The sequence below is a fragment of the Oceanospirillum maris DSM 6286 genome (assembly GCF_000422865.1).
In the GTDB taxonomy this organism is placed as follows: Bacteria; Pseudomonadota; Gammaproteobacteria; order Pseudomonadales; family Halomonadaceae; genus Oceanospirillum; species Oceanospirillum maris.
In genome coordinates, this window is record NZ_KE383936.1 from 173,015 (window position 1) to 222,145 (window position 49,131).

General features: G+C 44.8%; 41 protein-coding genes (1 of these 41 running past the window's edge). 30 read left to right on the top strand and 11 right to left on the bottom strand.

Annotation, left to right across the window (positions count from 1 at the left end):
- The 6 genes from G517_RS19110 to hemH form a co-directional block, all read left to right on the top strand.
- Positions 1-721 carry the 3' portion of a protein-L-isoaspartate(D-aspartate) O-methyltransferase gene (locus G517_RS19110; protein WP_051206380.1) on the top strand. It extends 65 nt beyond the left edge of the window, so only the last 721 of its 786 coding nucleotides appear in the window; the start codon falls outside the window, past its left edge; the stop codon is at positions 719-721.
- A gap of 12 nt (positions 722-733) precedes the next feature.
- Entirely contained in the window at positions 734-1,666 is a 933-nt protein-coding gene (locus G517_RS0112785; RefSeq protein ID WP_028304732.1) for a DUF368 domain-containing protein, read from the top strand.
- A 599-nt stretch (positions 1,667-2,265) separates the two neighbouring features.
- A complete protein-coding gene (rpoS, locus tag G517_RS0112790; RefSeq protein ID WP_028304733.1) occupies positions 2,266-3,282 on the top strand; it encodes an RNA polymerase sigma factor RpoS in 1,017 nt (338 codons plus the stop codon).
- Positions 3,283-3,562: 280 nt separating this feature from the next.
- Positions 3,563-5,344, top strand: coding sequence for a GGDEF domain-containing protein (locus G517_RS19115; protein ID WP_036591484.1), 1,782 nt, complete (start codon positions 3,563-3,565; stop codon positions 5,342-5,344).
- 142 nt (positions 5,345-5,486) lie between these two features.
- Positions 5,487-5,777 carry a DUF6482 family protein gene (locus tag G517_RS0112800; RefSeq protein ID WP_028304734.1) on the top strand — a complete coding sequence of 97 codons (291 nt, stop codon included), beginning with the start codon at positions 5,487-5,489 and terminating at the stop codon, positions 5,775-5,777.
- 203 nt (positions 5,778-5,980) lie between these two features.
- On the top strand, positions 5,981-7,021 hold the full coding sequence (hemH, locus tag G517_RS0112805; RefSeq protein ID WP_051206381.1) for a ferrochelatase: 1,041 nt from the start codon (positions 5,981-5,983) through the stop codon (positions 7,019-7,021).
- A 111-nt stretch (positions 7,022-7,132) separates the two neighbouring features.
- Here hemH and G517_RS0112810 read toward each other — a convergent pair whose 3' ends face one another.
- A complete protein-coding gene (locus G517_RS0112810; RefSeq protein ID WP_028304736.1) occupies positions 7,133-7,840 on the bottom strand; it encodes a 16S rRNA (uracil(1498)-N(3))-methyltransferase in 708 nt (235 codons plus the stop codon).
- Between the two features lie 109 nt (positions 7,841-7,949).
- On the opposite strand from G517_RS0112810, the gene G517_RS0112815 reads away from it, so the two are divergent.
- Positions 7,950-8,603: a DsbA family protein gene (locus G517_RS0112815; RefSeq protein ID WP_051206382.1), complete on the top strand. Its 654-nt coding sequence runs from the start codon at positions 7,950-7,952 to the stop codon at positions 8,601-8,603.
- A 243-nt stretch (positions 8,604-8,846) separates the two neighbouring features.
- Positions 8,847-11,591, top strand: coding sequence for an EAL domain-containing protein (locus tag G517_RS0112820; protein WP_169447915.1), 2,745 nt, complete (start codon positions 8,847-8,849; stop codon positions 11,589-11,591).
- 40 nt (positions 11,592-11,631) lie between these two features.
- Here the strand turns inward: G517_RS0112820 and G517_RS0112825 are convergent, their stop codons facing one another.
- The 3 genes from G517_RS0112825 to G517_RS0112835 form a co-directional block, all read right to left on the bottom strand.
- Complete coding sequence (locus G517_RS0112825) at positions 11,632-12,828, bottom strand: amino acid aminotransferase (RefSeq protein ID WP_028304739.1); 1,197 nt, start codon at positions 12,826-12,828, stop codon at positions 11,632-11,634.
- Between the two features lie 261 nt (positions 12,829-13,089).
- Positions 13,090-13,824 carry an oxygen-binding di-iron domain-containing protein gene (locus G517_RS0112830; RefSeq protein WP_028304740.1) on the bottom strand — a complete coding sequence of 245 codons (735 nt, stop codon included), beginning with the start codon at positions 13,822-13,824 and terminating at the stop codon, positions 13,090-13,092.
- A gap of 37 nt (positions 13,825-13,861) precedes the next feature.
- Positions 13,862-14,470 (bottom strand): hypothetical protein, encoded by a 609-nt coding sequence (locus G517_RS0112835; RefSeq protein WP_028304741.1) that lies wholly within the window; start codon positions 14,468-14,470, stop codon positions 13,862-13,864.
- 400 nt (positions 14,471-14,870) lie between these two features.
- On the opposite strand from G517_RS0112835, the gene G517_RS0112840 reads away from it, so the two are divergent.
- Positions 14,871-16,805 carry a methyl-accepting chemotaxis protein gene (locus G517_RS0112840; RefSeq protein WP_028304742.1) on the top strand — a complete coding sequence of 645 codons (1,935 nt, stop codon included), beginning with the start codon at positions 14,871-14,873 and terminating at the stop codon, positions 16,803-16,805.
- A 97-nt stretch (positions 16,806-16,902) separates the two neighbouring features.
- Here G517_RS0112840 and pseI read toward each other — a convergent pair whose 3' ends face one another.
- The 7 genes from pseI to G517_RS0112875 form a co-directional block, all read right to left on the bottom strand.
- Positions 16,903-17,946, bottom strand: a complete 1,044-nt coding sequence (gene pseI, locus G517_RS0112845; RefSeq protein WP_028304743.1) for a pseudaminic acid synthase — start codon at positions 17,944-17,946, stop codon at positions 16,903-16,905.
- Between the two features lie 6 nt (positions 17,947-17,952).
- Positions 17,953-18,585 (bottom strand): formyltransferase family protein, encoded by a 633-nt coding sequence (locus G517_RS0112850; RefSeq protein ID WP_028304744.1) that lies wholly within the window; start codon positions 18,583-18,585, stop codon positions 17,953-17,955.
- Complete coding sequence (gene pseG, locus G517_RS0112855) at positions 18,582-19,700, bottom strand: UDP-2,4-diacetamido-2,4,6-trideoxy-beta-L-altropyranose hydrolase (RefSeq protein ID WP_028304745.1); 1,119 nt, start codon at positions 19,698-19,700, stop codon at positions 18,582-18,584. The genes G517_RS0112850 and pseG overlap by 4 nt, the downstream gene beginning before the upstream one ends.
- 64 nt (positions 19,701-19,764) lie before the next feature.
- Positions 19,765-20,466, bottom strand: coding sequence for a pseudaminic acid cytidylyltransferase (gene pseF, locus G517_RS0112860; RefSeq protein WP_028304746.1), 702 nt, complete (start codon positions 20,464-20,466; stop codon positions 19,765-19,767).
- Positions 20,463-21,623, bottom strand: a complete 1,161-nt coding sequence (gene pseC / locus G517_RS0112865; protein ID WP_028304747.1) for a UDP-4-amino-4,6-dideoxy-N-acetyl-beta-L-altrosamine transaminase — start codon at positions 21,621-21,623, stop codon at positions 20,463-20,465. Before pseC ends, pseF begins: the two co-directional genes overlap by 4 nt.
- Positions 21,624-22,622: a UDP-N-acetylglucosamine 4,6-dehydratase (inverting) gene (gene pseB, locus G517_RS0112870; protein WP_028304748.1), complete on the bottom strand. Its 999-nt coding sequence runs from the start codon at positions 22,620-22,622 to the stop codon at positions 21,624-21,626.
- Between the two features lie 268 nt (positions 22,623-22,890).
- Positions 22,891-24,072 (bottom strand): acetyl-CoA C-acyltransferase, encoded by a 1,182-nt coding sequence (locus G517_RS0112875; RefSeq protein WP_028304749.1) that lies wholly within the window; start codon positions 24,070-24,072, stop codon positions 22,891-22,893.
- A gap of 222 nt (positions 24,073-24,294) precedes the next feature.
- Between G517_RS0112875 and G517_RS0112885 the strand changes: the two genes are divergently transcribed.
- The 21 genes from G517_RS0112885 (at position 24,295) to G517_RS0112990 (ending at position 48,837) form a co-directional block, all read left to right on the top strand.
- A complete protein-coding gene (locus tag G517_RS0112885) occupies positions 24,295-24,864 on the top strand; it encodes a TetR/AcrR family transcriptional regulator (protein ID WP_028304750.1) in 570 nt (189 codons plus the stop codon).
- Positions 24,865-25,055: 191 nt separating this feature from the next.
- Positions 25,056-26,366, top strand: coding sequence for a TonB-dependent receptor (locus G517_RS0112890; RefSeq protein WP_211224294.1), 1,311 nt, complete (start codon positions 25,056-25,058; stop codon positions 26,364-26,366).
- Positions 26,367-26,567: 201 nt separating this feature from the next.
- Complete coding sequence (locus tag G517_RS0112895) at positions 26,568-27,530, top strand: metal ABC transporter substrate-binding protein (RefSeq protein ID WP_028304752.1); 963 nt, start codon at positions 26,568-26,570, stop codon at positions 27,528-27,530.
- Positions 27,514-28,212: an ATP-binding cassette domain-containing protein gene (locus G517_RS19120; RefSeq protein WP_211224295.1), complete on the top strand. Its 699-nt coding sequence runs from the start codon at positions 27,514-27,516 to the stop codon at positions 28,210-28,212. The genes G517_RS0112895 and G517_RS19120 overlap by 17 nt, the downstream gene beginning before the upstream one ends.
- Positions 28,202-28,987, top strand: a complete 786-nt coding sequence (locus G517_RS0112905) for a hypothetical protein (protein ID WP_028304753.1) — start codon at positions 28,202-28,204, stop codon at positions 28,985-28,987. The genes G517_RS19120 and G517_RS0112905 overlap by 11 nt, the downstream gene beginning before the upstream one ends.
- 191 nt (positions 28,988-29,178) lie before the next feature.
- Positions 29,179-30,900 carry an AMP-binding protein gene (locus G517_RS0112910; protein ID WP_245543251.1) on the top strand — a complete coding sequence of 574 codons (1,722 nt, stop codon included), beginning with the start codon at positions 29,179-29,181 and terminating at the stop codon, positions 30,898-30,900.
- A gap of 95 nt (positions 30,901-30,995) precedes the next feature.
- Positions 30,996-31,757, top strand: coding sequence for a 3-hydroxyacyl-CoA dehydrogenase (locus tag G517_RS0112915; RefSeq protein ID WP_028304755.1), 762 nt, complete (start codon positions 30,996-30,998; stop codon positions 31,755-31,757).
- A gap of 68 nt (positions 31,758-31,825) precedes the next feature.
- The gene (locus G517_RS0112920; RefSeq protein ID WP_028304756.1) at positions 31,826-32,983 is read left to right on the top strand and encodes an acyl-CoA dehydrogenase family protein; all 1,158 of its coding nucleotides are present in this window, start codon (positions 31,826-31,828) and stop codon (positions 32,981-32,983) included.
- 611 nt (positions 32,984-33,594) lie between these two features.
- Positions 33,595-33,996: a flagellar basal body rod protein FlgB gene (flgB, locus tag G517_RS0112925; protein ID WP_028304757.1), complete on the top strand. Its 402-nt coding sequence runs from the start codon at positions 33,595-33,597 to the stop codon at positions 33,994-33,996.
- Between the two features lie 2 nt (positions 33,997-33,998).
- On the top strand, positions 33,999-34,451 hold the full coding sequence (gene flgC / locus G517_RS0112930) for a flagellar basal body rod protein FlgC (RefSeq protein WP_028304758.1): 453 nt from the start codon (positions 33,999-34,001) through the stop codon (positions 34,449-34,451).
- A gap of 14 nt (positions 34,452-34,465) precedes the next feature.
- Entirely contained in the window at positions 34,466-35,182 is a 717-nt protein-coding gene (locus G517_RS0112935) for a flagellar hook assembly protein FlgD (RefSeq protein ID WP_028304759.1), read from the top strand.
- 25 nt (positions 35,183-35,207) lie between these two features.
- Positions 35,208-37,550, top strand: coding sequence for a flagellar hook-basal body complex protein (locus G517_RS20240; RefSeq protein WP_051206385.1), 2,343 nt, complete (start codon positions 35,208-35,210; stop codon positions 37,548-37,550).
- 283 nt (positions 37,551-37,833) lie between these two features.
- A complete protein-coding gene (locus G517_RS0112950) occupies positions 37,834-38,574 on the top strand; it encodes a flagellar basal body rod protein FlgF (protein WP_028304760.1) in 741 nt (246 codons plus the stop codon).
- A gap of 25 nt (positions 38,575-38,599) precedes the next feature.
- The gene (flgG, locus tag G517_RS0112955; RefSeq protein WP_028304761.1) at positions 38,600-39,385 is read left to right on the top strand and encodes a flagellar basal-body rod protein FlgG; all 786 of its coding nucleotides are present in this window, start codon (positions 38,600-38,602) and stop codon (positions 39,383-39,385) included.
- A 120-nt stretch (positions 39,386-39,505) separates the two neighbouring features.
- The gene (gene flgH / locus G517_RS0112960; RefSeq protein WP_028304762.1) at positions 39,506-40,180 is read left to right on the top strand and encodes a flagellar basal body L-ring protein FlgH; all 675 of its coding nucleotides are present in this window, start codon (positions 39,506-39,508) and stop codon (positions 40,178-40,180) included.
- Between the two features lie 11 nt (positions 40,181-40,191).
- Complete coding sequence (locus tag G517_RS0112965; RefSeq protein WP_036591490.1) at positions 40,192-41,277, top strand: flagellar basal body P-ring protein FlgI; 1,086 nt, start codon at positions 40,192-40,194, stop codon at positions 41,275-41,277.
- A gap of 98 nt (positions 41,278-41,375) precedes the next feature.
- Entirely contained in the window at positions 41,376-42,371 is a 996-nt protein-coding gene (flgJ, locus tag G517_RS0112970) for a flagellar assembly peptidoglycan hydrolase FlgJ (RefSeq protein WP_028304764.1), read from the top strand.
- Positions 42,372-42,443: 72 nt separating this feature from the next.
- The gene (gene flgK / locus G517_RS0112975; RefSeq protein WP_028304765.1) at positions 42,444-44,603 is read left to right on the top strand and encodes a flagellar hook-associated protein FlgK; all 2,160 of its coding nucleotides are present in this window, start codon (positions 42,444-42,446) and stop codon (positions 44,601-44,603) included.
- A gap of 2 nt (positions 44,604-44,605) precedes the next feature.
- Entirely contained in the window at positions 44,606-45,871 is a 1,266-nt protein-coding gene (gene flgL, locus G517_RS0112980; protein ID WP_028304766.1) for a flagellar hook-associated protein FlgL, read from the top strand.
- A 349-nt stretch (positions 45,872-46,220) separates the two neighbouring features.
- Positions 46,221-47,384 carry a flagellin N-terminal helical domain-containing protein gene (locus G517_RS0112985; protein ID WP_028304767.1) on the top strand — a complete coding sequence of 388 codons (1,164 nt, stop codon included), beginning with the start codon at positions 46,221-46,223 and terminating at the stop codon, positions 47,382-47,384.
- Positions 47,385-47,667: 283 nt separating this feature from the next.
- Positions 47,668-48,837 (top strand): flagellin N-terminal helical domain-containing protein, encoded by a 1,170-nt coding sequence (locus G517_RS0112990; protein WP_028304768.1) that lies wholly within the window; start codon positions 47,668-47,670, stop codon positions 48,835-48,837.
- Positions 48,838-49,131 lie beyond the last annotated feature (294 nt).

Genomic DNA, 49,131 nt, shown 5'->3' on the forward strand with positions numbered 1-49,131 from the left:
TCGGCTGCGGGAGAGAGGTATTGTTAACCCTGAGTTACTTGAGTTAATGGCAAAAATCCCACGGCATATTTTTCTGGATGAAGCGATATCCCATCGTGCCTATGAAGATATCTCTTTGCCGATTGGTTATCAGCAAACGTTATCTCAGCCCTGGGTTGTCGCCTGCATGACCGAGCTTTTGCTAAAGATGCCTAAGCGCCCGAGTAAGGTGTTAGAAATTGGCACAGGCTCTGGCTATCAAACCGCTATTTTAGCCAGTTTGTTTGATGAGGTCGTCAGCTTAGAGCGTATTGCCGGCTTTCAACCGAAGGCCAAGGCACGTTTTCAGGCTTTAGGCTTAACCAATATTCAACTGCACCATGCCGACGGCTATTTAGGCTGGCCTGCTAAGGCTCCTTTTGATGCGGTTATTGTAACGGCGGCCCCAGAAGAAGTGCCGCCTCAACTGATTGAACAGCTAAGTGATACCGGAGTGTTGGTGTTGCCTCTTGGCGATCAGGAAGAGCAAATACTGGTAAAAATCACTGCAATACCGCCCATTAAAATTGATCCTGAAAACTCGTTATCTAAAAGTGAATTAGCTGAAAACCCACAACCAGACAAAGCCGTATATACCAAAAAAGCACCTACCGTAACCAAGTCGACAACGATAACTCGACGCTTTAATAAAGAGACGATTACACCCGTATTCTTTGTTCCGTTAAAGCCCGGCATCATCTAGGGAGTATTTTGATTGAAATCTTCAGCTAAACCTCAGCACGGTATTAAAGTTTTTTTCAAGGGAATGGCGATGGGGGCTGCTGATGCCGTACCGGGTGTTTCTGGTGGTACGGTGGCATTTATTACCGGTATTTATGAACAATTGATCGAGTCTATTCGTCATATTAATCCTAGTCTGCTACTGCTTTGGTATCGCTTAGGTTTTAAAGCTGCCTGGCAAAAAATAGACGGTAGTTTTTTACTAACGCTACTGGCGGGTATTATCAGTAGTATTGTGTTGTTGGCCCATGTCGTTAGCTATTTGTTAGAACAGCAACCGGTTCTTTTATCTGCCTTTTTCTTTGGCTTGGTAAGCGCCTCTGTTCTTGTGATCTACAGTGAAATTGAACAGCGTAACTGGAAAACCACTCTTGGATTGTTCGTGGGTGTGGTTGTTATGATGCTGGTTAATCAGTTGATGCCAACTTTGGATACCGCTAAGCCGTTACATGTCTTTATTGCTGGGACTGTTGCGATTTGTGCCATGATTCTACCCGGAATATCCGGTAGTTTTTTGCTATTAGTTATGGGGGTTTATGGCGGTATTATGCATGCGGTTAAAGAACTGCAGTTGATGACGATGCTGTGGTTTTCTGCGGGTTGTATTACAGGCATATTGAGCTTTTCACAGGTGTTAAGTCTGTTGTTCCATCGTTTTCGTCAAATGACTTTAGCATTGCTGACCGGTGTACTAATTGGTTCGCTATCTCAGATTTGGCCGTGGCGACAGGTTGTATCGTACAAAATTGATAGCTTGGGTAAATCAGCGGCTATTGCCCACGATAATTTATTGCCTACGGCCTATGAACAGCTAACGGGTATGAGTGCTCAGTTAGTCCCTGCCTTAATTTTGATGGTTCTGGGTTTTTCCCTTGTTTGGTTTTTTAATCAGCAATCTGAAAAATAAATTAACCAAAAATTTAATTTTGATTGATTTCTTCCTGCGCTCATATCTTACTGATCTGCAAGGCTGTTTGATATTTTATCTAACAGTCTTGCTCCCCTCCTTGAAAATTTTTCAATGATGCTTTTTATAAGAATGAAAAAAATGTTGTACATCATTCATCTAAAGCTATAGCTTCTTAGGTGCGGACAGAGCAGAAAAATTGAGTTCTCTAGCCGTAAAATAACAAAGTAGCTCGCTAAACTCTAAATAAAACGTGATAAGCCTTTATGTAAAAAAAGTATTAATAATTAAAGGGTTAATAAGCATTTTTATAGAAATTAGCCATCATTAAAATAATAAATGAGTCACTTTGTAATGGTCTGGTTATTGGTGGTACTTTGTATCGCTACAATCCAGTCCATAGTAAACCATGCTCAAATATTCAACATTGGATTGAGCCAAAATGTTTTACCAGGAAATAAAGGCCAAATTTGGTCGGTTGTGATAAACAATGACTACATTGGATGTAAGGAGTCACAACACCCAGTCACAGGCCTGTACCGATAAAAATAAAAGTGCTAGCAAAGAACTGCCGGCACTCAGGACATGGGAATACTGCTATGACGACTCTAGAACATGATTTTGACATAGAGCACGATGCTAATCTTCGCCCATCTGAAGCGGATGCAACAAAGGATTTATCCTTACAGAGCTTGTCTTCACAAGAGACTGAAGAACAAACAGAAGAGCAAGCCGAAGCGGATTTTGAACGCGCTCTTGAGCGCGAGGATAAATCAGAAAAAAGCTTAGATGCGACTCAGCTCTATCTTAGTGAAATTGGCTTTTCGCCTCTTCTCTCTCCAGAGGAAGAAGTTTACTTTGGTCGTCTTGCCCGCAAAGGTGATGCCGCTGGCCGACGTCGAATGATTGAAAGCAATCTTCGTCTTGTTGTTAAAATTTCCCGCCGTTACTTAAATCGAGGCTTATCCCTGCTCGACTTGATTGAAGAGGGTAACTTAGGCTTGATCCGGGCGGTGGAGAAATTTGACCCAGAGCGCGGCTTCCGTTTTTCAACCTATGCAACGTGGTGGATTCGTCAGACGATTGAACGTGCCTTGATGAATCAAACTCGCACGATTCGCCTACCGATTCATGTGGTGAAAGAGCTTAATGTTTACCTGCGTGCCGCCCGCGAATTGAGTCAAAAATTAGACCATGAGGCGACACCGGAAGATATCGCTGCTTCGCTGGATCGTCCTGTCGAGGCGGTTAAAAAGATGTTAGGTCTTAACGAACGCGTTACCTCGATGGATCATCCTCTTGGCGGTGATATGGATAAACCTCTGGTTGAGACTATTGCCGATGCAGAGGATATGGATCCGGCACATATGCTGCAAAAAGATGATTTTACTCAGCATATGGATCTTTGGTTGTCAGAGCTTACAGATAAACAGTCTGAGGTTGTAGTGCGCCGTTTTGGCTTGCATGGCCATGAGCCATCAACGCTAGAACAAGTAGGTGCCGAGATCGGCCTTACCCGTGAAAGGGTTCGTCAGATTCAGGTGGAAGGCCTACGTCGGTTACGTCGCATGATGGAAAAGCAGGGCATTTCCATTGAATCTGTTTTTAGTGACTAGTGCAGGCTCAAGCTATGACAGGGTTGACTTTACTCCTCCCTGTCTTTTCTTTTCTCTTCTTCGTCTTTCCCTTCTATCTGAATGCTCCTAAATTATCGTATTTTCTGAATCGTTAGATATAAGGCTGTGCACTGCATGGCCTTTTTAATTTAATGTCATTTTTTTTACGATTCCTTGTCCTTTATAAGTCTTTTGTAGCAATTTTGTCATTTTTCATTGGTGTAATGTCATGTATTGCGCAGAGGTCTAGCTGCGTCGCTTTACTGGAGATTGCATATCAATGGCAGAAACAGCCGAGTTGCTGAATATTATCGAGCAGCAAAAAATAAACACCGTCTTTCAACCGATTATTGGTGCTCATGGCCAATCTATTTTTGCCTATGAGGCCTTGACTCGTGGCCCGGCAGATAGCCCCTATTGCAGCCCAGTGAATCTATTTGAAGCGGCGAAACGCCAGCAGCAATTATTTGCGTTGGAGGCGATTTGCCGAAGGCGTGCAATTGAAAAGTTTACGCAACAGCAGCTACCAGGCAAGCTCTTTTTAAATGTAACCCCCGAAACCCTGCTGCAAGCGGATCATCATAAAGGTATGACCTTAGATCTGTTGAATAACTACGGTTTAAAACCTGAACAGGTGGTTATTGAAATTACAGAGCACTCGCCAACCCATGACTATGAGTTGATGTGCCATGCGGTACGGCATTACCAAGGTGAAGGCTTTTCTATCGCCATTGATGATTTAGGTGCAGGTTATTCCAGTTTAAGGCTTTGGTCTGAGTTACAACCAGAATATGTGAAAATTGATCGTCATTTTGTTTCAGGGATTGATCGAGACAAGGTTAAACGTGATTTTGTGCGCTCTATTGTCGAGATTGCTCGGGCGGTTAATAGTCAAGTGGTTGCAGAAGGTATTGAAACCCGCCAAGAGTTTGAAGCGCTATCTGAAATTGGGGTGGATTATCTGCAGGGTTATTACTTTGCAAGGCCTCACCCTGAACCGATTCGTGAAGTATCCAAGTCAGCTCAGAAGGTCTGGAAACAGATCAAGGAGAGTAGAGAGATGTACAAGGATGAAGGTCAAATAGGCCGATTAAAGCTTGATATTTCCCCCGTAACACCAGAGACACTGGTGGAAGAGGTGGTGGATATTTTTGAGAAAAACGAACACTGGTTCTCCGCTCCGGTGGTCTCAGGTGGTTTACCGGTGGGGATTATCACTCGCTCCCGGTTACTGCAGAAACTGAGTAAAGCCTTTGGCCGTGATCTCTATAGCAAGAAACCTGTTAGCCAAATTATGGATCAGAACTTTATGTCGGTTGAACGACATATGCGGCTTGAGACCGTAAGCCAGCAGGTGACGCAACGAAACCGGAGCCGATTAGAGGAGGATTTTATTATCACCGAAAACGGCTACTATTCCGGCGTAGGTCAGGTGATTGATCTGTTAAAAATGATTACAGAGGTGCAGCTGAAAAGCGCGCAGAACTCAAATCCTCTGACAGGCTTACCGGGTAATGTCTTGATTCAAGAGCATATTGATCAGCTTATCACCAGTAAAACACCCTTTGTAACGTGCTACTTTGATCTGGACAATTTTAAGCCTTACAACGATCAATACGGCTATGCCCGAGGGGATGATATTCTTCTGAGTGTTTCTCAGCTGCTTAAAAAACACTGTCAGCCTAAGCTGGATTTTGTGGGGCATGTTGGCGGCGATGACTACGTGGTGGTTTTCCAAAGCTCTAACTGGCAAACATTTGTTCAAGATGCTTTGAGTGAGTTCAGCCAATCGCGGCGAGCTTTCTACAGCCCTGACCACTTAGGGGATGGTGGCATTTGGGCTGAGGACCGATTTGGTGAAAGACGGTTTTTTGGTCTGATGAGCATCTCTGTGGCCGCTATTGACTCTGAATCTGCAAACTTTGGTTCAGCCAAAGAACTTGTCAGTCGGTTAAGCCTAATTAAGCACGAGGCCAAACATGCCAAAGGCAATAGCTTGGTGGCTCAACTAGCTGGGTCTATTGTTAATTTGTTCACCGAAGCTGATACCTGCAGTGCTTAAGACCGATTTTTTATAGGTTGTCGCAGAACTGTCATAAATATGTCGCAATACTGTCGTTTAGGCTGCGTATAACGGTTATAACGCAAATCAAAACGCATATTGTTGGTTAAACAGCCAACCCAAAAGACAGAAAGGCAATACTATGAAAATGACAGAACTGCACCAACTGATAGAACATCATCCTTCTGTAGAGGTTCAAATCCAGTCTCATCATGAAGGTGTTTACTTTACAGTAGAGATTATCTTGGGTGATATGACTTACTGCTTGCACGGACAAAAGGGTAAACCGCTGGTTTTTCGTGATGAGGATTCAGCTCGTAACCTGCTTCAGCAATCAGGTATCAAACAGGTTAAATCTCACCGTGTTTTATCCCGTTTATCAACCCTTGCTCAGCCTTTGTTAAACACCGGATGGCGTGCTCAGTTAGCTTAATTTAAGCACTGACATTATTTAAGCGCCGCCACTGTGGGCGTATCTTTTATCGACTTTTTAACCGAGTGTTTTTTTTTATTCTTCAGGACACGTTATTATAGCAACACCGTATAAGAGCCTCAGATGCTGAGTTGTCATCCCTAATCCCTAAAAGTAAGGGTATGCGACAAGCTAGGTTGATGTGTTGTAAATAAGGAATAACGATGTCCGATACCACTATTGCTGCAATCCCAGATGTTGAATCTGTTCCTCGTGCAGCAAGCTCTTCAAACCTTCGTCAGGGTGTGCTCTTGATAAATTTAGGCACACCCGATGCGCCAACACCCGCAGCGGTTAAACGCTACCTTGCTGAATTCCTGCATGATCATCGTGTGGTTGACCTAACCCGTTGGCTGTGGTGTCCTATTTTGCACGGAGTTATTTTGCAGATACGCCCTAAGCGTGTGGCTAAAGCCTACGCTTCTGTATGGACGGATGATGGCTCTCCTTTGCTTGCCATCAGTAAGCAGCAGCAAGCAGCGTTAAGCCAACATCTAAAAGACCAAGGGATTGATCTGCCGGTAGAGCTTGCTATGACTTACGGTAATCCTTCTATTTCCGATAGCCTTGACCGTCTTGTTCAGGCTGGAGTGGAGGAGGTTATTGTTCTGCCTTTGTACCCTCAGTACTCTGCAACGACCACCGGTGCGGTATTTGATAAATTGGCCAAAGTAATTGCCACGCGCCCAGAATTCCCCGCGATTACTTTTATTCGTGATTACTATCGAACCGACGGCTACCTTGATGCGCTGGCGCAGTCGGTTAGAGACCACTGGCAAGAGCACGGTCGCGGTGATCGGTTGATGATCTCTTTTCACGGTATTCCTAAGCGTTACGCTGATCAAGGCGATCCATACCCACAGCACTGTCATCATACCGCAGAACAACTGGCCCAACGTTTAGGGCTAAAAGAAGGTGAATGGATCTGTAGTTTTCAATCTCGCTTTGGCCGTGAAGAGTGGCTTAAACCCTACACCGATAAAACATTAGAAGTCTGGGGGAAAGAGATTGAAAGGGTGGATATTATCTGTCCCGCTTTTGCTGCAGATTGTCTGGAAACCTTAGAGGAAATTCAGGTGGAAAATAAAGACGTTTTCCAAGAGGCCGGTGGAAAAACCTTAAGCTATATTCCAGCGCTTAACGCCAGAGATGATCATATTCAGTTATTAGCAGACTTGGTTCGACAGAAGCTGTCGGTTCAATAGAAGCTGTCAATTCAATAGAAACTGTTGATTCAATTGAAATGGTGAACAATGATGGTGCCCCTATCAGATAGAAAAAGATAAGGGCATTATTCTTACGGGCTAAAAAACAGTCTAAAAAAGCCGTGCCAACAGCGCCGTAACCGCCGTTTCTACCCTCAGAATACGTTCACCCAAATGCACGGGCTTTAAACCAGCCTCAACCAGCTTTTCGACTTCATAGGGAATAAAGCCACCTTCGGGGCCGATAGCCAGTGTTGTTTCTCCCTCTATGCCTCGGGGACAGGCCTCTAGGCTGCCTGGATGAGCAACGATTCCTTGGGTACCAGCACAGATATTTGGTAATCGGTCTTCCACAAAGGGCTTAAATTGTGTTTCAAGATGCACTTCTGGCAGCAGGGTGTCTCTGGCCTGTTCTAGGCCCAGAATTAAATTATCACGGATCTTTTCTGGCTTTAATTCTGGCGACATCCAGTAACTTTTTTCAACCCGCTTTGTGCCCAGTAAAACAAGACGCTTTACGCCAAGGGTGCTGATATGTTGCAGTGAACGAGCCAACATTCTAGGTCTAGGCAGTGCAAGTATCAGTGTGAGTGGTAAAGGGGTTGGTGGTTCTTGGTCAAAATGGGTTTCAAGTATAACGCCATTAGCATCTGACTGACGTACCAAACCGCTTCCCATAAGCTGATTAAGACGACCTATTTTTAGCTTATCGCCTATGGCAGCGCGATGTACGTTTTGGATATGCTGAGCGCGATGGTCGGTTAGGTGAACTTTATGTTCGCTGATAAAGTCTGACTCGTACAGTAGGATTAAATTCATAGTTGATGCCCCCGCTTAAGAAGCAGGCATCATAAGCTGGCTGTTTGTGAATGCAAGCCGCTATTTAACTCATGCAGGGATGCAAGTGCTATAACAATAGGATGGCATTATGACCGATTATATCAATGCTCTAATCAAAGATGACGGCCCTGCTCTAGTCTATATCATGGACCCTATGTGCAGTTGGTGTTGGGCATTTAAGCCTGTTATCGAAGAGATACGAACTGCGTTCCCCGGGTTTAATGTTTACACCTTACCGGGTGGCCTAGCGCCTGATAGTAGTGAGCCTATGCCTGAGGCTCAAAAGGTCCAAATATCGAGTATTTGGAAAAAAATTGAAAGCACCGTAGGCACAACATTTAATCATGATTTTTGGACGCAATGTGAACCACGGCGCTCGACCTACCCGACTTGTCGCGCTCTTCTTCTTGCTCGAGATATTGGCAAAGAGAACGAGATGATTGATTCAATTCAGCGGGCTTATTATTTAAACGCACAGAACCCTTCTGATATGGCAACGTTAGCATTGTGTGCCGCAGAGATCGGTATGGATATTGAGCCTTTCAAGCAAGCAATGGTCAGCGATGAACTTGACGAACGTTTACAGCAGGAATTGACGTTTCACCAACGTTTGGGCGTGCAAGGTTTTCCCTCTCTGGTGTTAAAAGTCTCTGACCGCTGGATGGGTATCGGTCTGGATTATAAAGATGCTAAGTCGATGATTGAACAGATCAAAGCAGGTATTGAAAAAACAGACATCTAAGAGTGAGCGACGATATTTAATGAAAGGAGTACGATAACGTTCCGTTAACCAAAGGAAATATGAAATGGATCTAATTTGATATAAATCAATAGATTAAAGATGTCTTTGTTTCGTTTATATGAGATGACTCAATAGTCATGGTCATTGTGTCACATAAAGAAATAGTGATCTGACTCAGAGCGCTATTGTGTTATTTTGTGTAATATTAGGTATTTGTATTTTATGTTTGCCGAGGTTAACGCAATGTTGTCACAAGGATGTTATAGCCGCCTAGCGGTAAAACGAGTGGCCTTTGGCGTGCTATTACTATGGCTCGCTTTGATACTGTGTGTGTGGAGTAATGATGCTTGGGCTATTCGTACCGAATCCAGTGAAGCTGTATTAACCGCCCAAGAGCTTAGATGGTTGCAACAACATAATAATCAAGTTGATGTGGGCATTGCGTTTGTACCGCCACATACAATGGAGCTTGATGAGAGTAATCAGTACCACGGCGTAGCTATGGACTTTTTGGCGCTGATGGAGAAAAAGCTCCCCGTTAATTTCAAAGCTCATTTCTATCCTTCCTATTCAGCCTTACTTGAAGGTGCTAAAACCGGCCAAATTGATATGGTCTTTGCTGCATCAATTACCCCAGAGCGAGAGCAATACCTTATCTTTACCCAGCCTTATACTTTTCTATCCAATAAGATTTTTGTGCGTAAGACCGCTGAAGGCTTTCAAAATATTGATGAGCTTATTGGCAAAACCGTTGCCGTGATTCGTGGTACTGCGATGGCTGAGCACCTTCGACTGTTTTACCCAGGAATTAAGCTACTTGAATTAAAAAGCTCAAAGGATCTTATGCTGGCGGTGTCGTCTGGTAATGCTGATGCGGCGATATCTGTTGTGGCTAGTGCGTGGTGGCATATGAAAGAAGAGGGTATTAGCAATCTTGATATCAGTGGTGATGCAAATTTTAGCTACGCGGTACGTTTTGCCACGAGAAAAGAGCTGCCACTTTTAGCGCATATCCTAGAAAAAGGCTTATATAACATCAGTGACCGTGAGCATGATGAGGTGCATCGTCGTTGGCTGTATCCGCAGATAGCTGGTGTGATTAATAAAGAGACGGTCTATCGCTACGGTGGCTTAACGATAGCGATTTTTTTAATTGCTTTAATTATTTTTGGTTTGCTTTTAATTCGTCGCCTGCGGTATGAAGTTGCACAACGCTTGGAAACTGAGCAGGCCCTGCGCAATAGTGAAGAGCGTTTCGAGCTAGCGATTAGAGGAACTAATGATGGTATCTGGGATTGGAATCTACACACTAATGAGCTTTATTTAGCTCCTCGTTTTTTACAGATTATTGGTCAACGTGATGCCGGTGTTGGTGTTTTTTGGCAAGGTTTAGACCCTTGGTTAAAGCGCGTTCATCCAAAGGATCGCCCTCTATTTGAGCGGGCGACAGCAGAGCATCTTAAAGATCATCAACCGTTGGATATTCGTTACCGTATGCTACGGGATCAAGGTGAATGGATCTGGGTGCGTATGCGGGGACAGGTGCAACGTAATGAGCTGGATAATGCGCTGCGTCTTTGTGGTTCTATTATGGATGTCACAGAGAAAAAACGGTCTGAGGATGAGGTTCGCCGACTGGCTTATTTTGATCAGTTAACAGGCATTGCTAATAGGGAGCTATTTAAGATTAGCCTGCAGGGTGCGGTGAATAAGCTGAACACTCAAGATAGCCCTTTCGCTATTATGTTTGTCGACTTAGATCAATTTAAGCTAATCAATGATTCCTTGGGGCATCGCATTGGTGATTTACTGCTTTATCGTGTTGCTGAGATGCTGGGGGAGATTTTGCCCACAACCTGCTTTATCGGACGATTAGGTGGCGACGAATTTGCTGTTCTTATGGAAGAGCCTAGTGGGGCTAGCGAGGTTAAGCAGTGGGCTGAGAAAATTATCGAGATGCTAGCAAAGCCGATGATACTTGATGACCACGATGTACGAATAACCGCAAGTATTGGTATTTCTCACTGGATTGATGCCCCAGCAAGTCTTGATAGAGCTATGGAGCAGGCTGATATTGCATTGTTTGAAGCAAAGCGGGAGTGCCGAGGGTCATTCTGCTTCCATGAAGATAGCATGAGTGAGCGTATTCTAGAGAAAACGCTACTGGCAAAAGATTTAGAAAGCGCCCTAAAAAATAATGAGCTTTATTTGATGTACCAGCCTCAAATTAATCTACAGCAAGAACGGGTTATTGGCTGTGAGGCATTAATACGCTGGAATCACCCAGAACGAGGTTTGATCCCTCCTGATCATTTTATTTCTTTAGCGGAAGAGCGTGGTCTTATCCATCAGATTGGTGATTGGGTTTTGCATCAAGCCTGTAAGCAAGCCCGTAACTGGCTTGATGATGGTGTTGACTTTGGTGGTATTGGCGTCAATGTTTCTTCTTTGCAGTTATTGTCTCAGGGTTTTGTTCAACGTGTTGAAGAGGCGCTGGAAACCTACCATCTATCGGCGGAATATATTGAACTTGAAATTACCGAGACAGTATTGGTTCGAGATATTCAATTAGCTGAGCGTGTGATGAATCGCCTGTGTCAGCTGGGTATTAGCTTTTCAATTGATGACTTTGGCACAGGTTATTCTTCTTTACTCTATTTGCAGCGTTTACCTATTGGCCGTCTTAAATTAGCTCAGGAATTTGTTCGGGATACCATGCCAGATGCCAATGAGCATGGCCAAAGTGAGGCCGTTGTTTCAGCAGCACTTCATTTGGGAAAAAACCTTAAAATCCCTGTGATTGCGGAAGGGATTGAGAATTTTGCCCAGTTTGAGTGGTTAAAACACCAAGGCTGTGATGAAGGGCAAGGCTATCTATTTGCTAAACCAATGCTAGCGGCAGACTTTAAAGCGTTTGTGCATCATACGGCGTCCCATGGGATCTTACCGGTTCCTGTTGATCCTGAATGCACTATGATGGTGAGTTAAGGGGGGCCGCCACCGGCTTTCTCCCCCTTTTTTACCAAGATTAACGATTAATAGCCTTAAATATCGCTTGGCTCAGACGGTCAATATTGCCATCGTTAATACCAGCAATATTAATTCGGCCGGAATCAACCGCATAAATAGCGTATTCATCTTTTAAGTATTTAACCTCTGCTTTACTCAGGCCAGAATAAGAGAACATTCCTTTCTGAGCGGTGATAAAACTAAAGTCACGATCGCTCGATAACTGTTCAAGGTTTTGAACCAAATTCGCCCGCATACGATGGATACGGCTGCGCATCTCTGCTAGTTCCTGTATCCATTGCTGGCGCAATTCTGTATCAGATAAAATAGTGGAAACAATGGCAGCCCCATGGGCTGGAGGATTGGAGTAGTTGGCACGGATACAGTTGCAGGCTTGAGAGAATACATTACTGCAATGCTCAGGTGTTGAAGCAACGATGCTTAAAGCCCCAATACGCTCATTGTATAAGCCAAAGTTTTTTGAGCAGGATGTTGTGATTAAAGCTTCAGGGCACTTTTCAAGGATGAGCCTTAAACCTTGGACATCTTCTTCTAAGCCATCACCAAAGCCTTGGTAGGCACAATCAATCAAAGGAAGTAGGCCTTGGTCTGCAACGGCTTGGCTGATCTGCTGCCATTGCTCTAGTGTAGGGTCGATTCCGGTTGGATTATGACAGCTTGCGTGTAGGAGGATTACGTCACCTGCGGGTATCTGCCGGATTTCCTCTAACATCCGTTCAAACGCTAGAGCATTTGCCTGAGCATCGTAATAAGGGTAGGTACGCACTTCTACGCCAGCCCCTGCAAAAACATGAAAGTGGTTTGACCATGTAGGATCGCTCACCCAGATTTTTGCTTTTGGATTGAGGGCATTGACCAGATCACCTGCAACCCGAAGAGCTCCTGTACCACCTGGGGTTTGCGCCGTACTGATGCAAGACGTTTTAGTAAGAGGGTGGTCATCACCTAGCATTAATGTTTGCAGTAATACGGCAAGCTCTGGTGCACCTGCAGGGCCAATGTAACCCTTACTTTGTTCATGCTCAAGAATCAAAGCCTCGGCTTTTTTTACAACAGGCAAGATCGGTGTTAGACCCTGGTCATCCTTATAAACACCAACACCAAGATCAATTTTTGTAGGTGTTGGATCTTTCTTAAATGCCATCATTAACGCCAATAGGGCATCACCGGGAATCGCCTTAACATTCTCAAACATGACATGCTCCAAAATAGGAAAAGATGTGACGGTTTTATTGTTATTTACCCGTTGAATAGTAACGCTTTTTGGCTAATGGGTTGTCTTCGCATATTGTTGAATAAAGCAGGCAGGACGTGCTAAGTGTAATCTTTTCATGACAGTTGCGGTGAGGCCTTGAAGCATCTAGGGTCAGATTCAAGAAGATGTAACAAAAAAAGCCTGATTTTTTCAGGCCTTTTGAGTGTGGATCTCTTTATTCTTTATTTCTTATTCTTGATTTTATTTTATGCCTGTTCCTACTTCTAACTCATCAAGCCAGTCTAAGAAACGCTGAACATCACGACCTTTAAAAATAGCACCATGCTGAGGAGCCATATATTCAATATCCAGTTGACGCACGCGACGTACCCAATCTTTCTTCGCTCGGTTAGACGGCATCCAGCGTTGATGGAAGAGTCGCATTTTATCCACATGGGCATCAAAGTCCTCCACAAACATTGGCGCGCCATCGGGTAGAAGTGCAGCGCCAATATCACCACTCATTAGAATCTTGGCTTGAGGGTCGTATACACTAAAATTGCCGGATGAATGCATATAGTGAGCAGGAATAAACTGAAGCTCAATATCGTCTAAACGTAGGCTTTTGCCTTCATCTGGTAGAGGATTGTAGCGAATGCTATTACAGCCAAAGTGACGTAGAAAACCTTCCCATAACCAAGGTGCGTGAAGCTCCGCATGGGGCAGAGTTTTATCCCAGAGTCCTAGAGAAGAGATGATGTCAGGGTCTTGGTGAGATGCAAACAGGTGCGTAATTTGCTGAACAGGTACGTGATGAACCACCGCCGCGAGCATTGCCGAGAATAGCTCAATACCACCGGGATCGAGCATGATCGCGTGGTTAGTGGTTTTGATCATATATTGGTTGGTATCAATGATCTTGCTAGGGCGCTCTTCATCGCGACCAAAAACCAGCCATTCGTGGCTGCGACCTTCATGGAGCTTTATGACTTTCATAACAAAATCCGGCGTTAGTGTTTGTAGGCTTACCTGATTATCGCTCTAAAGAATGACGACATTTGGTGGCAATATGTTTAATTCGATTCGCAGCTTTTTCAAGCTTAACCACAATGCCTTCAAGACTGGCTTGATAGCTGTCCGCAGCTGTTGCCGCCTCAAGACGAGAGGTTGCGGTGACGACATTGGCTGCCAACATACGCGATTCAATTTCATCCAGTAGTTCAAATAGCTTGCGCATGTGGCGACGGAGTTGCACCGACTGCTGATGATGCTGGTTATAGGCCATCTTGGCGATAGGGTCTAATGTTTCAACGTAGGGTGCCGTTGAAGCTTTTTGTTGTGCTTTGGCAAAGCGGAGGTTCGCGTCAGAACTGTGCAGCTCTGCCAGAGAGGTGCGAGAAAGAACGAGGGCTTCTCGATTAATTTCTTTAACCAACCAAATGGTGTCATTGGCCAGCTCAACCATAAAGTCGGTGATGGGCTTAAAAGTACGCACATTGTCTCCCGCGCGAGCTACAAGCGCTTTAGCGTTCATTGCCTCAAGAGAAATATTCTTTGCCTCAGTGAGCACAACGCTAAGATCTGCTGCGACTGTGGCGGCATTAATAAAAAAGTGGGCACTGTTTTTGCTTCTGAACTGCATGATAGGAGCACCACGGGCAGGCTATGGAAAGAAGGAAAGAATGATAACGATCGTTTAATTATGGTGATGCCATGGACTAATGACAACCATTAGCTGATTTCGATACCCGTATTATAGCAATGGGAATGATGATACCAAAATAAGCTAAAGTGATATCGGGTCGCTTTTAAAACATTTACCTCTTTTTTGGTCTACTTTTGCTCGTAAGTAGTGCATATTTTTAATAAAGAAGTATCAGAAATTGGTTTTTATTACTCTACGAAAGTATTATTCTTTTTGCCTTGGTCTGAGGCTTCATGGATCTGAAGCCCAGAAAAAATAAGAATACGCCTCATGGCAATAATAATATTGCCAAAGGGCCTGCGGCCATAAGCTGCTGATAAGCAAATTAGGTGCTGTTATGTCGAAACAGTCATTCGCGCTGAATAGCCGATTACTCCGCCCTGTTATTATTGCCATTATCCTTTTAGCAGGGATACAAACCGTTTTATCCATTATCCTTATGACGTCAGGCGGGAAAAGCCTTGTCGATGATATTCGCTCACGGTTGAGCGCAGAGAATGGCAAGGTATCGAATGAGCTGCGTTCTGCAAGTGAAGGCGTTCAATCTCAAATATCCCAGATGACCCTAAGAGTGTCAGAAGATCTGGCCACAAACCTTCAACAGCAGTTAGAACAAGAAAAAAGCAGTACAGTAAAACTTCTTGAGACTTCTTTGCTCGATACCTCAAAAAACATGGCCATACTTTTGGCTGCTGTATCTCCTGAAGCTATTTGGGATCGTGATACGCCTCAATTAACACAATATGTCAAAATGGCCCATGAAAGTCAGCATGTGGTATTTGCTGGTTTTTATGATGGCTATGGTAAGCGGATGACCCGCTATTTGAATCGTCGAAGTGATCTTGTTAAAGAGTTAATGAAAACAGGGGAAGGTGATAATTCTTTAGATCGCGTGATTGATGCCGCTAAAAAACATAAACGCGTTGTCGTCATTGATCAGCCTATTAATCCCAACGGTGCTGTTATTGGCCGATTGGTTATTGGGGTGAGCCGAGACGTTGTGATTGATAATACTCAGAAAATGGAAGTGGGTTTTAATCAGCTGATTGCAGACAGCCTAGCAACAGTAAAAGGCAGTATTAATAAAGGTGGCTCCCAGTCGGTAACGGATTTGCAGAAGCGTTTGAGTGGGATTCAGCAACATAACGACTCCGCTCGATTAAGTATCGAACAAAGTGTTGAACACTCGTCTCAGAGCCTAGTGCAGCAAATGACGTTAGTTTCTGTTGTGAGCGCTTTGATTTTGGTGGTCGTTTTGGTCGTTGTTCTATCGGTGCGTTTATTACGTCGAATTCATGTTTTAACGGAGGCCCTAACGGATCTTTCCGCCGGTGAAAGCGATCTTACTCAGAGAATCGATGTAACAGGTCGTGATGAAATTACCGAAATGGCAAAAAAGGTGAATCACTTTGTGCAGGCGATTCAAGCGATTATCAATGATGCTCAGCAGATCTCTCACCACACGACCCATGTTGTTGCTGCTATGCATCAAGGTAATTTACACGCCTCTGAAGCGACAGATCGTCAGCAAGCGGCTGCCTCTGAAGCCTCATCTGCTGTTGCTTATATCGCTAATAGTGTGGCGGAGGAAAGTAAAAGCGTTGCTGAAACGTTAGAAAGTGTTGATCAGATTCGAGAAGAAACCAGCCAAAGTGCTGTAATCTCCCGCCGAGTTCGCCATGATATTGAAGCGCTGGTTACGGATGTAGAGCATACAGCAGAGGTGATTAATAGCCTTGCCAGACAGAGTGATCAAATTGGTGATGTGTTGGATATGATTAAATCTGTTGCGGAGCAAACGAACTTGCTGGCACTTAATGCCGCGATTGAAGCGGCTAGAGCTGGTGAAAGTGGTCGTGGCTTTGCCGTGGTTGCAGATGAAGTTCGTATGTTAGCCAGTAAAACTCAGCAATCTACCGAGGACATTGAGCGTCAAATTGATCAGTTGCAAGCAGGTACAAAACAAGCGGTTAAAGCGATCAATGATGCCAGTGATGTGGCTAGAAGTAGTATTGAAGGTATTCGACAATCTGACGAACGTTTAGCAAATGTTAGTACCTCGGTGGATCACTTGCACCGTATGTTTGCAGAGATCACTAGCATGACATCAGACCAATCATCTCGGGCGCAAAGCATGACACTTGCTTTAGGAGAAATTGTTTCTGAGGCAAAAATAACCTCTGAAGTGGTAGGGAATGCGACGGCTACCAGCCGCGAGCTTGAGTCTCTGGTTAAAGAGCTAGGACAGAAAGTCGATGGGTTTAAGGTGTAATACCTATACCGGACAGTAGTGGTGTACCTATTACTTGAACGGTTCTAATATAAGCCTCATAAAAAGACATCGCCGGTTATGAGTTCCGGCGATTTTTTTATAAATTGACACATTCAAGCTGTACAGGCGTATTGACTTCAATATCGCATGTAACATTCTTGCCGATGATCTGATCCCAATATTTTGGTGCAGCACCGTAGCCAGGCCGTACACTGCGAATATGCTCTGGCATGATCGTATCACCTGCTTTCAGTGATTTGACAAAATATAATGAACGGCGAAACTGTACATTGCCTGATTCACTGGATTTGCGCCCATAATCAATTTCCCCCAGTGCCTGCCATGCTGTTTTAGTATCACGGCACAGGGCGGCTAAATCGGAAGGCTCCAGCGAAAAACTATCATCTGGGCCGCCGCCATTTCGATCTAGAGTGAAATGTTTCTCGATAATACGAGCACCAAGCATAACGCTGGCAATAGCGGTGGTGTTATCCAGAGTATGATCGGATAAACCTGTAACCAAGCCAAAGCGTTCGATCATATCTGGGATCGTTGCTAAATTATAATCCTCTGCGGGAGCTGGGTAGCCACTGACGCAATGAAGAATGGCTAATTCTTTGCAGCCACCTTCTCTTGCTGCAGCAATAGCCTCTTCAATTTCTTCTTTATCGGCCATGCCTGTTGAAATAATCATTGGCTTGCCTGTTTTCGCAACGTACTTTATCAAGGGGGTATCAATAGCTTCAAAGCTGGCTATTTTGTAGGCTGGGGCATTTAAATCTTCAAGTAGATCGACGGCGGTTGTATCAAATGGCGAGCTAAACATAGTGATATCGAGTGTGCGAGCATAGTCAAAAAGCTCTTTGTGCCAGCTCCATGGTGTATGAGCTTCTTGATAAAGATCATAGAGCGTGCGTCCATGCCAAAGGCCTCCTTTAATAGTAAATTCTGGACGATCACTATTTAAGGTGATGGTTTCTGCGGTATAGGTTTGAATCTTTACGGCATCAGCTCCTGATGCCTTAGCCTGCTCAATAAGTTTTAATGCAGCCTCAAGAGAGCCATTATGATTGGCCGAAAGTTCAGCAATGATATAGGGCTGTGTTGTTTGGGAAATAAGGCGTTTATTAATTGTGATCATTTGATGTTACAACTTTTCTAGAGTGACTTTATATTGATGACCTCTGAACTCGAAGTATGCTGGATAGCGGCTTGGGTCTGATACACGAATTTTATCAAATTGATCCGCGATACTTCTTTGAGGGTCTATTTCGCTATCCGATGGCGTTCGTTTTGGATAGTAACTGGCATGATCATCAACTTGAGGTGCGGGCTTTATAGATTGATAGTTGGACACGGCAAAGTCCATCAGCTCTTCTTCGGCATCAAATAAGGCGTTATTGATTTCGTCATAAAGTGCATGTGATGGTATATTTCTCGTCACTTTTCTCCAGATATTACCTGTATCAACCTTATCGTTTGCCTCAATTAAACTGATGGTTATTTCTGTAGCGCCGGCTATAACCTCCCAAATATAAGGGCTCCAGCCTCTTCCCTTCGGTAAATCACTCGCATGAATAACCAGCGTATGCTTGTAGTGACTCCGTATTTTTTGTGAGACAAGCTCAGAGCAGGAGATCAAAAAAAGAATCTCTCCTCCAGTAAGCTCAGACAGGGTACGGCATAACTGGACATTAATGTCTGAGTGCTTTGCTATCCAGCGCTCTAGCATTTGATTGACAGGATGAAGATGGGACGAACACAAGATACTAATATTCATAATGATTCCAGCTGCACCAATACAGTATTTACACCACAACCATCAGCAATTTGCTGACTTACCTTTGATAAACGGCTCATTAATTTAGGGGTTATTGTGGAAACCAAGTTCTTGATAACCTCAGGCTGACTTGAATAACTAATAAGGCAGGCTCCAGCCTCGGCTAAACTGGATGCAATTTTTGTCTGGTTTTCAGCTAATACAAGCATAATGGTCGGTAAGCCAAGAGTGCATCGCTCCCAGCTAGTACTGCCTGCAGCTCCTATTGCTAAATCACTATTAGCCATAATTTCCGCCATATTGTTAACACCGCAAAGAACCTTACAGGAGCACTCCATCATTTTTGCTTGTTGAATAACACTGTCTTTATGGGGGGCATTTTGTCCCATCACAACGGTAATAGTAATACCAGTCTTAAGGTGGCTTTTGTCTATTCCAGTAAGGATCTGCCCCGTTATATTATCCTTATCCATTCCACCAAGGTTGACTAAAATATGATTAAGTTCAGGTGTTCTGCGTCGGTTTAAACTGTGCTCTCGCCATTGAGCGAATTCTGGCCTTAGCAAAGCATATTCTGCACCACACAGCAAAGTAGAGGCCTTAGGGGTTAACATCTCATAGTCAGATGGGTTTCGGTTGTAGGTTTGGTCAATCAATAAGTTGCTGATATGTTGACGGTCGGCAAGATCGTCGATTATAGCGAGCTTGCTGTAGTAGGGCTGACAGGCATTCTGCCAACGGAAATCTAGAGCATAGTGATCAACAATTAACCAGTCGATAATGCTACTTTGTATGGCGTCTATTGTCTGTGCCGCATCTTGCTGCCAGCTAACACCTAGCCAAGTGCTATGTCTGGGCAGAAGCTCTGTCTTACTGGATTGGGCTTCTATGGTATTAAGCTGAAGTGCTGAAATAGAGGAGGGCAAAGATAGTGGTAATAGATGTACTGAGTATCCTTTGTTTGTTATCAACGAACCTAGATGACCCTGTAGCTCTCGGCAGATAAAAATGCACTGATGGCCTCGCTCTGTTAAGGCATCAGCCAATGTTAGGCAGCGCATGACATGCCCTGTTCCTATTTCTATAGAGGCATCTGCTCTGAAGGCGATCTGCATAAACTAGCCCAGTTTTGAATGATTAAGGTTAGGTTGTTATATCTCAAACTAGATCATCTATATTTCAAGTTAAATCGCCGTTCTTTTTTAGTACTTGAAACATCATTTCTGCTCGTATCCAGTCTTCCGGCGTATCAATATCTTGTACTCGATGGCGAGGTAATACGAGAGGTGTGGATTCAGGGCTAAAAATGATTTTTTCCTCAAGCCAAGCGTCTGCTTTACCCCAATAAAATTGTCCGGCATCGTGATAAGCTTCTTCTAAATCTTGTGATCGAGTGTTGAAATATTCAGGGGAAAACATTTCCACTGAGTTTTGCGGTGTTATTTTTATCGCTCGTTGAATAGGAAAAGGATAGCTGGTAACCGTAAACGTATAGTCTGCATTTGTTTGTTGCTGTTGTTTTAGCCCACGCTGAAGATCTTCCGTCGTAACAAAAGGCGCTGTGGCATATAAACAGCATACTAAACTGGGTTTTTGTTGATGCTGGATAAGCCATTCCGTTGCATGCTTAACAACGGGGATCGTACCAGCAAAATCATTAGCTAATTCAGACGGTCTTATAAAAGGCACTTCTGCACCGTATTTCTGTGCAACTTCAGCAATTTCCTGATCATCAGTCGATACTATTACGCGATCAAAACAATGGCTTTTTAATGCCGCCTCAATCGACCACGCAATCATGGGTTTTCCAAAAAAATCGTTGATGTTTTTTCTGGGTATGCGCTTGCTGCCGCCTCGGGCCGGAATTATAGCGATGTTCATACTTGTAAAATTCCTTTTAAAACATGTACGACTTTGTCTTGTTGTTGCTCCGTCATGGCTGAGAAAACAGGCAAACTCATGGCTTCTTGGTAATAGCGTTCAGCTTCTGGGTAATCCCCTCGCTTGAATCCCATTTGCTGGTAATGGGGCTGAGTATGTACGGGAATATAATGCAGGTTTACGCCAATACCTTCTGCCCGTAACGCTTCAAAGATTTCTCGATGCGTTTTTTTAAGGCGATCTAGCGTTAGGCGAATGACATAAAGGTGGCGGCCTGAATAACTGTCAGGATGCTGCCAAGGTAGTGTTAGCGGTAGATTCTGTAGCAGCTGGTCATAGCGATTGGCTAATTCATGTCGGCGGGCGACATATTGATCTAGCCGTTCCATCTGACTGATGCCTAGTGCAGATTGCAACTCCGTCATACGGTAGTTATATCCCAGCTCAATTTGCTGATAATACCAAGGACCATCTGGCTCATGTGTCATTAAATGAGGTTCACGGGTAATACCATGACTTCGATACAAGTTCATTTTTTCTGCAAGTTGATCATTATTAGTGACCGCCATGCCACCTTCAGCAGTTGTGATAATCTTGACAGGATGAAAGCTAAATACGGTGATATCACTGTAGTGACCGCTGCCGATATACTGTCCTTTATATTGACCGCCAATAGCATGAGAGGCATCTTCAATGATTTTGAAGCCATAGCGTTGACTTAGCTTATGGATAGCTTCCATGTCGCAGGGCTGTCCACACAGATGTACCGCCACCAATACTTTGGGTAACTTTCCGTCACGCTCTGCCGTTATCAATTTTTGTTCTAAAGCGGTTGGGCTTAGATTGTAGGTGCGGGGATCGATATCAACAAAATCTACTTTTGCACCGCAATAAAGACCGCAATTGGCTGAAGCAACAAAGGTGATAGGGGTTGTCCAGAGCCAGTCACCTTTACCCACGCCAAGGACAAGGCAGGCGATATGCAGGGCGCTTGTAGCACTGTTAACCGCCAAGGCGTGTTTGGCGCTGACTTTATGGGCAATGAGTTGTTCAAATAAAGGCGTCTTTGGCCCTTGAGTCAGAAAGTCTGATTGCAGCACCTCAGTAACGGCATCAATATCGGCTTGAGAAATCTCCTGCCGGCCATAAGGTATCATTTAGATACTCCCTATTTTTTCATGATTATCACTGATCCAGCACTGTAAATCTTCGTCAGACATCCATTCACTATTGGTATCACTTGCATAGATAAAACCTTCTGGGACGTGCTTACCGTCTTTGATTCGGTTCGCGTCTTTATCCCAGTTATTTATTTGAGGCAGGATTTTATAGTGCTCTGGATATTCATAGGTAAAGTAAGCATCTTCTGAGCCTATCATCTGCTCATGAAGCTTCTCCCCGGGGCGAATACCGATCACTTCTTGTTTTGCGTCTGGGGCGACAACACGAGCCAGATCGGTAACTTTCATAGATGGGATCTTTTTCACATAGATCTCGCCACCTACCATATCTTCAAAGGCATGCCATACCAGCTCCACACCTTGTTCTAGAGAGATCATAAAGCGGGTCATACGGCTATCGGTGATAGGTAATACACCTTTATTTTTAATCGACATAAAGAAAGGAATAACAGAGCCACGGGACCCCATGACATTACCGTAACGGACAACGGAGAATCGAGTACCTTTGCCACCGGCATAGTGATTGCCTGCTACAAATAGCTTGTCGGAAGCTAATTTAGTGGCACCGTAAAGATTAATTGGGCTGCTGGCTTTGTCAGTGGATAACGCGACGACACCTTTCACCTTTTTATCGATACAAGCATCAATAAGGTTCATCGCCCCATCAATATTGGTTTTGATACACTCAAAAGGGTTGTATTCAGCGGTAGGCACAATTTTAGTCGCAGCGGCATGAACGACATAATCAACACCATCAAGGGCTCTATACAAACGATCTCTATCACGGACATCGCCTATAAAAAAGCGAACACGGCTGTCACCTTCAAACTTCTTCGCCATATCCCACTGCTTCATTTCATCCCGTGAAAAAATGATAACTTTCTTCGGATTATATTTGGCTAAAGTCATAGGCACGAACGTATTGCCAAAAGAACCAGTGCCGCCAGTGATAAGAATTGTTTGGTTGGACAACATAGAGAGGAATTCCTTGCGAATTGCACTTGATTACAATGAAGTGCGTTCAGCCATTTTTTTAAGTTGATGGGAGCGCTTTCTACCAACTCTTGAATAGATGCTAGTGTATTTAAAGGCAATAATAATACATTCAACAGAGGGAAGGGTGAAGAATCCTTGTGTGTTCTTCTGTTTCTATATTTAGGATTTATGCGGATATTATTGAATTGGCGATGGAATGAATAGTGGATAGGTAGGCCCTATCATTAGCTTGATAGGGCCTTTTTAACTAGAGCAGTTCAATAGCGACTGCTGTTGCTTCACCGCCGCCGATGCAGAGTGAGGCTATACCGCGTTTCTTGCCTTCTTGTTGAAGGGCGTGCATCAAGGTTACCAAGATACGAGAACCCGTAGAGCCAATCGGGTGACCTTGGGCGCAGGCACCACCGTAAATATTCACTTTTTCTGCCGGAATATTCAGGCCGTCGATCGCCAGCATGGTGACAATGGCAAAGGCTTCGTTAATTTCAAACAGATCAACGTCTTCAATCATCCAACCTGCTTTAGCCAGAACTTTCTCGATAGAACCGATAGGTGCTAGGGTGAATTCAGACGGCTGCATTGAGTTGGTGGCATGGGCAACAAAGCGTGCCATAGGTTTTAGGCCACGTTTTTCAGCTTCTGATTCTCGCATTAGAACGAGGGCCGACGCACCATCAGAGATAGAGCTAGAGTTGGCTGCTGTTACCGTGCCGTCTTTTGTGAAAGCAGGGCGTAGGGTTGGAATTTTGTCGATATTAGCGTTATGAGGTTGCTCGTCATCAACAACAAGAGTGTCGCCTTTGCGGCTGGATACGGTAACGGCAGCCGTTTCAGTTTTTAGCTTACCGTTATCAATAGCCGCCATCGCCTTTCTTAAGGAGTCGATAGCAAAATTATCCATAGCTTCGCGAGTGTAGCCGCGCTCATTAGCAACTTCTTGAGCAAAGACCCCCATTAATTTGCCGGTGCGGGCATCTTCTAGGCCATCCAAAAACATATGATCTTTGACTTCACCGTGACCTAGGCGCATACCGCTGCGAGCTTTGGTCATCAGGTAAGGTGCATTGCTCATGCTTTCCATACCACCGGCGATCATAATATCGTTACTGCCTGCCTTGATTAGATCGTGGGCTAGCATGGCAGCTTTCATACCTGAACCGCATAGTTTGTTAACGGTGGTGGCTCCCGTTGATACTGGGATTTCAGCATTCATCATCGCTTGTCGAGCTGGGCCCTGGCCTAAGCTTGCCGGTAGCACGCAACCCATAATGACTTCCTGAATATCTTCAGGTTGTAAATTGGCACGACGAATCGCATCGGCAATCGCTATACCGCCTAGCTGGGGGGCTGTTAAGCTGCTTAAACTGCCCATCATGCCACCCATAGGGGTGCGTGCGCCTGAAACGATTACAACTGCATCTTCTTTCATGGTTGGTAGCCCTTGTTTTTATACGATCATGTCGATCTTTTATACGGTCATGACATTATGACGGTGGATGTTTATTGATCACAGTGACGATTAACGTTACCGATAATCTTCGTTATTTCAATATCTTGGCGATTTTTGCTTGGATTCTATTTGACCCGTTCGGGCAGATTGTGGTTAATTTGATGTCATTAAACCAAAAACCAAGCAAGCGCTAGATTTAATATGACTCTAACCAATAATTCAAAACGACGCAAGGAACTGGTCTCCATCGCCGCTCGGCTGTTTTGCGAGCAAGGCTATGAACGGACAACGGTTCGTATGTTAGCGGACGCTATGGGTATTAAATCCGGTAGCCTCTTTCATCACTTTAATGATAAGCAGGAGATTCTTTGCGCGGTTATTCAGGATGGTATGGAAAGCGCCCTAGAAATTGCAGATCAAGCCCTTGAAGGAGAGGCAGATCCTAAAAGGCGTTTTATGGCTTTAGCCAAGGCTCATTTGAGCACCTTATTAAATGATCGCAATGCCCATGTTGTTGCTTTATATGAATGGCGTAGTTTGACTGATAGCTCCCTTGGCGTATTAATCGATATGCGAGATCGTTATGAGCAGCTTTGGCAGCAGGTGATTGATGATTGTGCAGCTGTAGGTTTGTTGCATGGTGATCAGCCTTTGATTCGTCGTTTTGCCCTTGGTGCGTTAAATTGGACCGTACAATGGTACGACGCAGGTGGTGAGAAAACACCGGACGATTTAGCTCAAGCTCTTGGTGAGTTAATTGGCCTAAGTTAGCTTTTAAGTCAGTATTCAACGGAGCTTTACACTTCTCCAGTGTAGAGCTTTTTTAGTCCTTTTATTTTTCAGCGGCCTATTCGCTGAGAAGCTGTTGTATTAAGAAGTAATAATAGAGCTTGAGGTTAATAATTCTCCATATTAGAATCCATAAAATGTTATGTTGTAACATTACTTTTATGGAGCTCGTTGTGAAAAATAATATATTGAGAAAAAGTCTATTAGCCGCCTCTGTCAGTGCATTAAGTGTCTTTAGTGGGTCGGCTTTAGCCGTAGATAAAACCTCAGATGTTGATGTGTCTATTATTCTAGAGGGGATTTTTTATAACGAGCTAAGCTCCGGCACAGCTACACCGGCAGGCTTTGGCGAGGCAGATCATGATGGCCATGATCATGGCGATACAGAAGAAGGCCATCAGCATGGGTTTGAAGAAGGCTTTGGGCTTGGGCATTCAGAGCTGGCTATTGATGCGGGACTAGGTGAATTATTCGACGGACGGCTTTTACTTGGTTTCGATAAAAGTAATGTCTCGGTTGAAGAAGCTTGGGTTAAAACCAGATCTTTACCGGCTGGCTTACAGTTGAAATTTGGTAAGTTTTTATCTGATATAGGTTATGTGAATAGTCAGCACAACCATAGCTGGGACTTTGCCGATCGTCCTTTAGTGAATCAATACCTATTCGGTGAGCATGGCTTGCAGGATGTAGGGCTTCAGGCAACGTGGCAGCTTCCAACAGAGAGCTATACCTTGGTTGGTATCGAGCTACTTCAAGGCGAAGGCGGTATCCTTGATCCCTATGCAGAGCAAGAAGATGTTTTTGAGGAACAAGATGCAGGGCCTCGTATTATAACGGGTTTTGCTAAGTTTGGCCCCGATCTAGGTGCTGACCATGCGGTTCAAGTTGGTGCTTCAGGGGGGTATGCCAGCCAGTATGTATCTGGCTACGATAAACATTTCCACGGTACAGAACCTCATACAACCGCTCAAATGGGCAGTAGCTGGTTTGCGGGCTTGGATGGCGTTTATAAATACTCATCAGGTAAAGCGTATGGTGAAGGTGATTTACGCTTAACCTCGGAATATTACTATGTTGAGCGGGATTTGGCTCAGTATTCCGGTGAGTATCATGGTCATGATATTGGCACGAGCAGCGAAGAGTACCACTTTGAAGGCAGCACCAAAGGTACCTCTTACACCGAGAAACAAGATGGCCTTTATATTGAAGGTATTTACGGTGTAATGCCGAGATGGCAGGTGGGTGTGCGTGCAGAAGCATTAGGGTTGGTTAATAAAAAGTGGAGCGGTGGCCATGGGGCTAATCTAGAGTCTTTAGATGCGTCTTATCGTTATTCAGGTCAAGTCACATGGCGCCCAGTGGAGCCTGTTTTCTTGCGGACACAGTTTAATCATAAGGACTTTTCCGGCAGCGATGGCAGCAGTAACGAAGTTATTGTGCAGTTCAATGTCGCTCTTGGTGCCCACGGTGCCCATAGCTTCTAATTGAATTGAGACACTGTTTTGATAAGGCAGCTTTGGCTAAGTTAACGCTATCGTACTATTTAGTATTGTCTAATTTTATACTATCTTATTTTGCCTGCCTTTTAGGTAGAAAGGAGGACTCTACGCTTGTCGTAACCTTTACGATAAGCCTCCTTTCTGCCTGTTTCCCATTTATTTTAATAGTTAGCGAGAGACAATCTCATGCGACGTTTTTTTATCCTGCTGGCACTTTTGCTGCCTATATATGGGTTTAGTGCTAGTTTTGCCGTTGCTGCTCAGCCAGTAACGGATGCACCAAATACACAACCGGTTCGAGTTCTTGTCACCACTAATAGTTTGGGCTTTCTTGTTGCTGAAATAGCCGCGTCTCTGATCGAGAATAAAAAGTTAGAACTTAAGGTGCTAGCGGCTCCAGGACGAGATGTTCACTATCTAGATGCTCGGCCTAGCTTTATTGCTGCAGCGCGCAGAGCCGATCTATTGATTGAAACAGGTGCCGGTGTAGAAGAGGGTTGGCTACCGGTTGTGGTTTCAAGTGCTGCGAACCCTGCTATCAACGAAGGCCGGTTAGGACGATTACGTGTTGCAGAGCATTTAACGCTGCGCCAATCCATCACAGTAACCGGCCCCCATGCGGGACATGTTCATGCGGCTGGTAATCCTCATTTTAATATCGACCCTCTTCGTATGGCCTTAGCATCCCGAGTAATTGCGAGACGTTTGGGTGATTTTTTTCCAGACCAGAGAGCAGAGTTAATTAAGGCTTCTTTCTTGCTGGAAAAGCGTCTTAAAGATGCGGCAAAAAAAATGGCGGCACAATTGATTGAAGGACAACGCTTTATTGCTTATCACGAAGATGTTGATTATTTAGAAGAATGGCTGCCCGTGATCAATATCGGTTACTTAGAGCCTATTCCGGGGTTGCCGCCAACCTCAAAGCATTTACGCAGCCTAGTTGAACAGCATAAAGGTGACGCGCTTGATAGAGAGCCAAAACCACGGGTTATTTTTGCTGCATTCAACCCCAGTCAAGGCGCTGATTTTCTAAAAAATCGTTTAGGCTGGACGACGCACCCTGTCCCTATAGAGCCTGAGCAGCCCAACTGGGAAAGCTATTTAAAATTGATGATTATATGGACTGATGCTTTTGATAAAAAATACTAGTCAGCTAAGCCTAGTCGCAGCGTTTGATGAGGCTTGTTTAGGCTACAGTTCAAACGTGGCCCAGGCCCTCGGGCCGATAAATGTTCAGTTAAAACAGGGGCAGCGTTTCGTTTTAACAGGAGATAACGGAAGCGGAAAATCCTTGTTGCTAAAAACGTTAGCGGGTGTGTTACCGATATTAAAAGGCCAGTTAACCATCTTTACAGAGCGTATTGCCTATCTTTCCCAGGAGCACTCTAGACCGGATGTTTGGCCGCTCACGGGATATGATTGGTTTGAAATGATGGGCGCTGATCGACCGCTAGGGAAGGCATGTCCCCTCTCTTCTGGTTTGCTGGATCGACGATTAGATCAGCTAAGTGGCGGGCAGTGGCAGCGGGTACGGTTGTCAGCCGTGTTTGCCTCTGGGGCAGACTTGATTATTTTAGATGAGCCAACTAATCATCTGGATCATTTCGCAAAAACGTTGCTCGCGGATCGCTTGCATGCTTTGCCCTCAAACTGCTGCTTATTGATGACCAGTCACGATAGCCTTTTAATGGAAGGGTTAGATGTTGAGACGTTAAAGCTTGAGAAATTAAAGATAGAGCGACTAGAGCTTGAAACACTAAAAATGGAAGAATCAAAAGCTGAACGGATAACAGCTAAACAACACAGTGAGTTTGCCAGTCATGTTGGATAGTTTCTGGATCTGGCCCTTTATCTCTGGGGCTAGTATCGCGTTTTTGTTAGGGCTTGCTGGCGCTACACTTTTTTTGCGTTCCGCGATATGGCAAGGGCTTGTTGTCGGGCAAAGTGCAGCCGCTGGAGGCGTTTTAGCCAGTGTTATGGCTTTACCTCTCGTTCCGGTTGCACTTTTGTTTAGTGCCTTGGTCTCTTTGCTCACAAGGCGAAAAGCAAAACTGCAGCAAGAACGTTTATTGCTGGCTTTTCTGTTATGTGGAGCCTTAATGACGCTGTTGATTGTTAATATCCCCCAGGCCAGCGTTGCGGCATCCCGTTGGCTTGAGGGGGATGTTTACTTTATCACTCGGCAAGATAGCTTATGGTTACTTATTCCTATAATGATGCTTGCTGTCGGATACTCTACGTTGCAGCGTGTTTGGCAGCATAGCCAAATAATGCCAGATAGAGGCTGCGCCCCAAGACTTAGCCGTTGGCGTTTTCTTTTTGAAGCATTCTGGCAGTTATTATTGATCGTCCTAGGGTGTCTTTTTTTAGGTCTGCCAGCGGCCTTATTTTTAATATTGTTACCGGCCTGGATTGCCGCTTTTGTGGCAAATGGGTTTAAGCCCTTTCTGCTGCTAAGTAGTCTGATTAGCCTGGTCTTATTTGTAATATCTTGGGCGGTTGCCCTAGATCTAGATCAGCCCTTCTCGCCTATATTGATTCTTCTTGGTAGCAGCTTTGCACTACTGATTTATCTACTTAAACCGTTTTTTATGACTAAAAAATAGATAAAAAAATAGGTTGAGGCTTGCGTCATAGGAAAAGGATCGCTAAATTGATATAAAACCAAGCGCTTGCTAGTTATTTTGCCTGCGCTTTTTTTAGAGTGTTAGAGTGACGTTTACGTAAACTGACTGGATGTGCTTTGCATCTGGCCATGAATAAGAATAATCAGGCGTAAAATATTCGGAGACCCATAATGACCGCTAAAACTACCCCTAATACGACTGCAGGTACTGGCTCTATGGCAAGTACTGGCTCTGTAAATAAAGAGCATTACGCTGCTTTTATGGCTGACTTTTCCATGGATCAAGTGGAAGCACAGTTTACCGGTAGCTTAAAAGATGGCTTTAATGCCTGCGTTGAGTGCTGTGATAAACAAGTTAATGCAGGCCGTGGTGATGAAGCCGGTTTGTATTGCGAAGCCACAGACGGCACCAGTTCAAGCTATACCTGGGCGGAATTACAGAAAAAATCAGCCCAGTTTGCTAATTTCCTAGCGGCTCAGGGCGTCACCGCCGGTGACCGCGTTTCCTGTATGTTACCGCGTACCGCCGACCTTTTAGTGGTTGTACTGGGAACGTGGCGTATTGGCGCTGTCTATCAGCCCCTGTTTACCGCTTTCGGTTATGAAGCGATTGAATACCGTATCTCCCAGTGTGATGCCAAACTGGTGGTGACTGATAGCAACAATCGCCATAAATTTGATCAAGTAAAAGGTTTACCTTCTGTTGTGCAAGTGTGTGATAACGCTGCTGATGCTGAAGCAAAAGGTGATCTGCACTTTGCGACCATTATGGCGGCACAGGATGACACATTTGAACCGGTTATTTTGGCCGCAGACCAGCCGTTTTTGCAGATGTTTACCTCGGGCACCGTTGGTAAATCAAAAGGGGTTGCTGTACCTCTGAAAGCATTGGTTGCCTTCCATATTTATATGAAGTACGCCATCGGTTTAGAGCAAGATGATAAGTATTGGAACGTCGCTGATCCAGGTTGGGCTTATGGTTTGTACTACGCCATTACCGGCCCATTGTGTTCAGGGGTTGCAACGCACTTTAATGAAGCGGGCTTTACCACAGAAAACACCTATGAAATGCTGGAGAAATACCAGATTACTAATCTGGCTGCTGCTCCAACAGCCTACCGAATGATGATGGCTAGCGATGCTCATAAGGAGATGAATCCTAAGCTTGTGCTGCGTCGGGCCAGCTCTGCCGGTGAGCCTTTAAGTCCAGAAGTTGTTAACTGGGTAACAGATGTATTGGGTTGCCCTGTGATGGATCATTATGGACAGACTGAAACGGGCATGACCTGCTGCAACCATCACACTCTTGAACATAATATGCACATTGGTGCGATGGGCTACGCCCTGCCGGGCTATCGTGTGGTGGCTCTGGATGCGGACTATAACGAGGTTAGCGCAGGGGAAGAGGGGCAGTTTGCTGTTGATATGGAAAATTCACCTGCATTTTTCTTCCAAGGCTACACTTGGCAGGAGAAAAAACCCTTCCACGGCAAGTATTACTTAACCGGTGATATGGTCTTTGAAAACCGTGATGGTTGTTACCAGTTTAGTGGTCGTGATGACGATATTATCACGACTGCAGGCTACCGTGTAGGTCCTGCCGATGTTGAAGGGACTGTGTTAGAGCATGAAGCGGTGGCAGAAAGTGCAGCCGTAGGTAAGCCCGATGCAAAACGTGGTCATATCATCAAATCTTTTGTTGTACTGCGTGATGGTTACGAGCCTTCGGCTGAACTGGTGCAGGATATTCAAAACCTAGTTCGTGAACGTTTATCAACCCACTCTTTCCCACGAGAGATTGAGTTTGTTGATGAGCTGCCAAAAACACCTAGTGGCAAAATTCAGCGCTTTGTTCTACGTAAACAAGCAGAAGACGAAGCAGCAACTGTATAGCAACGATTTTTGGCTACCACGCAGAGCGTGGTAGCCCGTTAAGAGTTAACTCGTTCCCACGCTCTGCGTGGTAACGCAAACGTGAGAGAAACCCCATGCAAATTTCAGGAAAAACCTTCTTAGTTACTGGTGCTAGCTCAGGCTTAGGCGAAGCAACAACGCGTAGTCTAATTGCTCAAGGTGCCAATGTTGTCTTGGCCGATATCAATAAAGCAGGTATTGAACTTGCGGCGGAGCTGGGTCAGGCGGCAAGTTTTATCGCTACGGATATTACCTCGGAAGAGGATGTACAAAATGCTGTTAATTTAGCGGTTGAATCTTACGGTGCTCTACATGGCGTAGTGCATTGTGCCGGTATTGTTGTGGTACAGAAACTATTGGATCGTGATTTAAACCCTGCATCGTTGGATCTGTTCGCTAAAGGGGTAAATATCAACTTAGTGGGCACATTTAATGTTAATCGACTTGCTGCTCAAGCGATGGCTAAAAATGAGCCTTTGGCAGATAACGAACGCGGCATTATTATCAACACGGCGTCTATTGCTGCCTTTGATGGTCAGGTTGGACAAGCGTCTTATGCGTCGTCTAAAGCCGGTGTTGCTGGTATGGCACTGCCTTTAGCCCGAGAACTATCCCGCCACGGTATTCGTGTGATGACACTGGCCCCAGGTGTATTTGAAACACCGATGATGAGTGATATCCCTGACGAAGCCGTTGAAGCGTTAGGCAACTCTGTGCCTTTCCCTAAACGCTTGGGTAAACCTGCAGAATTTGCCGCAATGGCCTGCCATATTATTGAAAATACCATGCTGAATGGTGAGGTGATCCGCTTAGATGGCGCTATCCGTATGGTTTAAGCATGTTGCTTATTTAATATGCCGTTTATTTAACATGCCCTTTATTTAAAAAGTTGAGGAATACCGCTATGCAGATGGCATTAACCGAAGAGCAGCAGATGATTCAGGATATGGCGCGTAAATTCGCCGAGACTGAATTAGAGCCAATGGCAGCAGAGCTGGATAAAACCGGCAACCGTGAGGTGCTACTGTCCAACCTAAAAAAATTAGCCGATCTTGGTTTTATGGGCTTAAACGTCAAAGCGGAATATGGCGGCTCTGAAGCCGGTGTTGTTGCTTTTAGCGTTGCGATGACAGAAATTGCCCGAGCCTGTGCCTCTACCGCCGTTACGATGTCAGTCACTAACATGGTGGCCGAAGTGATTCAGGAAGTGGGTAACGAAGAGCAGCGCCAGAAGTATATTCCTAAAATATGCAGTGGGGAATTTGCCGCAGGTAGTTTCTGTTTAAGTGAAGCGAATGCTGGGTCAGATCCTTCCGGTATGCGTGCCAGTGCCATTAAAGATGGCGAAGACTGGGTGATCAACGGTGCTAAGCAGTGGATCAGTAGCGCTGAATACGCCGGTGTTTTTGTGGTCTGGGCGGTGACCGATAAAGATGCCCCTAAAGGTAAAGGTATCTCCTGCTTTTTAGTTGATGCGGATAACCCTGGTGTCACTATCAGCAAAGCAGAAGAAAAAATGGGCCAAAAGGCCTCTGCGACTAACGAAGTCGTGTTTGATAACTGCCGCGTGCCGGACTCTGCCATTATGGGCAAGTTAAATGATGGTTTCCGCATTGCCGTGGCTGAACTGGCGGGAGGGCGCATTGGTATCGGCTCACTGGCGCTAGGCATTGGTAGTGCGGCTATGGATTATGCGGCGCGTTATACCAAAGAGCGGGAACAGTTTGGTAAGCCGCTATCCAGCTTTCAAGGGCTGCAATGGATGATGGCGGATCATTATACCGAGCTTGAAGCGGCGCGCTTGTTGCTAATGAGTGCCGCTTGGAAGAAAGAACAAGGCCTACCCTTTGCCAAAGAAGCGTCAATGGCCAAACTCTATGCCACTGAAAAAGCTAATACTGCCTGCTACAGTGCACTGCAGCTTATGGGTGGCAACGGCTACGTCAAAGAGTACCCGCTGGAACGCTTCGCCCGTGATGCCCGTGTCACCACTATTTATGAAGGTACTAGTGAGATTCAACGAGTGATTATCGCCCGTGAAATTTTGAAAGATCTTGGTTAAGAGCTGTATTTTATGCTAAGACGCTTGTGATTTTAACGGATAGCGCGAAATTCCCCTTCCAAAATTATCGAGCCTAAGCGAGATGTTTTGGTGGGTGATGGAGCGCAACTTGCAGAGCAAGTTTTCTTATCCTATTCTTATTGGGCTTCAGGATTGCTTGAGTCGTTAGACTGCTTGGAGTATGAAAACCACAATAAACACATTATATCCTCCGTTTCTTGTCTGAGCTTATGGCTACGCGTTGTAAGCAATCCTAACCGTAAGACGGGAAAACGAATCAGTTAGCCGCCCGTTTTGGCTAGGGTGACTAATGCGGTCGGGCATGGCCGTCTAGTCGTAGGAATCCCCCACCAGAGTCAGTTTATCTGATTTAGTGGAGGGAGGATGTCAAAAGATGTGCTATTGCGCTATGTTCTCTATTGTCTCTTGATTTAACTGCCTTCGGGCGGTTTTTTTTCGCCTGTAGAAAAGCGGCAAAGCCCTGCCTTTATGTTGTATTTAGGTTTTTTTTAAAAGAATGAATATATATTAACCAATTGTTTTAAAAGGTTTTTTTATTTTTGGCGTGATTATTGTATTAATTATGGCAAAGAAAATAGGTAGGGCAGATTATGACCGCAATTAGTTTCAAGAACGCTCTTGGTATTCATCCTGATGCACTGCGTGTTCGCACGGAGCGATCTGAAATATTGGCCAATAATATTGCCAATTCAGATACGCCGGGCTTCAAAGCGCGGGATTTAGACTTTAAAGGCATTCTAAAGGGTGAGTATAAAAGTCGTGACCGCATGGAGCTAGAACGAACCAATGCGCGTCATATTCCCGCTGAAGCCGTTACGACAGAAAGTTCGTTGAAATATAGACTTCCTACTCAGCCTTCTGTTGATGGTAATACCGTTGAATCTGATATTGAGCAGGCGCAGTACGCTCGTAATGCTCTTGAATTCCAGTCCAGCTTTACCTTTTTGAACAGTAAGTTCAAAGGGTTAAGCAAAGCGCTGAGGAGTGAATAACGATGGCTTTAGGCAAAGTTTTTGATATCGCCGGCAGCGGCATGAGTGCTCAAACGTTACGTTTGAATACCACCGCCAGTAACATGGCTAACGCGCAAAGTGTGAGCAGTAGTGTTGATCAGACCTACCGTGCGCGAAAGGCTGTATTTGCTCCTATGCTGGAAAACTATAAACAGGGAGAGTTGGGTAATCCTGTGACGAGTTTTGACCCTCGAGATAGTGCCGGAGAAGGTGTTTTGGTTCGTGGTATTGTTGAAAGTGATGCGCCTTTGCAGCGCCGCTTTGAACCGGATCATCCCATGGCAAATGAAGAGGGATACGTATTTTATCCCAACGTCAATGTCGTAGAAGAGATGGCGGATATGTTGTCTGCTTCACGCTCATTTCAAACTAATGTTGAAGTCATGAACACTGCTAAAACGATGATGCAGCGTGTGTTGACGTTAGGCCAGTAAGCGAGGAAATAGTCATGGCGATAGATACAACCACAACAAACAGTGCATTCTATGCAACATATGGCCTAGAAGCTCGTCAAGCGGCTGAGAAAGCAGAAGATGCAGCCAAGAGTAATGAGATGGGTAAAGATGAGTTTATGAAACTCATGATTACGCAGATGAACAACCAAGATCCGCTAGAGCCGCAGGGTAATGCTGAGTATATGGCACAGTTGGCACAGCTATCTATGGTGGAAGGTATTCAAAGTCTGAATACAGTAACAGAAGGTTTTATTACCTCGCTGCAGTCTTCGCAGGCGCTACAGGCCTCTGCACTGGTGGGGCGCAAGATTCAAGTTCAATCGGATATTGGTAACTTAGTGGAAGGTGGAACGCTTGCCGGTAGTATTTTTGTGCCTTCTGCTGCTCAAAATATGGATATGATGATTGTTGATAACGCCGGTCAAGTTATAAAAACGATGGATACCGGCGAGTATCGTAATGACTCGGGTTACTTCTCTGAAGGTCAGATTGACTTTGAGTGGGATGGCACAATGGATAACGGTGAAATGGCTCAAGCAGGCCTGTATCAAGTGGTATCCAGCGCTGAAATCGAAGGTCAGGCTTATGCCTTGACAGCTTATACCAACGCCAACGTAAACAGTGTCACCATCGCCAATGGCGGCGAAGTGTGGCTAAACCTTGCCGGTAAAGGCTCGGTAGCGTTGAGCGAAGTGAATGAATTTTTCTAAGCATTAGAAATAAGGATTAAGGATTATGAGTACATTCAATCTTGGTATTTCTGGCCTTTCAGCTGCCAAAAAACATTTGAATACCGTGGGTAATAACATTGCTAATGCTAGCACGGTAGGTTTTAAAAAATCCCGTGCAGAATTTGCAGATGTGTATGCAAAATCAGGTTTAGGTTCATCTTCTGGTCAAGTTGGTGGTGGTGTTAGTGTGACTAATATTGCCCAGCAGTTCTCCCAAGGTGGTCGTACTTCTACCGAGAACAGCCTTGATTTACGCATTGATGGCAATGGTTTTTTCGTTGTTGAGGCGGGTAATGGCACAACAAACTATACCCGTGCGGGTATGTTCCATGTAAACAATGAAGGTTATATAGAAAGCTCTACGGGGCAAAAATTACAGGGTTACGGTGCTAATGCCAATGGTGATGGTGTTGCTGTCGGCGCGATTGATGATCTTTTTATTCCGCAGGATAATATCGCGCCTAATGCAACTTCAGAGTTAAAAGCATCGTTTAATTTAGACTCCCGTGCGGACGCGCCGACAAATTATATTTTTGATTCAGCAGATTCAGATACCTATACCCATATCTACCCCTCGGTGATTTACGATACGCTGGGCAACTCCCACACCATGACGCAGTACTTCATCAAGCAGCCACCTTACCTTCCAGAATATGGTGAGCCAACCCGTGCTATTCAGTCTCTTTTGGGCGCAGCTAAATATGGCGCTGATGGGTATCTAAATTCGAGTAATTATCCAACCTTGAATGATGGGGAAAATGTTTTCCCTGGTGATATCGATGAAGATGCAAACCCAGCAACTACAGAATTAGATAGCGATATTGCTGAGATTTTTACTGGTATAGGTGGTGGTTTTAACTTTAATACTAGCTTTTTGGGTGCGGCTCCGATCGATCAAGCCGGTGTTAATGCTAACGCCGCACTAACCTCTGACCAAGCTGCGATTGAGGCTGCGATTGATACTGCGATTGCTGCTGCCGCAACAGGGTCGGGGGCGACTGGCGCAGGTGCTTTTACGGATGCGCTTGCGGCAACTCCTGCGGGTGATGCAGACGCTGCTGCTTCTGCTGCTGAAGCATACCTAGCTGGCTTGGGTGAGCCTCAAGCTGTTATTGATGCAGCAAGAGATGCAATTCTTGCCGCTGGCTCCCCTTCTAGTACAACTGTTAAAGAAGTATATAGTGATCGGTTATCGGCTATTAAGACGGCTTTGCAAGGAATGATGGATAGTTCTTCTGGTCGTACTAAGGAGTATTATGAGGATATTTATAAAGCGGTAGATGATTATATTCCTACTGTGAATGGAGATATTAGTAAAGATGTTTTTGATGGCGCTATTGCTGAAATTGAACAGGCCATTTCTGGTGGTTCCCGTGCTTATGCTGGTGTCGATACAATTGCTGGTGAGTTACGAATGGCTGTTATGGATTCAGCTGCCGTCCCGGCAATTGACCCTCTAACCGCTGAATTAAATATAGGTAATTTAAAAGGGCCTTTATCTGCACCTGTATTTGATGCCAGTGATTTTGAAGCCGCTTATGAGAATATTGTGGCAAAATTGGAAGCGGGTCGTGATGCTAATACAGGGACTGAAGAAGGCGGTGTTTATCAGTTAGCCTTAAATGCCCTGCAAGATGTAGATAAAGACTGGAGTACAGATGATTCCGCTCAAGAGTCTATGCTTAAAGTGCTGGATGCTCTTGAGTCCGAAGCTGCTGATAACCGTTGGCAGGTACATGTTACTATCGATGGTGAAAAAGTTACGGATGATAACGAAAATACGCCGGACTATTTTTCCTTTAACTTTACCGAGTTTGGCATTTTAGATGAACCCATGCCAACGATGAAAATTAAGGACTGGGTTCCAAAGGACAGTCTGGGTAATGTGAACGGCTCTGATGAACCGCAGGTTTTTGAGATTAATCTAGATGGTACGACTCAGTTTGCAGGTTCTTTTGGTGCCAAGACACTTTCGCAGGATGGTTTTGCGACAGGTGAGCTAGCCGGCCTTGAAATTGACGATGCAGGTACTATTGTCGCTCGTTACACTAACAGTGAAACCCGTTTGATTGGTCAGGTAGCGTTAGCTAACTTCCGTAACGAGCAAGGTTTAACGCCTGTTGGCGGAACGATGTGGGTCGAGACTAGCGAATCTGGTGATCCGGTTGTTAATTCACCGGGTGTTGGTATTGCCGGTAGTATTGAGTCGCGAACGCTAGAAGACGCTAACGTGGATCTTTCAGAAGAGCTGGTTGATATGATTATTGCTCAGCGCGATTATCAGGCGAATGCTAAAACGCTACAAACTGCAGATACTCTAACGCAAACTATTATTAACTTGCGTTAATGATCTAGTTGCTTGGTTGTTATCGCTTAGCCGCATAAAACCTCTCTTCGGAGAGGTTTTATGTTTAAACAACTTTTTATGTTTAAACAGGTTTTTTGCGTTTGCAGTGATCGTTTTTTGTTTTTGGCATAAGGCTTGCAGTTACTTAGGTAATTGCAAGCCTTTTGCCGTTTTAGAGCGCTCAAACCTGAGTGATACAGATAAAAGCGGCAAAAGCTCACCTGATTATAAAATCGCTTTGGATGTATTTTGCACAGAAAGGGCGATGACGAGGTAGTTCCTTATGGATAAAGCGCTTTATATTGCGATGACCGGCGCCAAGCACAACATGATGGCGCAAACGGCTCGAGCGAATAACTTAGCTAATGCGAATACCACGGGCTTTAAGGCGGATTATGAGCAGTCCCGCGCTATGCCGGTTTTTGGCGAGCATTTTCCAACACGGGTTTATGCCTTAACAGAACGCCCCGCAACCGATATGCAAAGCGGGGCCTTTATTGAAACAGGTCGCGCCTTGGATATAGCGCTCCAAGGCGATGGTTGGATTGGTGTTCAATCAAATACCGGCGATGAGGCTTATACCCGATCCGGCGATCTAGTGATTGATCCTAATGGTGTGTTACGTACCGGCAAAGGCCTGCCGGTAATGGGTGAGGGCGGCCCTATTGTTATTCCTCCAGCCTCCCATGTAGAGATTGGTGTGGATGGGGTTATTACGGTTCAGGCCCAAGGTGCGCAAGCCAATGAGTTGGCTCAGGTTGATCGAATTAAACTGGTGAACCCTGACAAACAACAAATGGAAAAAGGCCTTGATGGTCTCATGCGTTTACGCACCGGCGAACCTGCAGAAGCGGATGCGCTTGTTCGAGTTGAGTCAGGCTTTCTTGAATCCAGTAATGTTAATGCAGCTCAAGAGTTGATCAATATTCTTTCATTAACGCGTCAGTATGAAATGCAAACCAAGATGATGAAGACCGTTGATGAAAATTCGGCCGCGGCCGCTTCTGTTATGCGAATGAGCTAACTGAAACCAAATTGAGGGTAAGACCATGCATGCAGCTTTATGGGTAAGTAAAACAGGCCTAAGTGCGCAAGATACACAGTTACGCACCATTTCAAATAACTTGGCTAACGTTAGTACGATTGGCTATAAGAAAGAACGCGCTATTTTTCAAGACTTGCTTTACCAGCAAGTACGTCAGCCGGGTGCTCAGTCTTCTCTGAATACCCAGCTACCATCGGGTTTGCAGTTGGGTACAGGTGTTCGCACGGTTGCCACGCAAAAGATGCATACCGCCACTAGCCTACAAACAACGGAACAACCGTTGGATATGGCGATTGATGGTCGTGGTTTTTTCCAGATTCAGATGCCGGATGGAACCTTGGGCTATAGCCGTAATGGTCAGTTTCAGGTTAATGGCGAAGGCCAAATTGTAACAGCAACAGGCTTTTTAATGGAGCCTGAGATCCAGATTCCTGAAGATGCACAATCGGTGAATATCAGCCAAGATGGTATTGTGTCGGTTCAGTTGCCGGGAGATGTTTTAGAGGAAGAGATTGGTCAAATCACGGTGGCGGACTTTATTAACCCCACAGGTTTGCGATCCATTGGTGGTAACTTATTCCAGGAAACCGCTGCGTCAGGTGCGCCAATTGTGGGTGTTCCCGGTGATGATGGTTTAGGGGTTACGAAGCAAGGAACGTTGGAAAACTCCAATGTTAATGCGGTTGAAGAGCTGGTTAATATGATCTCGACCCAGCGCGCGTACGAGATGAATTCTAAAGTTGTTTCTGCCGCTGACGGTATGCTGCGTAACCTAACGCAAACTCTTTAAGGTTCGTTAAGTTGTTGTTCAGTCGTTAATGGGTTAATAACGCTATTGACTGGCGGAACAAAGAGCTGGCTGAATAAAGAGATGGATCGATAGTGAGATGATAGTGAGATGATAGTGAGCATGAAACGAAGCGCAGGATTAATGGTGTTACTAGCGGTAATGCTGACTTTAGTGGGCTGCCAAAAGAAGGAAGAGCTGATCAAGCCGGATGATCCTTTTTATGCACCTGTGCAGCCAAGTCATATTGCACCGCCTCCTGCTACGAATGGCTCGCTCTATCAGCAAAACTATAGCATGACCCTATATGGTGATCGTAAGGCTTACCGTGTGGGTGATGTGATCACTATTCTGTTGACTGAGACGACAAGTTCTCAAAAATCAACTAAGTCATCCCTTTCTAAATCGACAGAAGTTGAACTGGTCAACCCGACTATTTTAGGGCAACAGCCTCTTGATTTAGCTACAAATATTGAGAATGACACCTCTTTTTCAGGTAAAGGCTCTACGGGGCAAAGTAATAGTTTAGAAGGCAGTATCACGGTAACCGTACACCAACTATATCCTAACGGCTTGATGTTGGTTAAAGGTGAGAAGTGGTTGAATCTAACCAATGGATCGGAGGTGATTCGGGTGAGCGGCTTGCTGCGCCCCGAAGATGTTTCACCTGAGAATACCGCCTTGTCAACGAAGCTTGCGGATGCTCGGCTTACCTATAGTGGTACAGGTGATTTAGCGGATACCACTCGGCAGGGTTGGTTAACACGTTTCTTTAATAGCAGTTGGTGGCCCTTCTAGGAGTTATTGCAATGCGCTTTATGATCACAATGGCTTTATTGGTTTGGTCGATGACCGCCCAAGCGGAACGCTTAAAAGATATTACGAACGTTGAGGGTGTACGCAGTAACCAATTAATCGGTTATGGCTTGCTGGTAGGTTTGAGTGGTACAGGTGATAAAGCCCCTTTTACCAACCAGACTTTTGCTAACATGATGAGTCAGTTCGGTATCACCTTACCCCCTGGCGTTGATCCTAAATCAAAGAATATTGCAGCCGTGACCATTCATGCTGAGTTACCGCCATTTACCAAGCCTGGTCAGCGCATTGATGTGACGGTCAGCTCTATTGGTAATGCCGCCAGTTTGCGAGGTGGCACACTTTTGATGGCTCCTTTACGTGGGGCCGATGGTAATACGTATGCTGTGGCACAGGGTAGCCTTGTGGTGGGTGGTTTAGGCGTTGAGGGTGCTGATGGCTCTCGTATTCAGGTGAATGTACCTAGCGTTGGGCGTATTCCAAACGGTGCAACGGTGGAGCGTGCTGTTTCCCACAACTTCTATAATGGTGACAGCATTACCTTTAACTTGCACCGCCCTGACTTTACTACGGCGAAGCGTGTTGCTGAGAGGGTGAATGATCTTCTGGGGGATAATATTGCCCAAGCTTATGATGCCGTTTCTATACGAGTACGGGCTCCCCGTGATCCATCTCAACGTGTTAGCTATCTATCTGTACTGGAGAACCTAGAAGTTCAGCCCGGTGAAGAAGCGGCGAAAATTATTATTAACTCCCGCACGGGTACTATTGTTATTGGTCAGAATGTACGGGTTTCACCCGCCGCGGTGACGCATGGCAGTCTTACCGTGACGATCCAAGAAGCACCCGAAGTGGTACAGCCAAATATTCTAGCTAATGGTGAAACGGCTATTCAGGAAAGCACTGCTATCGATATTCGAGCGAATGACTCCACTATGTTTAAGTTTGCACCTGGAGTAACGCTTGATGAGATTGTGCGGGCTGTTAACCAAGTTGGTGCCGCTCCCGGTGACTTAATGGCCATTTTAGAGGCTTTGAAGCAAGCGGGCGCGCTAAAAGCAGACTTGGTCGTTATTTAGTAAACCGATAAATAAGCGATCTGACAGTCTGGGTAACGACCCGACCGTTTGGTTAATAAGTGGCCAGCGAATAACGAGACCGCTTTAGAGGAAAAACGATGATTAATAGCAAGTATGATCAGGCGAGAGTCGTAACCGATGTGCAGGGGCTTGAATCTCTGCGCAAAGGTGCTCGTGAAGATGACCCTGAAGCACTCAAAGAAGTCGCCCGTCAGTTTGAAGCCATGATGGTTCAAATGGTTATGAAAAATGCGCGTCAATCTAATGAGCTGCTATCAAAAGATGGCGTTTTTGATAGCGAACAAGTGCGCTTTTATCAGCAGATGTTTGATGAACAGATGGCGGTCAGTATTACTGAAGGCGGTACTTTTGGCTTGGCTGATGTACTTGTTCGCCAATTAAGTAAGGACTATGGCTTAGAAACAGAGGCCGATCAGGCTAAGAATCCTGTTTCAATTCAAGACATGCTTAATCGTGGTAGTCGTTTCCCTGCGAGTCGCTATGACCCAGAACTTGTACAGAGCTGGCGTGAAAAATTTGCTGCTGAACGGGCTGATAAACAAACAGCCTTAGACGAGGCCAAACGACTCGAAGAAGGCTTTACATCACCGGAAGATTTTATCAGCACCCTTTATCCTGCTGCAGAGAAAGTTGCGGAAGAGTTGGGCTTAAACCCTCAGGTGATGTTATCTCAAGCGGCTCTTGAAACCGGTTGGGGGCGCTTTATGATTCGTGATGATAGCGGCAAAAATAGCTTCAACTTGTTTGGTATTAAGGCGGACAAACGTTGGGATGGTGAGTCTGCTGTGGTTTCAACCCTTGAGTATCGAGGCGGGACAGCCCAGCGAGAACAAGCCGCTTTCCGTGCTTACGGTAGCTATGAAGAAAGCCTGCGGGATTACGCCAATTTCTTACAAAGCAACCCTAGATATACCGATGCACTGAAAAATGCCGCCGATCCTGTGAAGTTTACTAAGGGCTTGCAAGATGCAGGTTATGCTACTGATCCTGCCTATGCACAGAAAATTCAAAGTATTCTAAATAGCAGCAGTATGCAGCTTGCCGCTAAAGGAAATAACAATAGCCAGGGATGATGCCGGGTTATTCACTGTGTTAAGACCTCCGTACCCTTATTAAAGGCCGGCGCTTAATATTGGAGCAGAATTATGTCAGATCTACTGAAGTTGGGTTACTCCGGGACAAGTGTTCACCAGAACGCTTTAAATGTTACCGGTCATAACATTGCGAACTTGGATACGCCAGGGTATAGCCGCCAGCAAGCGGTTCAGCAGACAACAACGCCTCAAGGTTCCGGTGAAGGATATTATGGCACCGGTGCGATGACGACGACTATTCGTCGTATTTCGGAGGCTTTTTTAACCCAGCAAGTTCGTAACGATACCAGCTTAGCAAAAGAGTCTGAAACGCTGCTGGGCTATGCTAAGCAGCTTGATAACTTACTTGCCGATTCAAGCTCCAGCCCTGGTGCTGTATTGAATGACTTTTTTGCGGCAATGGAGTCGTTAAATGATGAGCCGGACTCCCAGCCTTTACGTTCGTTGGTGCTTGCGGAATCTCAAACATTGGTCAATCGCTTTAACCTTGTCAATGAGCGTTATGAAGCAACTAATGATAACCTGAATACGCAAATGATGACCAATGTTGATGATATCAACCGTATTGCTATTGCTATTGCAGGATTGAATGAAGAGATTGCAGCATCAAGCGGGCGTGGCGAAGGTACGCCAGCTAATGATCTATTGGATATGCGCGAAGAAAAGCTGCGGGAATTAAGTGAATACGTGGGTGTGACCACAACCGATGTTGCCGATGGGACGGTATCGGTATTTATTGGTGATGGCTTCCCTCTTGTTATTAATGACGAGCCTTTTAAATTAAAAGCGGCACCAGGCCGAACCGATCAGCAGGCATTGGATATCTATTATTCTGATCCCCGAGAAGGGGATAAGATGATTACTGAGCTTGTTACGGGCGGTGAGTTAGGGGGGCTTCTTAAATTTCGTGAAGACGTTTTAAACCCTTCTATCAATGAGCTAGGCCGATTGGCCATCACCATGTCTGAAACCTTTAATGATCAGCATAAACTGGGGATGAATCTCAATAATGAGATTGGCGGTAATTTTTTTCGGGATGTAAACGAACGAGAGCTAGCTGAATCTCGTGTCACGGCTTATCAGGATAATAATCCCAATGGCAGTTTAGGCTTAGAAGTTCATATTACGGATTCAAGCGCACTGACCAATAAAGACTATCGGTTGACCGCGTTGGAAGGTGGTACTGATACTAATACTAAATTTACACTGCGTGACTCTGACGGTAATCCTGTTCGTTTTACCTATACCGATGCGGCAGGAGATACGGTTAATAAATCTGTCGTTACCTTGGCTGATTTAAAAGATGAGAATATTACCGTTGAGGTTGATGGCTTTCGATTAAAACTGCCCAGTAGTGCTGCTGACAGTGTCTATAAAGGTGATGATTTTACGATCTCGCCTACTCGCACGGGTGCTAAAGATATTAGCCGTGAAATTACATCAGGTGATGAAATTGCCATTGCATCACCGATGCGAGCAACCACCGCTTCTTATAATACGGGTTCATTAGAAGTTATTTCTCGTGGTGTTAATGAAACCTTTAAGTCTGCTAGTACCGGTGGTTTTTCCGGTGATGAACCGGAAGATCCTAGTGTGTTCTTTGATCAGCGTGACGGCGCTATGCGACTGTACGATGGTGGTGTTGTATCGGATCTTCCTGATGGGGTTAAAGTTGAATTTGATCCAGCCCCTAGTAGTTATGCCAGTGGAGATGCTGATATGGCCTACGATATTATCGATCCTAGTACAGGAGCTGTGCTTGCATCGGGTAATTACACATTAGGTCAAACTCAAAATGTTATTCCCGATAGCTGGGGTATCGAGATGAGTCTAGGCGGTATGCCTGCAACTGGGGATACCGTTATTATCGACTTTAACACCGACGGCTTTGGTGATAACTCTAATGGTTCTGCCATGTCTGACTTACAGTCAGAAGGGGTTATTGATGGGGGGAAAGTAACCTATCAAGACTCTTACGCCCATATTGCTGAGTTTGTGGGCATCCAAACCGCCGAGGCTAAGGTTAATGCAGAATCTGGTGCGATTATTTTGGATCAGAGTGTTGCGCTAAGGGATGGTGTTTCTGGGGTCAACCTTGATGAGGAAGCGGCTAACCTGATTAAATTTCAGCAAGCCTATAATGCTTCTGCACAGCTAATCTCTATTTCACAACAACTATTTTCAACGCTCATTAACGCGGTTGGGAGATAATTATGCGAATTTCAACATCTCAGATTAACTATCGTAATACCACCAGTATTTTACAAAATCAGACGGATCTTTTTAACACCTCCCAGCAGCTGGGGACAGGTAAGCGAGTATTAACGCCCTCTGATGATCCTGTGTCGAGTACTTTAGCGTTTAATGCGAAAAACAAGCTGTCTAATATTGATCAATACGGTAAAAATATCGATTACGCCGTAAAAAGTCTGCGTACCAGTGAATCTGCTCTAGAAAGTATTCATACCGGATTAACCCGTGTACGCCAGTTGATGATTCAAGCGACCAACGATACGATTGGCGACGATGGCCGTAAAACAATCGGTTTAGAAATCAGAGAAATTACGGATCAGTTAGAAAAGTTTATTAACACCAAAGATGAGCAAGGCAACTATATCTTCTCTGGTAGTAAAGTTGATACTCCCCCTTTCGCAAAGCAGTCTGACGGTAGCTACAGTTATCAAGGTGATGGCAAAGAACGAGAAGTTCAGATCTCGGATAGTGTTAAAGCGGCTTTAAATATGACCGGTAAGGAAATTTTTGAAGATATTCCTTCCGCTATGTATGCCCAAGACCCAGTTAAGAGTTATCCAAATGAAGCTAATACGGGAACAGATGATATTACCGTAACAGGTAAACAGGCATTTCTGGATGGGCATCAAATTGGAGACTATCAGGTAGAGGTAACGAATGATGCAGTGACGCCACCTGAAATTACAGTCACTGGGCCGCGTGGAAGTGTAATTGACCTTTCTGCACCTGCAGCTGGAACTCCAAATACTTTAGAGGCTTTGGCTAGCTACTTAAACAACGGCGCTGATGCATCTACGGGTTCTATGGCTTTAACATTGCCAGGAGCACCAACGACAGTTACTGGCGACAGCTTCACCCTGCGCGTCAATAATGAAAAGCAAGATATGCTGACGGGTATGCAGCGTTTTGCTGAAACGTTAGAAAATTATAGTGGTGAAGACTATCAAAAAGATCTACTTAGTAGTTCTTTAGATGATGTTGATAGTTGGCTAAATAGCGTTGAAGTGGCTCGTACAGAACACGGTACACGCCGTAATGGTGTTGATGCGATTGGCCAAAATAATGCCAGCGTTGAGATTTTCCTTAAAGAGCAAGTGAGCACCTTAGAAGATATAGACTGGGCATCAGCGATGAGTGAGTTTATTCTACAGAAAACAGCCTTAGAGGCTTCACAGCAAACCTTTAGCAAAATCTCATCGCTAAGTTTGTTTAACTATATGAACTAAATCACCTAGCTAAATATCCGAGATGAATGCTCTGTTGTAATTTCAAGCTGCCAACTGGCAGCTTTTTTATATCTAATGCGGCGAAGATTTACCGATAGATATCGAATACCATTGCCGCTTTTCTTGATGATAAGCGACGAACTTATTCCGCTTGAATGATTTTAATGGATTTATTGATCTTAACTGTATGATAGTTAAGGGTTTTTTTAATTGGCACGCTGCTTGCTTTGTTAGAGGTAAGGCAAGCTCGGGCGTACTCGCTTCGAGTGATGAGTATGCCGGGCATTAATTTGATTAAGCAGCCTGCAGGCTGCGTGTCCAATACCTGAGAAAACGGAAGGGACTGAATATGGCTTTATTTGTAAATACCAACGTAGCGGCTTTAAACGGCCAGAAAAACCTGATGGACGTAACGAGCCGTATGAACAGCTCGTTTGAAAAGCTATCTTCTGGTAGCCGTATTAATAGCGCGAAAGATGATGCAGCAGGCTTGCAGATTTCTGACCGACTTACGACTCAGGTTATCGGCTTAGAGCAAGCAACCCGTAATGCCAACGATGGCATCTCTATTGCGCAAATTGCAGAGGGTGCATTGAGTGAAGTAACCACAAATATCCAGCGTATGCGTCAGTTAGTAGTACAAGGCGGTAACCGTACTTTGTCATCTGACGACCGGAATGCTTTAGGGCAAGAATTCACAAAGTTGCTTGATGTGAATAATGATATCGCCGGACGTACTTCCTACGGTACTCAAAAACTATTGAACAGTGACTCTCCTGAAGCTGGCTTTCAGATTCAAACGGGGGCTTATTCTGGTGAGCAAGATACTATCACTACAGGCAATGCTGAGCTTTCTGCTATGTTTGGCAAGGTTTTGTCAGACGAAGGGATCACTGGCGATTTATCTGATATGAGTGCTGGTTTGTCGGATTACGGTACTCTAGGTGAGATGGTTGGCGCTTATATGGCTGTTAATGGTGAGTCTGATATAGCCGCAGCAGCTGACGCTCTTTTGGGTGTTCGTACGGGTGATATTGCTGCTTCTAGTTTAGGTGAGCGAGGCGCGGCTGAACTGAATGTAGTGGAATTAACTAAAGTGCTAACACAAGAGGCTAGTGGCAGTGGTGGTTTTGCTGTGCTTTCGACTGTAAGTGCTGCTCTAGGCTTTATGGGCTTGGCTGGTACAGGTTCTGATGTATTGACAGGTGATGAGCTTCATACTATTCACGGTTTTGCCACAGATACACTGCTTGATTCAATGACGAGTTTAATTACTCAAGTTGATAAACAACGTGCCAAGTTGGGTGCAGAGCAAAACGGCCTGACATCGGTTATCCGAAGTAATACAACTGCTGTAGTTAATGTATCGGATTCTCGCTCACGGATTATGGATACTGATTTTGCGGCGGAAACTTCAGAGTTAACCCGTAACCAAATTATCCAGCAAGCATCTACGACTATTCTGTCTCAGGCAAACCAGTTGCCGCAAACAGCGTTAACCTTGCTGGGCTAACGTTCTAGGCAGTCGGGTTTAGCATCACTATGATCAATATATTAGAGCTTAATAAGATGGCTTTAATAGATGACGTAACCTGAATAAGCTGTCTTATAAATGTTCTTTTTTAAATAAAAGCCTGTAGTTAATCTGCAGGCTTTTTTTTAATTTTTTTGATAAAAAAGTTAAAGCTAATGATTATGCAGCCGATAAATAAAGTACAGCGGCTTTGTATGGCCTAAAGCAATTAGTTAGATAGATTAAATCTTAAATTTAAATTAATAAGATTGAGGGTTCTCCCATGGCTTTATTTGTAAATACCAACGTATCGGCTCTAAACGGCCAAAAAAACTTGATGGATGTTACTAGTCGTATGAACAGCTCGTTTGAGAAGCTGTCTTCTGGTAGCCGTATCAACAGTGCTAAGGATGATGCGGCAGGTCTTCAAATTTCTGATCGTTTAACCACCCAAATTACCGGTCTAAACCAAGCTAACCGTAACGCGAATGATGGTATCTCTATTGCTCAAATCGCAGAAGGCGCATTGAGTGAAGTAACCACTAACGTACAGCGTATGCGTCAGTTGGTTGTACAAGGTGGTAACCGTACTTTATCGTCTGATGACCGTAGTGCTCTAGCGCAAGAATTTACCAAACTGCTGGATACCAATAACGATATTGCAGATCGTACTGCTTACGGCACGACCAAAATCTTGAATGGCGATTCGCCAGAAGCGGGCTTCCAGATTCAATCAGGTGCGCAAGCAGGCGAGCAAGATACGGTAACAACTGGTAATGCTGAGCTTGCTGCCTTGTTTGGTAAGATGGGTGAAGGTAATGCAACAACTATGTCTGATATTAGTGCCAACCTTAATACTGCAGGTGAGATAGGTAAGGTTATTCAGGCCTATGCTGTTATCGCTGGTGAATCTGACTTGGGTGCTGCCGCTGATGCGGTTCTGGGTGCGGATCGTGAGGGTACTGTTGCTGATTTAGGTGGTGATAACGCTAAAGGCACAGTGAATGTTTCTGCTTTGACAGAAGTACTTGAAGGTGAAGTTGCCAACTCTGGTGAGTTTGCTGTGTACTCTGATATTGGTGCTGCTTTAACTGTTGGTACTCTTGCCGCTGATATTGGTACTGTAGTTTCTACAGGCTTTACCGATGCTCAAATTAATACGCTACACGGCTTTGCTACTGATACCCTGCTAGATGCGATGAGTGGTCTTGTGACTCAAGTTGATAAGCAGCGCGCTAAGCTGGGTGCAGAGCAAAATGGTTTGACCTCTATGGTGCGTAGTAATACTGCGGCTGTGGTTAACGTATCGGATTCTCGTTCTCGCATTATGGATACTGATTTTGCTTCAGAAACTTCTGAGCTGACTCGTAACCAAATTATCCAGCAAGCTTCTACGACTATTCTGTCTCAGGCTAACCAGTTGCCACAGACTGCATTGTCTTTGCTTCGTTAATGATAGTTACAATGACGGTCACTGCAGCGTTAATCTAGATGCTGGTAGTGACTGCCATGCTATGGAAAAAAACACGATCTTCGGATCGTGTTTTTTTTTGCAAATTTATTTGCTGTTTTCTTTAAATTTATTTTAAAGCTTAGACATACCTAGCCGATATATATATTTACAGAGCTTCCATAGCTTAAAAAAATCAATAGGTTTGAGGGTTTTCCCATGGCTTTATTTGTAAATACCAACGTATCGGCTTTAAACGGTCAAAAAAATCTAATGGACGTTACCAGTCGTATGAAC

Coding starts and splice junctions, on each gene's coding strand:
- G517_RS0112950 (WP_028304760.1), top strand. CDS start 37,834: ATGGATAAAGCGCTTTATATTGCGATGACCGGCGCCAAGCACAACATG.
- flgJ (WP_028304764.1), top strand. CDS start 41,376: ATGATTAATAGCAAGTATGATCAGGCGAGAGTCGTAACCGATGTGCAG.
- G517_RS0112985 (WP_028304767.1), top strand. CDS start 46,221: ATGGCTTTATTTGTAAATACCAACGTAGCGGCTTTAAACGGCCAGAAA.
- flgH (WP_028304762.1), top strand. CDS start 39,506: ATGAAACGAAGCGCAGGATTAATGGTGTTACTAGCGGTAATGCTGACT.
- rpoS (WP_028304733.1), top strand. CDS start 2,266: ATGACGACTCTAGAACATGATTTTGACATAGAGCACGATGCTAATCTT.
- pseB (WP_028304748.1), bottom strand. CDS start 22,622: ATGTTGTCCAACCAAACAATTCTTATCACTGGCGGCACTGGTTCTTTT.
- G517_RS0112920 (WP_028304756.1), top strand. CDS start 31,826: ATGCAGATGGCATTAACCGAAGAGCAGCAGATGATTCAGGATATGGCG.
- pseF (WP_028304746.1), bottom strand. CDS start 20,466: ATGAACATCGCTATAATTCCGGCCCGAGGCGGCAGCAAGCGCATACCC.
- G517_RS0112815 (WP_051206382.1), top strand. CDS start 7,950: ATGACCGATTATATCAATGCTCTAATCAAAGATGACGGCCCTGCTCTA.
- flgG (WP_028304761.1), top strand. CDS start 38,600: ATGCATGCAGCTTTATGGGTAAGTAAAACAGGCCTAAGTGCGCAAGAT.
- G517_RS0112965 (WP_036591490.1), top strand. CDS start 40,192: ATGCGCTTTATGATCACAATGGCTTTATTGGTTTGGTCGATGACCGCC.
- flgK (WP_028304765.1), top strand. CDS start 42,444: ATGTCAGATCTACTGAAGTTGGGTTACTCCGGGACAAGTGTTCACCAG.
- flgL (WP_028304766.1), top strand. CDS start 44,606: ATGCGAATTTCAACATCTCAGATTAACTATCGTAATACCACCAGTATT.
- G517_RS0112835 (WP_028304741.1), bottom strand. CDS start 14,470: ATGCAGTTCAGAAGCAAAAACAGTGCCCACTTTTTTATTAATGCCGCC.
- G517_RS0112875 (WP_028304749.1), bottom strand. CDS start 24,072: ATGAAAGAAGATGCAGTTGTAATCGTTTCAGGCGCACGCACCCCTATG.
- G517_RS0112850 (WP_028304744.1), bottom strand. CDS start 18,585: ATGAATATTAGTATCTTGTGTTCGTCCCATCTTCATCCTGTCAATCAA.
- G517_RS0112800 (WP_028304734.1), top strand. CDS start 5,487: ATGAAAATGACAGAACTGCACCAACTGATAGAACATCATCCTTCTGTA.
- G517_RS0112990 (WP_028304768.1), top strand. CDS start 47,668: ATGGCTTTATTTGTAAATACCAACGTATCGGCTCTAAACGGCCAAAAA.
- G517_RS0112820 (WP_169447915.1), top strand. CDS start 8,847: ATGTTGTCACAAGGATGTTATAGCCGCCTAGCGGTAAAACGAGTGGCC.
- pseI (WP_028304743.1), bottom strand. CDS start 17,946: ATGATCACAATTAATAAACGCCTTATTTCCCAAACAACACAGCCCTAT.
- pseG (WP_028304745.1), bottom strand. CDS start 19,700: ATGCAGATCGCCTTCAGAGCAGATGCCTCTATAGAAATAGGAACAGGG.
- G517_RS19115 (WP_036591484.1), top strand. CDS start 3,563: ATGGCAGAAACAGCCGAGTTGCTGAATATTATCGAGCAGCAAAAAATA.
- flgB (WP_028304757.1), top strand. CDS start 33,595: ATGACCGCAATTAGTTTCAAGAACGCTCTTGGTATTCATCCTGATGCA.
- G517_RS0112905 (WP_028304753.1), top strand. CDS start 28,202: ATGTTGGATAGTTTCTGGATCTGGCCCTTTATCTCTGGGGCTAGTATC.
- G517_RS20240 (WP_051206385.1), top strand. CDS start 35,208: ATGAGTACATTCAATCTTGGTATTTCTGGCCTTTCAGCTGCCAAAAAA.
- G517_RS0112825 (WP_028304739.1), bottom strand. CDS start 12,828: ATGTTTGAGAATGTTAAGGCGATTCCCGGTGATGCCCTATTGGCGTTA.
- G517_RS0112915 (WP_028304755.1), top strand. CDS start 30,996: ATGCAAATTTCAGGAAAAACCTTCTTAGTTACTGGTGCTAGCTCAGGC.
- G517_RS0112895 (WP_028304752.1), top strand. CDS start 26,568: ATGCGACGTTTTTTTATCCTGCTGGCACTTTTGCTGCCTATATATGGG.
- hemH (WP_051206381.1), top strand. CDS start 5,981: ATGTCCGATACCACTATTGCTGCAATCCCAGATGTTGAATCTGTTCCT.
- G517_RS0112935 (WP_028304759.1), top strand. CDS start 34,466: ATGGCGATAGATACAACCACAACAAACAGTGCATTCTATGCAACATAT.
- G517_RS0112840 (WP_028304742.1), top strand. CDS start 14,871: ATGTCGAAACAGTCATTCGCGCTGAATAGCCGATTACTCCGCCCTGTT.
- pseC (WP_028304747.1), bottom strand. CDS start 21,623: ATGATACCTTATGGCCGGCAGGAGATTTCTCAAGCCGATATTGATGCC.
- G517_RS0112810 (WP_028304736.1), bottom strand. CDS start 7,840: ATGAATTTAATCCTACTGTACGAGTCAGACTTTATCAGCGAACATAAA.
- G517_RS0112830 (WP_028304740.1), bottom strand. CDS start 13,824: ATGAAAGTCATAAAGCTCCATGAAGGTCGCAGCCACGAATGGCTGGTT.
- G517_RS0112885 (WP_028304750.1), top strand. CDS start 24,295: ATGACTCTAACCAATAATTCAAAACGACGCAAGGAACTGGTCTCCATC.
- G517_RS0112910 (WP_245543251.1), top strand. CDS start 29,179: ATGACCGCTAAAACTACCCCTAATACGACTGCAGGTACTGGCTCTATG.
- flgC (WP_028304758.1), top strand. CDS start 33,999: ATGGCTTTAGGCAAAGTTTTTGATATCGCCGGCAGCGGCATGAGTGCT.